60 protein-coding genes, 4 tRNA genes and 1 pseudogene (2 of these 65 cut by a window edge) are annotated in these 55,974 nt (G+C 45.9%); 43 read left to right on the top strand and 22 right to left on the bottom strand.

Annotated elements, in window-relative coordinates:
• The 7 genes in view from gltX to TRQ2_RS07610 are tightly spaced (at most 16 nt apart) and all read right to left on the bottom strand, a layout consistent with a single transcriptional unit that may run on beyond the window.
• A protein-coding gene (gene gltX / locus TRQ2_RS07640; RefSeq protein ID WP_012311157.1) for a glutamate--tRNA ligase crosses the window boundary here: on the bottom strand, positions 1–570 show its 5' portion. 840 nt of this gene lie to the left of the window's left edge; only the first 570 of its 1,410 coding nucleotides appear in the window; the start codon lies at positions 568–570; its stop codon lies off the left edge, out of view.
• Complete coding sequence (locus tag TRQ2_RS07635) at positions 564–1,262, bottom strand: PHP domain-containing protein (RefSeq protein ID WP_012311156.1); 699 nt, start codon at positions 1,260–1,262, stop codon at positions 564–566. The genes gltX and TRQ2_RS07635 overlap by 7 nt, the downstream gene beginning before the upstream one ends.
• Positions 1,259–1,588 carry a DRTGG domain-containing protein gene (locus TRQ2_RS07630; protein ID WP_004081549.1) on the bottom strand — a complete coding sequence of 110 codons (330 nt, stop codon included), beginning with the start codon at positions 1,586–1,588 and terminating at the stop codon, positions 1,259–1,261. Before TRQ2_RS07630 ends, TRQ2_RS07635 begins: the two co-directional genes overlap by 4 nt.
• Entirely contained in the window at positions 1,551–2,516 is a 966-nt protein-coding gene (locus TRQ2_RS07625; RefSeq protein ID WP_004081550.1) for a CBS domain-containing protein, read from the bottom strand. Before TRQ2_RS07625 ends, TRQ2_RS07630 begins: the two co-directional genes overlap by 38 nt.
• Positions 2,513–2,863, bottom strand: coding sequence for a DRTGG domain-containing protein (locus tag TRQ2_RS07620; RefSeq protein ID WP_012311155.1), 351 nt, complete (start codon positions 2,861–2,863; stop codon positions 2,513–2,515). Before TRQ2_RS07620 ends, TRQ2_RS07625 begins: the two co-directional genes overlap by 4 nt.
• Before the next feature lie 11 nt (positions 2,864–2,874).
• Positions 2,875–3,255: a SoxR reducing system RseC family protein gene (locus TRQ2_RS07615; RefSeq protein ID WP_004081552.1), complete on the bottom strand. Its 381-nt coding sequence runs from the start codon at positions 3,253–3,255 to the stop codon at positions 2,875–2,877.
• A gap of 16 nt (positions 3,256–3,271) precedes the next feature.
• On the bottom strand, positions 3,272–4,696 hold the full coding sequence (locus tag TRQ2_RS07610) for an RtcB family protein (RefSeq protein WP_004081553.1): 1,425 nt from the start codon (positions 4,694–4,696) through the stop codon (positions 3,272–3,274).
• A 50-nt stretch (positions 4,697–4,746) separates the two neighbouring features.
• Here TRQ2_RS07610 and TRQ2_RS07605 point away from each other — a divergent pair, with 50 nt between their 5' ends.
• Genes TRQ2_RS07605 through fliE form a run of 9 tightly spaced genes read left to right on the top strand, consistent with a single transcriptional unit; the run spans position 4,747 to position 13,829 of the window.
• Positions 4,747–5,241: a Mut7-C RNAse domain-containing protein gene (locus tag TRQ2_RS07605; protein ID WP_004081554.1), complete on the top strand. Its 495-nt coding sequence runs from the start codon at positions 4,747–4,749 to the stop codon at positions 5,239–5,241.
• Positions 5,183–7,450: a sensor histidine kinase gene (locus TRQ2_RS07600; protein WP_012311154.1), complete on the top strand. Its 2,268-nt coding sequence runs from the start codon at positions 5,183–5,185 to the stop codon at positions 7,448–7,450. The genes TRQ2_RS07605 and TRQ2_RS07600 overlap by 59 nt, the downstream gene beginning before the upstream one ends.
• Positions 7,451–7,454: 4 nt before the next feature.
• Positions 7,455–7,805, top strand: coding sequence for a response regulator (locus TRQ2_RS07595; protein WP_011943890.1), 351 nt, complete (start codon positions 7,455–7,457; stop codon positions 7,803–7,805).
• Positions 7,806–7,826: 21 nt separating this feature from the next.
• On the top strand, positions 7,827–10,586 hold the full coding sequence (gene ileS / locus TRQ2_RS07590; RefSeq protein WP_041434413.1) for an isoleucine--tRNA ligase: 2,760 nt from the start codon (positions 7,827–7,829) through the stop codon (positions 10,584–10,586).
• A 4-nt stretch (positions 10,587–10,590) separates the two neighbouring features.
• Entirely contained in the window at positions 10,591–11,673 is a 1,083-nt protein-coding gene (locus TRQ2_RS07585) for a type IV pilus twitching motility protein PilT (protein WP_012311152.1), read from the top strand.
• Positions 11,674–11,690: 17 nt separating this feature from the next.
• On the top strand, positions 11,691–12,719 hold the full coding sequence (prfA, locus tag TRQ2_RS07580) for a peptide chain release factor 1 (protein WP_012311151.1): 1,029 nt from the start codon (positions 11,691–11,693) through the stop codon (positions 12,717–12,719).
• 16 nt (positions 12,720–12,735) lie between these two features.
• Positions 12,736–13,119, top strand: coding sequence for a flagellar basal body rod protein FlgB (gene flgB, locus TRQ2_RS07575; protein WP_012311150.1), 384 nt, complete (start codon positions 12,736–12,738; stop codon positions 13,117–13,119).
• The gene (gene flgC / locus TRQ2_RS07570) at positions 13,116–13,538 is read left to right on the top strand and encodes a flagellar basal body rod protein FlgC (RefSeq protein WP_011943887.1); all 423 of its coding nucleotides are present in this window, start codon (positions 13,116–13,118) and stop codon (positions 13,536–13,538) included. Before flgB ends, flgC begins: the two co-directional genes overlap by 4 nt.
• Positions 13,539–13,544: 6 nt before the next feature.
• The gene (gene fliE / locus TRQ2_RS07565; protein WP_011943886.1) at positions 13,545–13,829 is read left to right on the top strand and encodes a flagellar hook-basal body complex protein FliE; all 285 of its coding nucleotides are present in this window, start codon (positions 13,545–13,547) and stop codon (positions 13,827–13,829) included.
• Here fliE and TRQ2_RS07560 read toward each other — a convergent pair.
• Together TRQ2_RS07560 and TRQ2_RS07555 are read right to left on the bottom strand one after the other, a co-directional pair.
• Complete coding sequence (locus TRQ2_RS07560; RefSeq protein ID WP_012311149.1) at positions 13,810–14,184, bottom strand: cyclophilin-like fold protein; 375 nt, start codon at positions 14,182–14,184, stop codon at positions 13,810–13,812. The genes fliE and TRQ2_RS07560 overlap by 20 nt on opposite strands.
• Positions 14,185–14,233: 49 nt before the next feature.
• Positions 14,234–14,323, bottom strand: a tRNA-Leu gene (locus tag TRQ2_RS07555).
• Between the two features lie 122 nt (positions 14,324–14,445).
• On the opposite strand from TRQ2_RS07555, the gene sufC reads away from it, so the two are divergent.
• The 5 genes from sufC to sufU are packed head-to-tail and all read left to right on the top strand — an operon-like array spanning position 14,446 to position 19,326.
• Positions 14,446–15,186: a Fe-S cluster assembly ATPase SufC gene (sufC, locus tag TRQ2_RS07550; protein WP_008195195.1), complete on the top strand. Its 741-nt coding sequence runs from the start codon at positions 14,446–14,448 to the stop codon at positions 15,184–15,186.
• The gene (gene sufB, locus TRQ2_RS07545) at positions 15,183–16,577 is read left to right on the top strand and encodes a Fe-S cluster assembly protein SufB (RefSeq protein WP_012311148.1); all 1,395 of its coding nucleotides are present in this window, start codon (positions 15,183–15,185) and stop codon (positions 16,575–16,577) included. Before sufC ends, sufB begins: the two co-directional genes overlap by 4 nt.
• 10 nt (positions 16,578–16,587) lie before the next feature.
• Complete coding sequence (locus TRQ2_RS07540; RefSeq protein WP_012311147.1) at positions 16,588–17,694, top strand: SufD family Fe-S cluster assembly protein; 1,107 nt, start codon at positions 16,588–16,590, stop codon at positions 17,692–17,694.
• The gene (locus tag TRQ2_RS07535) at positions 17,672–18,913 is read left to right on the top strand and encodes a cysteine desulfurase (protein ID WP_012311146.1); all 1,242 of its coding nucleotides are present in this window, start codon (positions 17,672–17,674) and stop codon (positions 18,911–18,913) included. The genes TRQ2_RS07540 and TRQ2_RS07535 overlap by 23 nt, the downstream gene beginning before the upstream one ends.
• Positions 18,910–19,326 carry a Fe-S cluster assembly sulfur transfer protein SufU gene (gene sufU / locus TRQ2_RS07530; protein ID WP_011943881.1) on the top strand — a complete coding sequence of 139 codons (417 nt, stop codon included), beginning with the start codon at positions 18,910–18,912 and terminating at the stop codon, positions 19,324–19,326. The genes TRQ2_RS07535 and sufU overlap by 4 nt, the downstream gene beginning before the upstream one ends.
• Here sufU and TRQ2_RS07525 read toward each other — a convergent pair.
• Positions 19,304–20,290: a hypothetical protein gene (locus TRQ2_RS07525; RefSeq protein WP_012311145.1), complete on the bottom strand. Its 987-nt coding sequence runs from the start codon at positions 20,288–20,290 to the stop codon at positions 19,304–19,306. The genes sufU and TRQ2_RS07525 overlap by 23 nt on opposite strands.
• 47 nt (positions 20,291–20,337) lie before the next feature.
• Here TRQ2_RS07525 and TRQ2_RS07520 point away from each other — a divergent pair, with 47 nt between their 5' ends.
• The 17 genes from TRQ2_RS07520 (at position 20,338) to TRQ2_RS07440 (ending at position 32,420) form a co-directional block, all read left to right on the top strand.
• Entirely contained in the window at positions 20,338–20,943 is a 606-nt protein-coding gene (locus tag TRQ2_RS07520; protein ID WP_011943879.1) for a histidine phosphatase family protein, read from the top strand.
• 37 nt (positions 20,944–20,980) lie between these two features.
• A tRNA-Cys gene (locus tag TRQ2_RS07515) sits at positions 20,981–21,057 on the top strand.
• Between the two features lie 52 nt (positions 21,058–21,109).
• The gene (locus tag TRQ2_RS07510; protein WP_012311144.1) at positions 21,110–22,120 is read left to right on the top strand and encodes an extracellular solute-binding protein; all 1,011 of its coding nucleotides are present in this window, start codon (positions 21,110–21,112) and stop codon (positions 22,118–22,120) included.
• 14 nt (positions 22,121–22,134) lie between these two features.
• Positions 22,135–23,241, top strand: a complete 1,107-nt coding sequence (locus tag TRQ2_RS07505) for an ABC transporter ATP-binding protein (protein WP_012311143.1) — start codon at positions 22,135–22,137, stop codon at positions 23,239–23,241.
• Positions 23,238–24,026, top strand: a complete 789-nt coding sequence (locus tag TRQ2_RS07500; protein WP_012311142.1) for an ABC transporter permease — start codon at positions 23,238–23,240, stop codon at positions 24,024–24,026. The genes TRQ2_RS07505 and TRQ2_RS07500 overlap by 4 nt, the downstream gene beginning before the upstream one ends.
• Positions 24,023–24,793, top strand: coding sequence for an ABC transporter permease (locus TRQ2_RS07495; protein WP_012311141.1), 771 nt, complete (start codon positions 24,023–24,025; stop codon positions 24,791–24,793). Before TRQ2_RS07500 ends, TRQ2_RS07495 begins: the two co-directional genes overlap by 4 nt.
• 27 nt (positions 24,794–24,820) lie before the next feature.
• Complete coding sequence (gene serS / locus TRQ2_RS07490; RefSeq protein ID WP_012311140.1) at positions 24,821–26,098, top strand: serine--tRNA ligase; 1,278 nt, start codon at positions 24,821–24,823, stop codon at positions 26,096–26,098.
• Complete coding sequence (locus TRQ2_RS07485) at positions 26,098–26,766, top strand: 16S rRNA (uracil(1498)-N(3))-methyltransferase (RefSeq protein ID WP_012311139.1); 669 nt, start codon at positions 26,098–26,100, stop codon at positions 26,764–26,766. The genes serS and TRQ2_RS07485 overlap by 1 nt, the downstream gene beginning before the upstream one ends.
• 16 nt (positions 26,767–26,782) lie before the next feature.
• Positions 26,783–27,172, top strand: coding sequence for a hypothetical protein (locus tag TRQ2_RS07480; protein ID WP_012311138.1), 390 nt, complete (start codon positions 26,783–26,785; stop codon positions 27,170–27,172).
• The gene (locus TRQ2_RS07475) at positions 27,173–27,772 is read left to right on the top strand and encodes an NUDIX domain-containing protein (protein ID WP_012311137.1); all 600 of its coding nucleotides are present in this window, start codon (positions 27,173–27,175) and stop codon (positions 27,770–27,772) included.
• Positions 27,718–28,533 (top strand): 4-(cytidine 5'-diphospho)-2-C-methyl-D-erythritol kinase, encoded by an 816-nt coding sequence (gene ispE, locus TRQ2_RS07470; RefSeq protein WP_012311136.1) that lies wholly within the window; start codon positions 27,718–27,720, stop codon positions 28,531–28,533. Before TRQ2_RS07475 ends, ispE begins: the two co-directional genes overlap by 55 nt.
• A gap of 1 nt (position 28,534) precedes the next feature.
• Entirely contained in the window at positions 28,535–29,047 is a 513-nt protein-coding gene (gene apt, locus TRQ2_RS07465; protein ID WP_012311135.1) for an adenine phosphoribosyltransferase, read from the top strand.
• A gap of 11 nt (positions 29,048–29,058) precedes the next feature.
• Positions 29,059–30,405, top strand: a complete 1,347-nt coding sequence (locus tag TRQ2_RS07460) for a glucose-6-phosphate isomerase (protein ID WP_012311134.1) — start codon at positions 29,059–29,061, stop codon at positions 30,403–30,405.
• Positions 30,402–30,632, top strand: a complete 231-nt coding sequence (locus TRQ2_RS07455; protein ID WP_012311133.1) for a hypothetical protein — start codon at positions 30,402–30,404, stop codon at positions 30,630–30,632. Before TRQ2_RS07460 ends, TRQ2_RS07455 begins: the two co-directional genes overlap by 4 nt.
• Positions 30,626–31,168: a dephospho-CoA kinase gene (gene coaE, locus TRQ2_RS07450; protein WP_012311132.1), complete on the top strand. Its 543-nt coding sequence runs from the start codon at positions 30,626–30,628 to the stop codon at positions 31,166–31,168. The genes TRQ2_RS07455 and coaE overlap by 7 nt, the downstream gene beginning before the upstream one ends.
• Positions 31,150–31,677, top strand: coding sequence for a 16S rRNA (guanine(966)-N(2))-methyltransferase RsmD (rsmD, locus tag TRQ2_RS07445; RefSeq protein ID WP_011943867.1), 528 nt, complete (start codon positions 31,150–31,152; stop codon positions 31,675–31,677). Before coaE ends, rsmD begins: the two co-directional genes overlap by 19 nt.
• Positions 31,674–32,420: a class I SAM-dependent methyltransferase gene (locus TRQ2_RS07440; RefSeq protein ID WP_012311131.1), complete on the top strand. Its 747-nt coding sequence runs from the start codon at positions 31,674–31,676 to the stop codon at positions 32,418–32,420. Before rsmD ends, TRQ2_RS07440 begins: the two co-directional genes overlap by 4 nt.
• 11 nt (positions 32,421–32,431) lie before the next feature.
• Here TRQ2_RS07440 and TRQ2_RS07435 read toward each other — a convergent pair.
• Positions 32,432–32,506, bottom strand: a tRNA-Val gene (locus TRQ2_RS07435).
• Positions 32,507–32,644: 138 nt separating this feature from the next.
• On the opposite strand from TRQ2_RS07435, the gene TRQ2_RS07430 reads away from it, so the two are divergent.
• A tRNA-Leu gene (locus TRQ2_RS07430) sits at positions 32,645–32,731 on the top strand.
• 5 nt (positions 32,732–32,736) lie between these two features.
• Here TRQ2_RS07430 and TRQ2_RS07425 read toward each other — a convergent pair.
• On the bottom strand, positions 32,737–33,744 hold the full coding sequence (locus TRQ2_RS07425; protein WP_012311130.1) for a lysylphosphatidylglycerol synthase transmembrane domain-containing protein: 1,008 nt from the start codon (positions 33,742–33,744) through the stop codon (positions 32,737–32,739).
• 76 nt (positions 33,745–33,820) lie between these two features.
• Here TRQ2_RS07425 and TRQ2_RS07420 point away from each other — a divergent pair, with 76 nt between their 5' ends.
• Genes TRQ2_RS07420 through hslO form a run of 4 tightly spaced genes read left to right on the top strand, consistent with a single transcriptional unit; the run spans position 33,821 to position 38,033 of the window.
• A complete protein-coding gene (locus TRQ2_RS07420) occupies positions 33,821–36,196 on the top strand; it encodes an ATP-dependent Clp protease ATP-binding subunit (RefSeq protein ID WP_012311129.1) in 2,376 nt (791 codons plus the stop codon).
• Positions 36,197–36,202: 6 nt separating this feature from the next.
• A complete protein-coding gene (locus tag TRQ2_RS07415) occupies positions 36,203–36,499 on the top strand; it encodes a DUF1844 domain-containing protein (RefSeq protein ID WP_011943864.1) in 297 nt (98 codons plus the stop codon).
• A complete protein-coding gene (gene ispD, locus TRQ2_RS07410) occupies positions 36,496–37,164 on the top strand; it encodes a 2-C-methyl-D-erythritol 4-phosphate cytidylyltransferase (protein ID WP_012311128.1) in 669 nt (222 codons plus the stop codon). The genes TRQ2_RS07415 and ispD overlap by 4 nt, the downstream gene beginning before the upstream one ends.
• The gene (hslO, locus tag TRQ2_RS07405; RefSeq protein WP_012311127.1) at positions 37,161–38,033 is read left to right on the top strand and encodes an Hsp33 family molecular chaperone HslO; all 873 of its coding nucleotides are present in this window, start codon (positions 37,161–37,163) and stop codon (positions 38,031–38,033) included. Before ispD ends, hslO begins: the two co-directional genes overlap by 4 nt.
• Here hslO and TRQ2_RS07400 read toward each other — a convergent pair.
• Genes TRQ2_RS07400 through frr form a run of 5 tightly spaced genes read right to left on the bottom strand, consistent with a single transcriptional unit; the run spans position 37,989 to position 43,696 of the window.
• Positions 37,989–39,041, bottom strand: coding sequence for a hypothetical protein (locus TRQ2_RS07400; RefSeq protein WP_012311126.1), 1,053 nt, complete (start codon positions 39,039–39,041; stop codon positions 37,989–37,991). The genes hslO and TRQ2_RS07400 overlap by 45 nt on opposite strands.
• A 6-nt stretch (positions 39,042–39,047) precedes the next feature.
• Entirely contained in the window at positions 39,048–41,639 is a 2,592-nt protein-coding gene (gene alaS / locus TRQ2_RS07395) for an alanine--tRNA ligase (protein WP_012311125.1), read from the bottom strand.
• Positions 41,636–42,448 (bottom strand): phosphatidate cytidylyltransferase, encoded by an 813-nt coding sequence (gene cdsA / locus TRQ2_RS07390; protein WP_012311124.1) that lies wholly within the window; start codon positions 42,446–42,448, stop codon positions 41,636–41,638. Before cdsA ends, alaS begins: the two co-directional genes overlap by 4 nt.
• Positions 42,441–43,142 carry an isoprenyl transferase gene (locus tag TRQ2_RS07385; RefSeq protein WP_012311123.1) on the bottom strand — a complete coding sequence of 234 codons (702 nt, stop codon included), beginning with the start codon at positions 43,140–43,142 and terminating at the stop codon, positions 42,441–42,443. Before TRQ2_RS07385 ends, cdsA begins: the two co-directional genes overlap by 8 nt.
• Positions 43,139–43,696, bottom strand: a complete 558-nt coding sequence (frr, locus tag TRQ2_RS07380) for a ribosome recycling factor (RefSeq protein ID WP_004081616.1) — start codon at positions 43,694–43,696, stop codon at positions 43,139–43,141. Before frr ends, TRQ2_RS07385 begins: the two co-directional genes overlap by 4 nt.
• Positions 43,697–43,900: 204 nt before the next feature.
• Between frr and TRQ2_RS07375 the strand changes: the two genes are divergently transcribed.
• Positions 43,901–45,055: a serine-pyruvate aminotransferase gene (locus TRQ2_RS07375; protein ID WP_012311122.1), complete on the top strand. Its 1,155-nt coding sequence runs from the start codon at positions 43,901–43,903 to the stop codon at positions 45,053–45,055.
• Between the two features lie 5 nt (positions 45,056–45,060).
• A complete protein-coding gene (locus TRQ2_RS07370; protein WP_012311121.1) occupies positions 45,061–45,981 on the top strand; it encodes a hydroxypyruvate reductase in 921 nt (306 codons plus the stop codon).
• Here TRQ2_RS07370 and TRQ2_RS09905 read toward each other — a convergent pair.
• Positions 45,962–46,114 (bottom strand): hypothetical protein, encoded by a 153-nt coding sequence (locus TRQ2_RS09905; RefSeq protein WP_148202950.1) that lies wholly within the window; start codon positions 46,112–46,114, stop codon positions 45,962–45,964. The genes TRQ2_RS07370 and TRQ2_RS09905 overlap by 20 nt on opposite strands.
• 136 nt (positions 46,115–46,250) lie before the next feature.
• On the opposite strand from TRQ2_RS09905, the gene TRQ2_RS07365 reads away from it, so the two are divergent.
• The 3 genes from TRQ2_RS07365 (at position 46,251) to pelF (TRQ2_RS07355) (ending at position 49,504) form a co-directional block, all read left to right on the top strand.
• Positions 46,251–47,234, top strand: a complete 984-nt coding sequence (locus tag TRQ2_RS07365) for an ATP-binding cassette domain-containing protein (protein WP_012311120.1) — start codon at positions 46,251–46,253, stop codon at positions 47,232–47,234.
• A gap of 4 nt (positions 47,235–47,238) precedes the next feature.
• Positions 47,239–48,009: an ABC transporter permease gene (locus tag TRQ2_RS07360; protein WP_012311119.1), complete on the top strand. Its 771-nt coding sequence runs from the start codon at positions 47,239–47,241 to the stop codon at positions 48,007–48,009.
• Between the two features lie 88 nt (positions 48,010–48,097).
• Positions 48,098–49,504: a GT4 family glycosyltransferase PelF gene (gene pelF, locus TRQ2_RS07355; protein ID WP_012311118.1), complete on the top strand. Its 1,407-nt coding sequence runs from the start codon at positions 48,098–48,100 to the stop codon at positions 49,502–49,504.
• Here the strand turns inward: pelF (TRQ2_RS07355) and TRQ2_RS07350 are convergent.
• From TRQ2_RS07350 to TRQ2_RS07335, 4 genes are read right to left on the bottom strand one after another with little or no spacing between them, the layout of a single operon-like run.
• Positions 49,437–50,273 (bottom strand): hypothetical protein, encoded by an 837-nt coding sequence (locus TRQ2_RS07350; RefSeq protein WP_012311117.1) that lies wholly within the window; start codon positions 50,271–50,273, stop codon positions 49,437–49,439. The genes pelF (TRQ2_RS07355) and TRQ2_RS07350 overlap by 68 nt on opposite strands.
• The gene (locus TRQ2_RS07345; RefSeq protein WP_012311116.1) at positions 50,239–51,435 is read right to left on the bottom strand and encodes a GAF domain-containing protein; all 1,197 of its coding nucleotides are present in this window, start codon (positions 51,433–51,435) and stop codon (positions 50,239–50,241) included. The genes TRQ2_RS07350 and TRQ2_RS07345 overlap by 35 nt, the downstream gene beginning before the upstream one ends.
• The gene (gene pelG, locus TRQ2_RS07340; RefSeq protein ID WP_012311115.1) at positions 51,432–52,808 is read right to left on the bottom strand and encodes an exopolysaccharide Pel transporter PelG; all 1,377 of its coding nucleotides are present in this window, start codon (positions 52,806–52,808) and stop codon (positions 51,432–51,434) included. The genes TRQ2_RS07345 and pelG overlap by 4 nt, the downstream gene beginning before the upstream one ends.
• Complete coding sequence (locus tag TRQ2_RS07335) at positions 52,798–54,948, bottom strand: DUF2194 domain-containing protein (RefSeq protein ID WP_012311114.1); 2,151 nt, start codon at positions 54,946–54,948, stop codon at positions 52,798–52,800. The genes pelG and TRQ2_RS07335 overlap by 11 nt, the downstream gene beginning before the upstream one ends.
• Between TRQ2_RS07335 and TRQ2_RS07330 the strand changes: the two genes are divergently transcribed.
• Both TRQ2_RS07330 and pelF (TRQ2_RS07325) read left to right on the top strand, forming a co-directional pair.
• Entirely contained in the window at positions 54,949–55,920 is a 972-nt protein-coding gene (locus TRQ2_RS07330; protein ID WP_012311113.1) for an MJ1477/TM1410 family putative glycoside hydrolase, read from the top strand.
• Positions 55,898–55,974 (top strand): annotated as a pseudogene (pelF, locus tag TRQ2_RS07325) (GT4 family glycosyltransferase PelF) (it continues 1,345 nt past the right edge of the window). Before TRQ2_RS07330 ends, pelF (TRQ2_RS07325) begins: the two are co-directional and overlap by 23 nt.

Genomic DNA, 55,974 nt, shown 5'->3' with positions numbered 1-55,974 from the left:
ACCGTTGCTTCTCATTATCACAAAATCCCCAATTGCTCCTGTCTTGAACACAACTTCACCTTTCACCACATCGTTCAACACATAGTCTTTTCTGGGCATCTTGAAAAACACAGCCGGCCTCAAACCCTTTTCTTCGTATTCCCTTCTTCTCTCGGGAGTATCAAACTTTTCGAACATCTCCTGGGAGTAGTGTGGTGCCTTTCCTTCAGAGAGGAGTTTCTCCCTCATCTCTTCGATCTCTTCAGGGTAAGCGTAAACGTAATAGGCCTTCCCCTCCTTTACAAGCCTTTCAGCGTGTTCTCTGTATATCTCCACTCTCTCGCTCTGCATGTATGGACCGTGGTCTCCTCCCACGTCCGGTCCCTCATCCCACAGAAGACCAAGCCACCTGAGAGATTCCATGAGCTTCTCTTCGTACTCCCTCTCAGATCTCTCCAAATCGGTGTCTTCTATTCTGAGGATGAACTTTCCTTTTTCTTTCCGTGCGAAAAGAAAGTTGAACAGAGCGGTTCGAGCTCCTCCAACGTGGAGAAAGCCAGTGGGGCTCGGTGCGAATCTCACCCTTACCAATTCAGAACACCTCCCAGTGTGTATTCGCTGTTGAGGATCTTTTTCAGTACTTCCTCGGGTGAATTCGGCGCTCCTGATATGTCGATGTACCTTCTTCCTATATCAGAGGGAAAATGGGCGTCCGATGTCACTATCACCCTGAGATTCTTTTTCTGGGCATTTTCTTTTCCCTCTCTACTCACCACTTCAGCAACAGGAATCTCGAGATCTGGAAAGAAACCGAGCTGGTAGAGAACACCGAATCTCTTCTCAACATGCGCGTAAACCGGTATCCCTCCAAATGATCGAATCAGCTCTACAGCCTGAGACAGTGTGAGATCTGAAGGAAAACCGAGTGGAACGTCTTCGTAGCCCGTGTAATTCCCCTTTTCGTCTACAAAGAGCTGATAGCCCATTTTCTCATGATCGTGTTTCACCGATGGAAGATGTTCGTAAACGATCTTCGTGACTTTCAATGCGCTTTCGATATCGGAAAAAAAGCCGAGCACGTGAACATCTTCCACCGTCTGTATCTCTATTCCAGGGACAACGAGTTTCTTCATTTTCAGAAAAGCAGGAACGTTTTTTGCGCTGTTGTGATCAACTATGCCGAGAATCTGTACATCTTCCGATGCCCTCTCCACAACGGGCGGTATCATGAGCAGATCTGCGCACGGTGACAGACACGTGTGCACATGTAAATCCGCCTTCATCTCAACCCCAGCTCGTACACCTTCCCAGAAACTATGAAGGAGTTCTCCTGAGATTTAAGGAGCACCACTCCGTTCTCCTCTGCCTTCTTCACAGTGTCCTTTTCGTATTCGTGACCGTCACAGAGAACGATCCCCTTTATTCCGACAACCGTGGCAACCGCTATTATGTTGACGTGAGACTGAACTGTGATCCAAAGCGTTGAAGGCTGGGCTTTCCCCAACACTTCACTCAAAAGGTCACAGGTGAAACCGTGTTCCACTTCCGTGTTCAGATCACCGCACACATGTTCAAGCCCCAGTTTTTCCACTATCTCCCTTATCCTCACCTCTATCCCTCCTGAAGAACACCATCTCAACGATTACACCCTTTCCCACTTCTGAGATGATGACCATTTTATCGGAGTACCTTTTCATGTTTGGAAGCCCCATCCCTGCACCAAAGCCGAGCTCTCTGATGTGGTCTGGAGCCGTTGAATAGCCTTCTCTCATCGCGAGTTCCAGATTTTCTATCCCTTTTCCTCTGTCTTCTACCCTCACCGTGATTTTCTCATTGTCGATGAAGCAGTATATGTACCCATCGGATTCGCTGTGAATGACAACGTTTGCTTCCGCTTCGTAAGTAGCTATTGCGATTCTTCTTGCCAGTTCTTCATCCACTCCTCGCTCCAGGAGAAACCTCTTCAATTTGGAAGCCCCTATCCCGATCATGTTCACATCGAAGTAATCTATGTGGAAAACAAAATCCGCTTTTCCTTTTTCCAGGACTTCTCCCGTGATCAGTGAAGTTCCTTTTTCCAGGACTTCTTCCATCCTTTTGTCGTGCAGATACATGATACCGAGTTTTGCCAGGAGAAAATAGATGATGTCGTGCTTTGTCACGATCCCCACCAGTTTTCCCTCATCGTCGACAACGGGAAATCTCCCATAACCGTATTTCTCAAAGGTCTTGACGGCGTCCTGGAGGGTGTCTGTTTCTTTCAGACATACCACGTTCTTCGTCATGCGCTTTTCAACACTGTCTTTTATGTAACTTCCCTCGAGGGCCTTTATGATGTCTTCCAGACTGACGATTCCCACCACCCGTTTTTTGTCATCCACTACGGGCACACCTGAGATCCTCTTTATCCTCATAATCTCTTTCACGTGAAGAAGTGTCTTGTCCGGCGTTACATATATCACATCCGGATTCATGAACTCGGAAACTCTGACATCCTGGAAGATGGCTTGCAATCTGTCTATGATGGAAACGCTCATTCTATCGCTCTCCTGACGGGCTTCAAACCTTTCATGTAAAGTCTGCCACAAGTTTCGAACATGGAAAGATTCGTTGCAAGAACGGTGATGTTGCATTCTTTCGCAAAATTGACTATAGTCTCAGGAATATCTCTTTTTCTGACGAAGAGAACAGCGGGTATCCCCACCACCATGGCGGTTCGCACGGCCTGTGGAGAGTGAAGTCCTGTGATCAGAAGAACGTTCGGCTCAGCAAACGCGAGAACATCACTCATGAGATCTGTGGCAACGGCTCTTTCTATGTTCAGATCTTTGTTTCCACAAAGGATCTCTCCTTCTACGATTCTGGCGATCTCTTCTATTGTCACGCAAACACCTCCTAAGAGACCTTCCTGAGAATTCTAGGAGGTTTTCTGTCTTTTCTTCTGAAACGAAACAGAGAATAATAGGCGAAAACGCTTCCCAGCGCAAGTACGAAGGTTACCCAATCTTTCAGCCTAAAAAGGTATCCAGTTATCACAGTCACCGCGAATATCACAAGCGGAAGAAAATAAACGAGTGTTGATACCTTCAAAGGATCGTACTCGGGTATGTCTACCACAACCTCATCACCGGGCTTCAAATCTTCTCCACACCAGTCTATCTCGAGTTTTATCTCGTTGTCGGAAAGACAGATGTTCTTTGCCGGGCAACTCCCACAAGCGCTCGTTCTAGCTTTTGCCACCACCACTTTCCCGTCTTTCACTTCTCGAACATACATTTTTTCTACGATGGTATCACCCCTTCACAACACCAAGAGGAATCATCCTGGCTACTTTTCTCGAAATACCTATCTCATGAACGATCTGCACCACTCTGTCCACGTCTTTGTAAACTTCAGGAGCTTCTTCAACCAGAGTCTTTTTACTCTTGCTCATGACGACAATATTTTTTTCTGCCAGTTCATCGAGAACTTCCCTGTAATCCAGCTTCTTCAGGGCAGCGGACCTTCCAAGGACTCTCCCCGCTCCGTGTGCGGTGGAACCGAAGGTCTTTTCTTCGGCTTTCTTTGTTCCTACCAGAAGATAGGAAGCAGTCCCCATGTCACCCGGTATGATGACGGGCTGTCCCACTTCTCTGTAGATCGAAGGAACCTTTTCGCTTCCGGGACCAAGAGAACGTGTGGCACCCTTTCTGTGGACGACCAGTTTTCTTCTTTTTCCGTCAACTTCGTACTCTTCCACTTTTGCGATGTTGTGAGCAACGTCGTAGATGAGATCAACACGTGTGTCTCTCCCGAACACTTTCCAGAAAGCTTTTCTAACGAGATGCCCGAGGATCTCCCTGTTCGCGAACGCGTAGTTCGCTGCACAATTCATGGCAGAATAATAGGCCTGTCCAAGTGGATGTTCGAACGGAGCGTTTATAAGCTGTTTGTCGGGTAGATTTTTGTTGTGTTCCTTCAGATTATCCCTCATGAGCCTTATGTAGTCGGTCGCAACCTGATGTCCGAATCCTCTGCTTCCGGAGTGAATCATCACCGTGATGGTACCGATCTCCAGACCGAAAAATTCAGCGAGTTCTTCGTCGTATATTTCCTGAACCATTTGAACCTCCACGAAGTGGTTTCCCGCACCGAGAGTTCCGAGCTCGTCACTTCCTCTCTCGAACGCTTCCTCCGATACGTACGAGGGATCCGCTGGATGTATCTTTCCACCGTCTTCGATTCTTTCCAGATCTTCCTCAAGACCGTACCCTGACTTGACAGCCCACTCCGCACCTTCAACGAGAACTTTCCTGAGCCCCTTCTTGCCGAGAACGATGTCTCCCGTTGAACCAACACCCGCGGGAACGAATTCGTATATAGCTTCGACAAGAGACCTCATTCTATCTTTCACATCTTCGTAGGTGAGATCTGTCTTCATCAGGCGTACTCCACAGTTTATATCGAAACCCACACCACCCGGCGAAATGATTCCTTCTTTCACATCGAAAGCGGCGACTCCTCCTATTGGAAAGCCGTAACCCCAGTGTATGTCCGGCATGGCGAGGGCGTATTTCACAATGCCGGGAAGCGTGGCCACGTTCATGAGCTGTTTCATCGCTTCTCTGAACTGAGGATCGTTCACACTCTCGGCGTCCGTGAATATGATCGCGTCAACCTTCATATCTCCCTCTTTTGGAATTTTCCAGATGTATTTATCGAGTCTTTCTATCTTCATAATTTATCCCTCCCACTTTTAGTTTATCATTAAATAGTGGAGGATAGATTATGAGTGAGGTTCGATTCGCTGTCGATGCCTCGCTGGTACCGCTTGCAAAAAAGTTGAGAATCCTCGGGGTGGATGTGAAGGTTTGCTACTCTGAAGAACCCGGGAAAGTCCTTCTGATATGCAGGAAAGAGGGTAGAATTCTTCTCACAAAGAAATGTTCTCTTATAAAATTTTTCGAAAAATATGGGCAGAAAGTCTTCTATATCAAAGATGAAAAAGATTTGAAAAGGGTGATAGAACATTTTAAACTGAAACCAGAACGTGCAAGGTGCCCGTACTGTAACAGAGAACTCTTGCCGACTCCACGTGAGGAAGTGATTGAAAAGGTGCCTCTGTACGTTTTTCTGAACGCAGAGAAATTCTCCAGATGTCCCAGCTGCGGAAGAATCTTTTGGAGAGGATCTCATTTAGACTGGGTGAAGGAAGTGATACCAGATGGTTCCGGAGAGACTGAAACAGATAAAGGGAATAAGGATTCTGGAAAGCGAGGATGAAATCCCTCAGGAAGGTTTCACCTGCAGATTTGGAAAGCATACAGTTGTGGCAAATGATGAAGAGTCTTTCGAAATCGTCAGACTCTACAAAAGGCTCACCGTTTATGAGCTGTTGCTCTCTCTTGTGGATTCAATATGTGTTCACCCGAAAGAGGAAGCTCTCAGGTTTTCCCTCAAAAAAGTCAGAGAATTTCTGGATGCGGAAGAAGTCTATCTGATAGAGGGCGATGCTTCTTATTCTTCGAAGGGAGAGAAACTCTCCATCGATGAGATAAAAAAGAAACATCCAGGGGCGAGTGTGAGAGAGTGGAGGAACAAACTGCATCTTGTTGTGGTTCGCGAAGGCGCATTCGATGAAGAAGAAGAGGTACTCTGTACGAAACTTTTAGAATTCATCGGAAACGTATCAGAAAAACTCTGGAGGCTTAAAGAAGAAGTCCAGAAATTGAAAAAGTCGTACGAAGAACAGCTGAAAGTTTCAGAGATACAGAAAGAACACATAAAGAAAATGAGAATAATTTATTACGTCAGCCAGGCCATGAGATCTGTTTATGATCCGAACAACCTTTACCGTGTGATTTTGCTCAGCCTTGTTTCAGAGAGAGGATTCAATTTCGACCGTGCTGTTCTTCTCAAAAAAGATGAAGGTACAGGCTCTCTGATGGTCGTTTCCGCGGTGGGTGGCGATACACTTCAGGAACACGAAGAACTCAAGAGATACCTCAGAAAAAGAACCTTGAGATACACAGATCTGGTACAGTTTTTAAGGGAGGAGGCGCTCACATTCTCGTTTGAAACGAAGTTCAATGAAAAAATAAGGGGAAAGAGATTTTACTACAGAGAACATCCGATATTCGAAAGGGTGGTTTTGAGAAAGAGTATAGTGAGGACTTCGAGAGAAACTCTCGAAAAAATCAGGTACGAAATAGAAGATGTTATAAGTATCCTTGAAAACGATGAGTTCATAGTCTTTCCACTTGTTGGGCGATGGGACACTCTCGGTGTTGTGGTGGTGGACAACAAATTCAGCAAAAAGGAAGTCACCGATCTGGATCTGGACGTGCTCAAACTTTTCTCTGAAAGTGCAGGTCTTGCTCTGGAGAACGCGTACAATTATGAAAGTTTGAGAGAGAAAACACTGGATCTTCAACGTCAAAACGAACTTGTGGAACACCTCAGGAACTTCAGTGAAAGCATTCTGGAGAGCTTAGAAACAGCCATCATAACGCTGAGCAAAGAAGGACGTGTAACCGAATGGAACAAAAAGGCCGAACAACTGTTTGGTCTGAAGAAAGAAAACGTACTCGGAAGAAGGCTCAAAGATCTCCCCGACTTTGAAGAGATCGGATCAGTCGCAGAAAGCGTTTTTGAAAACAAAGAACCCGTGTTTCTCAACTTCTACAAATTCGGAGAAAATTATTTCAACATAAGATTCTCCCCTTTCAGAAATGCCAAAACACAGTTGCTCGAGGGAGTCATCATCACGATCGACGATGTCACAGAGCTGTACAAATACGAAGAGGAAAGAAAAAGAAGAGAAAGACTTTCCATACTGGGAGAGATGACTGCAAGAGTCGCTCACGAGATAAGGAATCCAATAACGATAATAGGCGGTTTCATAATGCGCATGAAGAAACATCTTGACGATCCAGAGACGCTGAAGAAATACATCAACATAATAACGAACGAACTATCCAGGCTTGAAACGATTGTCAAGGAAATCCTGGAATACAGCAAAGAACGGCAGGTGCTGGAATTCACCGAATTCAATCTGAACGAACTCATAAGAGAGGTCTACGTTCTATTCGAGGAAAAGATCAGAAAGATGAACATAGATTTTTGCTTTGAAACGGACAACGAAGACCTCAGAGTTGAAGCCGATAGAACGAGGATAAAACAGGTACTGATAAACCTTGTTCAAAATGCAATAGAAGCGACAGGGGAAAATGGTAAGATAAAGATAACGTCGGAAGATATGTACACCAAGGTGAGAGTGAGTGTCTGGAACTCGGGTCCCCCCATACCGGAGGAGCTGAAAGAAAAGATATTCTCACCGTTCTTCACCACAAAGACTCAGGGAACAGGTTTAGGACTTTCAATCTGCAGAAAGATCATAGAGGATGAACACGGAGGAAAAATATGGACGGAAAACAGAGAAAACGGGGTTGTTTTCATCTTTGAAATTCCAAAGACACCAGAAAAGAGGTGAGAGAATGAAAAGGATACTGGTTGTCGATGATGAGCCGAACATAAGGGAACTTCTGAAAGAGGAACTTCAGGAAGAGGGTTACGAAATTGACACGGCAGAAAACGGGGAGGAAGCCTTGAAGAAATTCTTCTCTGGAAACTACGACCTGGTGATTCTCGACATAGAGATGCCCGGCATCAGTGGACTGGAGGTAGCCGGTGAGATCAGAAAGAAAAAGAAAGACGCAAAGATCATTCTGCTCACGGCCTATTCTCATTATAGAGCCGATCTTTCATCGTGGGCAGCGGATGAATACGTTGTGAAGTCGTTCAACTTCGACGAATTGAAAGAGAAAGTGAAGAAGCTACTTTCGTGACGCAGGAGGTGTAAAGAGTTGATGGACTACAAAAACACGCTGAACTTGCCAAAAACTTCATTTCCGATGAAGGCAAACTTGGTGAACAAAGAAAAAGTGTTTCTCGAAGAATGGGAAAAGATGGATCTTTACAACTACGTACTCGAACAGAGAAAAGGAAAACCCCTTTTTGTTCTGCACGATGGGCCTCCGTACGCAAACGGCCACATCCACATCGGAACGGCTCTGAACAAGATTCTGAAGGACATCGTCGTCAAATACAAAACGATGAGAGGATACAGGGCACCGTACGTTCCTGGCTGGGACACCCACGGTCTTCCCATAGAACACAGGGTGTCTCAGGAACTGGGTGAAAAGATAAAAGAAATGTCACCCGCGGAGATCAGAAAGAAGTGTGAGGAATTCGCTCTCAGATTCGTTGATATACAGAGAGAAGAATTTAAAAGACTCGGTGTTCGGGGAGACTGGGAAAATCCATACATCACGCTGAAGCCAGACTACGAGGTGAAAATACTGGATGTTTTCAAAACCCTTGTAGAGGAGGGAAACGTTTACAGATCGTTGAAACCCATCTACTGGTGTCCGAGATGCAGAACTGCCCTCGCGGAAGCGGAAATCGAATACCACGATCATAAATCTCCTTCCATATACGTGAAGTTCAGATCCAAAGAAGATCCGAATTTCTTCATCGTGATATGGACCACAACACCCTGGACACTACCGGCAAACGTTGGTATCGCTCTGCACCCGGATTACGAATACTCGGTGGTGAAGGTCGGAGAGGAAAAATGGGTCATCGCAACAGATCTTCTCGATGCTTTTTCGAAGGAGACTGGAATCGACTGTTCCAATGTCGTCGAGAAAATAAAAGGAAAGGATCTGGAAGGAAAAGAGTTCGTTCATCCCATCTTCGATGACAAAACCTCCAGAGTCATTCTTGCCGATTACGTATCTCTCGAAACAGGAACGGGCTGTGTCCACATAGCCCCCGGTCACGGTGAAGAAGACTACATCTACGGTCATGTGCAATACGGTCTTCCCATCGTCTCTCCCGTTGATGAGGAGGGACGTTTCACGGAAGAAGCGGGAAAATACAAGGGAATGTTCATAGAAGATGCCAACGAGGTGATCATAGAGGATCTAAAGAAAAAAGGAATCCTGGTTCACGCGTCAAGTATCACACACTCCTACCCACACTGCTGGCGCTGTAAGGGGCCTGTGATCTTCAGAGCAACTGAGCAGTGGTTCATTTCTGTGGATCACAACAACCTCAGGCAGAAAGTGCTGGAAGAAATAGACAAGGTGAAGTGGATACCGGAATGGGGCCGGAACAGAATCAGATCCATGGTGGAGGAAAGGCCCGACTGGTGTATCTCAAGACAGCGTGTCTGGGGAACTCCCATACCAGCGGTGAAATGTAAAGAATGCGGAGAAGTGGTACTCGATCCGAAGGTAATAGAACACTTCATGAAAATCGTTGAAAAAGAAGGTACAAACGCCTGGTTTGAAAAAGAGGTGGAAGAACTCATCCCCGAAGATTTCGTGTGTCCAAAATGCGGCAAGCGATCTTTCGAAAAAATGCTGGATACACTCGACGTATGGATAGATTCTGGTGCCTCCTTCGAATACATAACCACGAAGAGAGAAGATCACCCGTTCCCCCTCGACATGTACCTTGAAGGTAGCGATCAGCACAGGGGATGGTTCCATTCTTCCATCTTCCTTGCCGTCGCAAAGAGGGGGTCCGCACCTTACAAAGAAGTGCTAACACACGGATTCATAAAGGACGAACAGGGAAGAAAGATGAGCAAGTCCCTCGGAAACGTAGTGGATCCCATGGAAGTGGTGGAAAAATACGGTGCCGAGATTCTGAGACTGTGGCTTGCGAGCAGCGACTACTTCAACGACATAAAGATATCCATGAGGATCGTCGAACAACAAACGGAAGTTTACAGGAAGATAAGAAACACGTTCCGATTCCTCCTTGGAAATCTAGAGGGCTTTGATCCTGAACTCGACAGAGTTCCTTATGAAAAACTCTTGACGATCGACAGATGGGCCCTTGGACGACTGCAGGAGATCATAAAACGCGCCACCGAATATTACGACAGCTACGAATTCTCGAAGGTTTACAATCTCGTGGTGAAGTACTGCACAACAGAACTCAGCTCCCTCTACCTGGACGTCGTAAAGGACAGACTCTACGTGGAAGCGAAGGATTCAATATACAGAAGATCGGCGCAGACGGTGATGCACGAAATTCTCATTGCCCTGATGAAGATCCTTGCACCCATCATGACTTTCACGATGGAAGAGGTTTACTCCCACCTTCATGAAAAGGACAGAAAATACAAGACGGTTCAGGCGGAATACTGGCCAGAGTACAAAGAAGAGTTCATCGATAGAGAGCTCATGGAAGATTTCGAAAAACTCCTCTCCATAAGAGAAGACGTGTTGAAGGCCCTCGAGGAGAAGAGACAGCAAGATGTGATCGGTCACTCTCTCGACGCTGAGGTCGTACTTGTACCCAAAAATGACACCATCAAAGCGCTTCTGGAAAAATACAGAGACATACTCGAAGAACTCTTCATAGTATCGAAGGTATCCCTTTCGGACGCTTCGGGAGAATTGAAAGGAGAACTGGTAGAGGTGACCGTCAAACACGCAGAGGGTGAAAAATGTCAGAGGTGCTGGAAATACACAACGGAGATCTCTGCTTCTGAAGATTTTCCGGGGGTTTGTCCAAGGTGTCTGACAGTTTTGAAAGGAGAGAGGAAGTGACAGCGTGGAAGACATGAAAGTTTCTTTTCTGAAGATCATCACAGAAGCGTACGGTTTGAGGGCAACCGACGTGCACATTTCGGTGGGTTGCCCTCCTTATTACCGTATAGATGGGGACCTTGTACCTCAGGAAAAGTACGGAAAACTCACAAAAGAGACCATAATGAACGCCCTGAAAGATCTGTTCGCTGAGATCGGACAGCCGTTCCCACCTAAAACGAAAGAAGTGGATTTTTCCTTCACCGTGGCAGAAGCGATAAGGGTGAGGGGAAACCTCTATTACGAGAGAAAAAACCCCGCTCTCGCTTTCAGGTTGATACCAAAAAAGATCAGAACTTTCCAGGAACTGGGACTACCAGAGATCTTGAAAACATTCGTTGAGAGAAAGTACGGCTTGATATTGGTGGCTGGTCCCACAGGAAGCGGAAAATCCACCACACTCGCCGCCATGATAGATCACATCAACGAAAATTTCCCATACCACATAATAACGATAGAAGACCCGATAGAATACGTTTTCACAAACAAGAAATCCGTGATTCACCAGAGAGAACTCGGTTCAGACACGGACTCTTTCTACAACGGACTGAAGTACGCTCTGAGGCAGGACCCGGATGTGATCCTCGTGGGAGAAATGAGAGACCTTGAAACAATGGCTCTCGCTCTCACCGCGGCGGAAACAGGACATCTTGTCCTTGCCACGGTTCACACGAACTCTGCAGCTTCCGCACCCGAGAGAATCATAGATGTTTTCCCGGCACATCAGCAAAGACAGATCGCTCTTCAGCTTGCGAACACCTTGATCGCCGTGATTTATCAGAGGCTTGTCCCGAAGGCCAACGGAATAGGTTTTACTCCGATCCTGGAGATCATGGTGGGAACTCCTGCCGTGAGGAACCTGATAAGAGAGAACAAGATCCACCAGCTCGAATCTCTGATACAGGCTGGTGCAAGGCACGGAATGGTTCTCTTCGATGACGCACTCGTGAAAGCGGCACTCAAAGGTGATATATCCTTAGAATCCGCTCTGCAGTTTGCCAGGAACCATGAGGAGGTGGCTCGAAGATTAGGAATGAAGCCCTCGTAGAGAAGATCTCCTCGATAGTGAAAGAAAAGAAAAAAGAGATCGAAAAGCTCCTCGCCAGGCCAGATCTGACTCCCGAACAGATGAAGAACTACGGGATAGAATACGCAAAGATAGAAGAAATAGAGAACATCGCAAACAGAATAAAAGAAACTCAGGAGTTCATCGAACTCTTGAGAGAAGAAGGAGAAAATGAACTGGAGATAGAAAAGTACGAGAAAGAACTCGATCAGCTCTATCAAGAACTTCTCTTGCTTCTTTCTTCAGAAGTGGGTGATAAAGCAATCGTAGAAATCAGACCCGGCGCAGGTGGAGAAGAAGCCGCTCTCTTCGCACGGGATCTGTTCAGAATGTACACCAGGTACGCAGAAAGAAAAGGCTGGAACCTCGAAGTCGCTGAAATCCACGAAACAGATCTCGGTGGAATAAGGGAAGTGGTCTTCTTCGTAAAAGGAAAGAACGCTTACGGTATACTGAAGTACGAAAGCGGTGTTCATCGAGTACAGAGAATTCCTGTCACGGAGTCTGGAGGGAGGATCCATACGTCCACCGCTACCGTTGCCGTTCTTCCAGAGATTGAAGAAAAGGATATAGAAATCAGGCCGGAAGACTTGAAGATAGAAACTTTCAGGGCATCGGGACACGGTGGACAGTACGTCAACAAGACCGAATCCGCTGTAAGGATCACACATATTCCAACGGGAATAGTGGTGTCGTGTCAGAACGAAAGATCTCAGTATCAGAACAGGCAAACCGCTTTGAGGATCCTCAGGGCAAGACTCTATCAGTTACAGAAAGAACAAAAAGAAAGGGAAATCTCACAGAAGAGAAAATCGCAGATAGGAACCGGTGAGAGAAGTGAAAAAATCAGAACTTACAACTTCCCCCAGAACAGAGTTACGGATCACAGAATAAACTACACCTCTTACAGACTGCAGGAGATCCTCGATGGAGACCTGGACGAAATCATATCGAAGCTCATAGAACACGACATAGAAAACAACCTCGAGGAAGTTTTAGGAATCGGAGCCTCAGTCGAAGAAAAGTAATAGTGGAGGTGTGAAGATGTTCAACTCGAACTTCTACACGCTAAAACAGGCGATGGACGTTGCTCTTTTGAGACAGAACGTTCACTCACTGAACATAGCGAACGTGAGCACACCCGGTTACAAGAGAAAATACGTGGCATTCGAGGAACTCTTGAAGGAATCAGAAATGAAACTGAAGCTTTCGAAGACAAACGAAAAGCACCTCATCGGTTCAAAGAGTGTCGTAGAACCACGTGTTCTTGTGGACAACACAACCACCATGAGAAACGATGGAAACAACGTTGATATCGATTACGAGATGGTCCAGCTTGTGAAGAACGGACTCAGGTATCAGGTGCTCTCCAGGCTCATGTCGATGAACATAGATAGGTACAATGCCGTACTGAGGGGTGTCAGATGATGAGCGAATTCGAGATCATGAACATCAGCGCAACTGGAATGTCCGCTCAGAGACTCAGAGTCGAGATCGTCTCAACAAACATAGCGAACGCTGAAACCACCAGAACTGAAACAGGAGAACCTTACAGGAGGAAGGTACCTGTGTTCGCCGAGTATCTGAGAAGAACACCAAATGGTAAAATAGAAAGCGCTGGGGTGAAAGTTGTAAAAATAGAGGAAGACCCTTCACCGTTCAGACTCGTGTACGATCCCGCACACCCTGACGCGGATGAGAACGGATACGTGAGGATGCCCAACGTGAATATCGTTAGAGAAATGGTGGATCTAATAAACGCGCAGAGAGCATACGATGCGAACGTGGCGGCTTTCAATGTGACAAAGGCTATGGTGAACAGCGCCCTTCAGATAGGAAGGGGGTAATGGGTGATGGTTGACAGGATAGAGGGGCTCGGCCCTTTGAGCCAGAGTGGAAAGACTCAAAAGAAAAATGAAAACAACTTTTCAGAAGCGCTGAAAGAAGCCCTGGAAAAGGTAAACGACATACAGAAGAAAGCCGAGAAGGCAGCGGATGATTTCGCCCAGGGCAGGATAAGCAACATACACGAGGTTATAATAGAAGCCGAGAAGGCTTCCATAGCGTTGAGGCTCACCGTCGAAGTAAGAAACAGAATCGTGGAAGCTTACAGAGACATCATGAGGATGCAAATCTGACGGCGACCTTCTCGCCGTCTTTTATTTTTTTCAGATCTTCCAGCCCTTCCACGATCTTTCCTATCACGTTTACAGCACTCGCTGGTTGAATTTTGTCATCGCTCATGGGAGTTTTCCCAAAGAACAGACACAGCGCTTTTCCCGGAGGCCAGTATCCAACGTCCCCTACCTCAACTACTTCCCTTGGGTTTTCCATCTTCTGAACGTTCACAGGAGTTGAGAAGTATATCTCCTCGCCCCAAGTGTTCACGACACTTTCGAATGGAATTTTTTCCTTCAACAATTTGACGACCTCGTATTCCTCATTGAGATCTATCACACATTTTCCACTTTCAAAGAGGAGTTCAACTCTCATGTTCGCTCCCTCCTCAAAGAAGAAGGGCACCTTTTTGGAGGTGCCCGGGTGGTGCCGGGGATCGGACTCGAACCGACACGGGGTTGTGAACCCCAGCGGATTTTAAGTCCGCTGCGTCTGCCAATTCCGCCACCCCGGCTCCTCTTTTTATTATACCACATCGTCAGAAAGATTATTTCAACCTTACAAAAATCAAAACTTATTCATAACAACCGCACGTGTGTTATAATCAATTAGGAAAACATAAGAGGAGGGAACGAAATGCTCAGAATTGTCGATCTGCACGCGAAGCTGAGAGACGAAGACAAGGAAATATTGAAGGGCGTGAATCTGGAGATAGAAAAGGGAGAAGTCCACGTTCTCATGGGTCCAAACGGTAGCGGAAAATCGACCCTCGCGAACGTCATCATGGGAAATCCCAGATACATTGTGACGGAAGGAGACATCGTTTTTGAAGGAAATTCCATAAAGGATCTGCCCCCAAATGAGAGAGCAAAACTCGGTATAATGATGACTTTTCAGAATCCATACGAAGTTGAGGGAGTGAAGCTTTCTCAGTTTCTCATCACAGCTCATAGGAGGATTCACGGAGAGGATAAAAACTATCTGGAGTTGAGGAAAGAGCTCGAGGAAACCGCTGAAAAACTCGGTTTAGACAAGGATTTCCTAGAAAGGTACCTGAACGTCGGATTTTCCGGTGGAGAAAAGAAAAGGTCCGAGATCCTTCAGAGTCTCTTCCTTCGACCGAAACTGCTCATCCTCGATGAGATAGACTCGGGTCTCGATGTCGATGCGTTGAGATTGATCGCAAATCTGATAGCTAGACTGAACGAAGAGGGAGTGACACTTCTCATCATCACGCACTACAAAAGACTCCTCGATCACTTGAAGAGAATAGATAAGGTTCACGTTTACGTAGATGGACGTATAGTCACAAGCGGCGGTCCGGAACTGGCAGACGAAATAGAAGAGAAGGGCTACTCCCTGGAGGGTGTGAGATGATGGAAAGACTGATAATTGACGATTCACGATTCAATTTCGTGCCGAAGGTGAAGACCGCCTACAAAGCACCTCCCGGTCTTGACGAGAAGCTGATAATGGAAATATCACGCGCAAAAGATGAACCGGAGTGGATGTTAAAGCACAGGTTAGAATCACTGAAAGTGTTCAACGAGTGGCACAATCCCAGATTCGGTGTGGACATATCCGGCCTCGACCTCGGAAAGATAGTCTCCTACATAAAACCCGACGCGAAGAAGAGCACCTCCTGGGAAGAAGTTCCAGAAGAGGTGAAAGAGGCTTTCGATAAACTCGGGATACCGGAAGCGGAAAGAAAGTACCTCTCGGGTGTGGGAGCTCAGCTCGACTCGGAGATTGTCTATCAGAACATGAAGAAAGAGCTTGAAAAGATGGGCGTTATCTTCCTCGATATGGAAAGCGCTGTGAGGGAGTACCCCGATCTTGTGAAGAAATACTTCATGAAACTCGTCCCCATCACCGATCACAAGTTCGCTGCTCTTCATGGAGCCATATGGAGCGGTGGAACCTTCTTGTACGTCCCGGCGGGTGTGAAAATTCCCATGCCGCTTCAGGCGTATTTTCTGATGAGCAATCCCGGTATGGGGCAGTTCGAGCACACCATCATAGTCGCTGAAGAAGGCAGTGAAGTTACCTTCATAGAGGGTTGTTCTGCTCCAAGGTACAACATCATCAACCTTCACGCTGGAATGGTCGAAATATACGTCAAAAAAGGCGCAAAGGTCAAGTACCTCACCATTCAGAACTGGAGCAAGAACACGTACAACCTCAACACGAAGAGATCGATAGTCGACGAAGAAGGGTCGATGACCTGGGTTTCGGGCTCACTGGGAAGTCAGAAGACAATGTTGTATCCAATGACCATACTCAAGGGAAAAGGAGCAAGGGCAGAGAGCATGTCCATCACTTACGCGGGACCGGGACAGCACATGGACACCGGTTCCAAGATTGTTCACCTCGCTCCATACACGAGTTCGATCGTCAGCGCAAAGAGCATTTCTCTCGGTGGAGGCTGGGCTTTCTACAGGGGCCTTTTGAAAATCACAAAGGAAGCCGTGAAGAGCAAGGCCTCCGTCGAATGTGCAGCTTTGATGCTCGACAACCGATCGAAGAGTGATACCGTTCCGATCATAGAAGTGGAAACAGACAGGGCAGACGTCGGGCACGAAGCGAGGATTGGAAGGATAGGGGAAGACCAGATTTTCTACCTCATGAGCAGGGGGCTCTCTGAACAGGAAGCAAAGGCGATGATAGTGAAAGGATTCGTTGAACCCGTGGTGAAAGAGCTTCCATTCGAATACGCTGTCGAGTTGAACAAGTTACTCGAACTGGAAATAGAGAAGAGCATAGGGTGAGGTGTTCATTATGGAAAAGACTCTGGTGATAGAACATGACGGTGAAAAAGCGGTCGTTTGGGAAACTCCTCAGATTTTTTCCGAAAACGATTACGACTACGAAGTGCTTGAAAAGGCCCTGGAGAACACCGGTGGCCCTCTGAAAGAGTGGAGAAAGAAGAAGTACCAGGAGTACAAAGAATGGGGATTTCCGAGATGGAAAAGGTGTAATCTCGATGGTATGTCTCTTCCAGAATTGTCTTTCAAGTGGATAGACCTCGATGTTGATATCTCGCTCCTTGAAAGGCTGGACTTCGAAGGTGCCCACAGAAAATTCGTCCTTCTTGGAGATACGTTCTTTACGGATTTCAGAGTATACGGCGATGGAAAACACGTGATGAGATTCGACGGAGACGGGATCGAAAACGTACTCGTGGTCGTCGAAAAAGAGGCGGAGATCTACAAACTCTCCAGCACGGATCGATTCAGAAATACGGTGATGAGGATCCTGGTGAAAAAGAACGCATCGCTGAAGTTCTTCAATCTGGACTTTTTTGGGAATTTTTCTTTCGACAACGTGTTCATCGTCCTCGAAGAAGGTGCGAGACTCGTGTTGAGGGATTTCAAAGCGTTCGGTTACAGAAAAACCGGGCATATCCTTGTGAAATTGAACAAATCGAGCAAAGCCGATATGAAATCGTTCTTCTACCAGAATGGATCAGGAATAACCGATTTGCTCTACCTCATGAGATTTGAGGGAGAAGACGCCGAAGGAAAGCTGAAGGGAAACGGTGTGGTGGATGGCGCTGGAAAGATCGTTTTCCGTGGAATCCTGGATGTGAAAAGAGGTTCTAAGAACATCGTTGCAGAAGAAACAGAACACACACTCATTCTCTCACCAAACGCTCGAATGGATGCCATTCCGAGTCTCTGGGTGGACGAGAACGATGTCACCGCTTCACACTCTGCGAGTTCTTCCTCTCTCGACGAGGACGAACTCTTCTATCTGATGACCAGAGGCGTTGACGAGATAGAAGCCAAGAAGCTGATCGTGCGAGGGGTGTTCAACGAACTGCTCGACGAACTGGACGAGTCGTTGAAAGGAGAGGTAGAAAATGTTGTCAACAGGATTGTATGAGGACTTTCCCACTTTGAAGATGAAGATTAACGGAAAAAGGATCGTTTATCTGGACAGCGCGGCCACCACACTGAAGCCAAAACAGGTTGTGAAAAAGCTGGAGGAATTCTACTACAACAGCTACGCGAACGTTCACAGAGCAGTTCATACTCTCGCCGTGCGTGCCACCACCGAACTCGAGGAAACCAGGGAGGAATTTGCAGAGTTCCTGGGTGTTTTTCCGCAGGAGATAATCTTCACTTCGGGCACCACCATGGCCATAAATCTCGTTGTGATGTCCCTTCTGAGGAGCGGCATATTGAAAAAGGACGATCTGGTTCTGGTTTCCCTTCTGGAACACCACGCGAACTTTGTACCCTGGCTAAGACTTTCGAAACTCCATGGGTACAGGATCGACTTCATCAAGCCCTCGGGAAGATTCGGAACACTCGAGATGGATGACCTGTTGAAACACAGAGACAAAAACCCGAAAGTCGTTGCCATAACAGGCCTTTCCAACGTGACCGGTCAAAGAATACCCGTTGAAGAGCTGAGAAACGTCTTTCCTAATTCCATCATTCTCCTGGATGGTGCTCAACTGATACCTCATGAACCGGTGAAACCGAAGGAGATAGGAGTAGATTTTCTTGCCTTTTCACTCCACAAGATGCTCGGTCCCACCGGTGTGGGTGTGCTTTACGGAAAGAGAGAGCTGATGGAACAGATGGAACCGTTTCTCTACGGCGGAGAGATGATCGACAGAGTGTCCCTCGAAGACGTCACATTCAACGAATTACCTTACAAGTTCGAAGCGGGAACTCCAAACATAGCGGATATAGTCGCATCCAGGGAAGCCTTGAGGTATTTGAAAGAAACGGGTTTCGATTCAGTTCATGAAAAGATAGAACAGCTCACTCAGATGGCCTTGAAAGAGATGATGAAAATCGGCGGAGTAGAAATCTACGGCCCACTCGACGAAAGACAGCACGGGATAGTCTCGTTCAACGTAAAGGGAATACACCCGCACGATGTGGCTCACATTCTCGATCAGGAGTTTGGAATAGCCGTAAGGAGTGGGCACCACTGCGCACAGCCTCTGATGAGTATTTTGAAAGAACAGTCGCAAATCGATTTTCCAAACTCCACCTGCAGAGCCAGTTTTTACATCTACAACACGGAAGAAGATGTTAAAATTCTCGTTGAAGGTGTGAAAAAAGTAAAGGAGTGGTTTTCAAGATGATGTACTCGGAAGCCATCCTGGACTACGCGAATTCCAAAAAATTCAGAGGAAAACTGGACGATGCCACCGTTATCGAAGAGGGAAAGAACATCTCTTGTGGCGACGAAATCACACTCTACTTGAAGGTGGAAGACGGTGTTGTGAAAGATGCCAAATTCGAGGGAATGGGATGTGTTATCAGTCAGGCTTCGGCTTCTCTGATGCTGGAGAGGATCGTCGGAGAAAGGGTAGAAGAAATATTCTCCCTCATCGAAGAGGCAGAAAAAATGAGCCGGGGTGAAAACTTCGATGAGGGAAAGTTGAAGAACGTAACACTCATGTCAGACATAAAGAACTACCCCGCAAGGGTGAAGTGTTTCATTCTTGCCTGGAAAACCCTGAAAGAGGCGCTCAAAAAGATTTCACGGCCTTGAGAAAATCTATGAGGTATCCCTTCAAGTACGATGATACCTTCCCTATGAGTTCAAGGGTGTAACGTTTCAAAAGAACGAGGTCTCCTCTCCGATCCGCCTCTCTGAATTCTTCAACAGAGACAACGGTGAAGCTTTCCAGATCACCCGTTCTTTCTTTCAGTTTTTCTCCAAAGACCTTCTTTATCTCTCTGTGGACTTTTGGAAAGTGCGATAAAGCGAGTTTTCTCACTTCCTGAACGAGGTGCCACTCGGACTTCAAAAATACAGGTGTAGCTTCTTCGATCGTTTTTATCGTTTCTTCATCTCCGGAATAGATGAGATACGCTAAATAATCATCGTACACGTAATGGGCGTTCATCAACATCTTCATGATGGATCTGTCGAAGAGTGCCTGAAAGATTTCTCCCACCTCACCAGGAGTGTTGTGATAGGGCTGTGATAGATCTTCGATGTAGTGAAGAGCCCTGGCGAGGAACCTGTAGCCCCAGTATCTGTCTCCCTTTCTAAAGGCTTCTTTTGCCATATCGTGGAAGTAGTAAAAACTCTTGTCCGCTTCGAAGAACTCGAGGCCAAGGATTCGATACTTCATGTGACGCACACCCTGACTGTTTCCTATGAGGAACTGATACGGTGACAGATCGAGGCCCTGGTCCATTCCCCAATCCGGCTCCGAAGAGTACACGGTCAGGATCTGCCAGACAGGAACCTTTCCGTCTTCAGGAGGGGGATTTGGAGGTAAAATCGCTCCTTCCCAGGCAGATATCGTGTCTTGACCACACACATCTTCAAGAATGAGTTTTGAGAGATTGTAAACTCTGTTTTCCTGGTAGTTGTACGGTGTGATGGTGACCATCTCATCTGGTACAATATCTTTCACGATATAGTAGGTCAAACCTTCGTGACCGCTCCAGGAGAAAACAAGGGCGGAAACGACTATCAGAAAGACGATTGAAAGTTTTCTCAACCCGATCACCTCCAATCAAAGTCTAACACAAAGAGGTGCATAGAAGTATGAAACTCTATCTCATAAGACACGGCGAAACCATCTGGAACGAAAAGGGTCTGTGGCAGGGAATCACGGATGTTCCTCTCAACGAAAAAGGAAGAGAACAGGCAAAAAAGCTGGCAAACAGCCTGGAAAGAGTCGATGCCATTTACTCGAGTCCCCTCAAAAGAAGCCTCGAGACAGCAGAAGAGATCGCCAGACGCTTTGAAAAAGAAATCATCGTCGAAGAGGATCTGAGAGAATGCGAAATATCACTCTGGAACGGTCTCACAGTGGAAGAAGCCATCAGGGAGTATCCTGTGGAGTTCAAGAAGTGGTCATCGGATCCAAATTTTGGAATGGAAGGTTTAGAATCCATGAGAAATGTACAGAATCGTGTGGTGAAGGCTATCATGAAAATCGTCTCACAGGAGAAGTTGAACGGTTCAGAGAACGTGGTCATCGTATCACACTCTCTGTCTTTGAGAGCTTTCATTTGCTGGGTCCTCGGGCTTCCTCTTTACCTTCACAGAAATTTCAAGCTGGACAACGCGTCCCTCAGTGTGGTGGAAATAGAGAGCAAACCGAGGCTTGTTTTGTTGAACGATACGTGTCACCTTAAGGGATCTTGAACACCCTTGCATATGTGGTATTATATTCTATGTGGATGGCGGCGTAGCCAAGCGGTCAAAGGCGGGGGTCTGCAAAATCCCTATTCGTGGGTTCGAATCCCACCGCCGCCTCCAGAGAGCCAGGCTACACGGCCTGGCTTTTTATATTGGAAGAAGGGAGGTATTGATGATGAAAAAGGTGTTTCTCGTCCTGCTGGTAGTCCTGGCGATCCCGATCTTCGCGAAGGCCACCCTCTACATCTACAACTGGGCCGATTACATTCCTGAAGACGTGATCAGAGCATTCGAAGAGAAGTACGATTGCCGTGTGGTGTACGACACCTACGCTTCAAACGAAGAAATGTACGCCAAGTTCAAAGCCGGTGGTGGAAAAGGCTACGATCTGATATTCCCTTCCGGTGACTATGTCTCGATAATGAAAAAAGAAGGAATGCTCCAGAAACTCGATCTTTCTAAGATACCGAACTTCAAATATCTCGATAAAGACATCCTCGCGAAGACCACTTACGATCCCAACCATGAGTACAGCGTTCCTTACATGATGGGGTCTACTGTCGTCATCGTGAACAAAAAATACGTGAAAGAGTACGAGAAATCCTGGTCCATCTTCGATAGAGAAGACCTCAGGGGAAGAATGACTCTCCTCGACGACATGAGGGAAGTCCTCGGCGCTGCCTTGAAGTATCTCGGATACTCCGTCAACACGAAGAACCCGAAAGAACTGGAAGAAGCGAAACAGGTTGTTCTCAGATGGAAAAAGAACATAGCCAAATTCGACGCCTCTTCGTACGCTGATGGTGTTGTTTCCGACGAGTACTGGGTGGTGCACGGATACGCAGAAGACGTCTATCAAAGAATACCCGAAGGAGAGGAAGAATACTTCGACTTCTTCATACCAAAAGAAGGCGGTACGTTGTGGATCGACAACATGGTGATCCCCAAAGGGGCAAAGAACGTGGACCTCGCCTACAAGTTCATCAACTTCATTCTCGAGCCAGAAAACGCAGCGAAGATAGCGGATTATCTCGGTCTTCCCTCACCGAACGTGGAAGCCAGAAAGTACATGCAGACAGAACCCATTTACACCATAGAAGATCTCAAAAACTGTGAATTCATAGAAGACGTGGGAGAAGCCCTCGAACTTTACAACAAAATATGGCTCGAGATCATCATGTGACGGAGTGAGTGAAGTTGATCGGAGGAGAAGTTTCAATAAAGAACGTCAGCAAATTTTTCGATGACTTCCAGGTTTTGAAGAACGTCTCCCTGGATATAAAGAAAGGAGAGTTTTTTTCCATACTCGGCCCATCGGGTTGTGGGAAAACAACGCTCCTTCGCGTGATAGCGGGCTTCGAGGGTGTGGAAAGTGGAGATGTTCTCCTGGATGGAAAGTCGATACTGAATTTGCCTCCAAACAAAAGGCCCGTGAACATCATATTTCAGAACTACGCTCTGTTTCCTCATCTCACAGTTTTTGAAAACATCGCGTTCCCCTTGAAACTCAAAAAACTATCCGAGAACGAAATAAACCAGAGAGTGAACGAACTGCTTTCGCTCATAAGAATGGAAGAACATGCTCAGAAAATGCCTTCCCAACTGTCTGGTGGTCAGAAGCAGAGAGTGGCGATAGCGAGGGCCCTCGCCAACGAGCCGAGGGTCCTCCTTCTCGATGAACCGCTGAGCGCTCTCGACGCGAAACTGAGACAGGAACTCCTTGTCGAGCTCGACAATCTTCACGATAGAGTCGGTATCACCTTCATTTACGTAACACACGATCAGGCTGAAGCGATCAGTGTTTCAGACAGAGTCGCTCTCATGAACGAAGGAGAAATCGTTCAGGTTGGAACTCCCTACGAAGTGTATGAGAGCCCGGTCAACGTCTTTGCAGCGACTTTCATCGGAGAAACGAACCTCATGAAAGCCGAGGTTGTTGAAGTGGAAGATGAATATTACGTCGTAGAAAGTCCGGGAATCGGCCAGTTCAGGTGTTACAGAGACAAGGAAGCAAAGAAGGGTGATAGATTGCTCATCACCCTTAGACCCGAAAAGATCAGAATTTCGAAGAGGGAATTTCAGTCCGGTAAAATTTTCAACGTGTTTCACGGAATCGTAGAAGAAGAAATATACATGGGGCACCAGACGAAGTACTTCGTTCGACTCGACGAAGGCTACATAATGAAAGTTTACAAACAGCATGCAAGGTACATACTCGATGAGCCGATCATAAAATGGGAAGATGAAGTGTTCATCACATGGAATCCAGATGACAGCTTCATTGTAGAGGTGCTTGAAGAATGAAGTACGTGTACTTTCTGTGGTTGCTCTTTCTTTTCATTCTTCCCATCTCAATAGTTTTTGTTTATAGCTTTCTGGAGCCACAGATCTACGGTGGGGTCAAGTGGAGCTTTTCCCTCGAAGCGTATAGCTATCTTCCCAGGTACCTGGCGCTCATCTGGAGATCCGTCTGGATCGCCGGTGTTGCGACGTTCATTACCCTCGCTGTGGCGGTTCCTGTTGCCTTCTACATAGCCAGAAGCAAGCTTAAAAACTTTCTTTTGCTTTTGACGGTTGTACCCTTCTGGACCAACTCTCTCATCAGAATTTACGCCTGGAAGATAGTTCTTGGCAACAACGGACTCGTAAACCAGCTTCTCGGCCTGTTCGGCATCGGTCCCGTTCAGTTTCTCTACAACTCTTTCGCCGTCATACTGGTGATAGTCTATACCTACCTTCCTTTCGCTATACTCCCTCTTTACGCTGCCATGGAAAAGGTGGAAGACAGCATCCTTGAAGCATCCCTGGATCTTGGAGCCAGCAGGATGTACACGTTCATCAGAGTCCTTCTTCCCAACGTCAGAGCGGGCCTTCTCACAGCCTTCGTTTTCGTGTTCATTCCCGCCCTTGGATCCTACGCCATACCGGATCTTGTCGGTGGCGTGAACTCCAAGATGATAGGAAACGAGATCGTAAGGCAACTTCTGACCGTCAGAAACTGGCCCGTCGCGTCCGCGATGTCCAACATTCTAACCCTGATCGCTCTCCTGAGTATCATCTTTGTGATGAAAAGGGGAGAGAAACGTTGAAACCAGGAAGATTCATAAAAACCATCGTGATCCTGACAATGGTGTTCTTCTATTTGCCGCTTTTCATAGTGGTGTTGATGTCCTTCAATTCAGCGAAATCTCCTGTCTGGAGCGGCTTCACACTCAAATGGTACCTGGAACTGTTTACAAGAGAATATTCAGTCTGGCATGCGTTCAGAAATTCGCTCATCGTGGCCATCGTCTCCAGCGCGGTATCAACGGCGATTGGAACCTTAACAGCGATAGAACTCTTCTGGAAAAAGAGCAGGTTAGAAAACTCTATCTGGTTTCTCACGTATCTTCCATTCGTGGTACCCGACGTGATCATCGGTATATCCCTGCTTTTACTTTTCTCAATGCTCAAGGTTCAGCTGGGACTCTTCACCATAACACTCGCGCACATAACGTTTTCGATTCCGTACACTATGATGATCGTTCACTCCAGACTTCAGGATTTCGACAAGAGCATCATAGAGGCAGCTTACGACCTTGGAAGTACGGACTTCCAGGTGTTTTACAGGGTGATCATCCCAAATCTCGTTCCCGGTATAGTTGCTGCCTTCCTTCTTGCCTTCACACTTTCCATAGACGATTTTGTGATCACCTTCTTCGTGGCTGGGCCAGGGTCGACCACCCTTCCGATTCAAATCTACTCCATGATAAGGTTCGGTATCTCACCTACAGTCAACGCCATTTCCACCTTCATGATCGCCGGGACTATCCTGATCGGTTTTGTGCTCAGAAGGTTCGTGAGGTACATCTTCTGATAGAATTGTGATAAGGGGAGGGATAAGATGATAGATATAAAGCTCATCAGACAAAATCCCGATTTCGTGAAGGAAGCCCTCAGAAAGCGAGGAGAGGATCCCGCTGTAATCGATGAGATTTTGAAGATCGACGCCGACTGGCGCGCTACCATCACGAAAACCAACGAGCTGAGATCCAGAAGAAACGAAATTTCCAAAAATGTGGCAAGGTTGAAAAAAGAAGGGAAAAACGCAGAGGCAGAGGCACTCATCGAGGAAGGGAAAAGATTAGGAGAAGAAATAAAAGCGTTAGAAGAAAAAGAAAAAGAACTCCAGGAGAAGTTGAACTATCTTCTTTTGATGGTCCCAAACATTCCACATGAGAGCGTTCCCGTTGGAGAAGACGAATCCCAGAACGTTGAAGTGAGAAGGTGGGGAGAGCCGAGAGAATTCGATTTCACCCCGCTCGCTCACTGGGACCTCGGACCTGCGTGGGGGCTCATGGATTTCAGCAGGGCGTCCAAGCTCAGCGGTTCCAGATTCACCGTTATGTATGGAAAACTCGCAAGACTCGAGAGGGCTCTAATAAACTTCATGCTCGATGTTCATACAAAGGAACACGGTTACACGGAAGTGTGGGTTCCACACCTGGTGAAAAGAGAAACCATCACCATAACCGGACAGCTCCCCAAATTCGAAGAAGAGCTTTATCTTGCTGAGAGGGATGACCTGTTCCTCATTCCGACGGCTGAGGTTCCCCTCGCAGCGCTTCACAGTGGAGAGATCCTCGAAGAGAAAGAACTACCAAAGAAATACGTCGCTTACACTCCCTGTTACCGCAGAGAAGCGGGAAGTTACGGGAAAGATGTGAGAGGGATGATCAGGCAGCATCAATTCGACAAGGTCGAGCTCGTCTGGGTGACCACACCGAAAAGATCCTTCGAAGATCTTGAACAGCTTGTGAAAGACGCCGAAACCATTCTTCAAAAACTGGAGCTCCCTTACAGAGTCGTTTCGCTCTGTACGGGAGATCTCGGATTCACCTCCGCGAAAACCTACGATATAGAAGTGTGGCTTCCTTCCTACAACGCATACAAAGAGATATCTTCCTGCAGTAACGTGACGGACTTTCAGGCGAGAAGAGGAAACATGAGATACAGAAGGAGATCGGATGGAAAGCTCGAATACGTTCACACGTTGAACGGATCGGGTATCGCCGTTGGAAGGGCACTCGTTGCGATACTGGAAAACTATCAGCAACCAGATGGCAGTGTGAGAGTGCCGGAGGTGCTCGTTCCCTACACAGGGTTCGAGGTGATACCGTAGTGCCTCATCTTTTCTACGGAACGGCTCAAAACGGTGAGGTGATATTCGACGAAAGAGAAGCACACCACATGAGGGTCGTGCGTTTGAAAGAAGGAGATGTGATCGAAGCAACAGATGGAAAAGGCTTTTCATACACGTGCATTCTTGAAAGTTTGAAGAAAAAAACGGCTGCAGCCAGGATCGTAAAGGCAGAAGAGAAAGAAAAAGAACCCACTGAGAAATTGAGCGTTGTTGTTCCGATCGGCAGGTGGGAAAGAACACGTTTTCTCATAGAAAAGTGTGTTGAACTCGGGGTGGACGAGATCTTTTTCCACAAATTTGAAAGATCCCAGCACGAGATCAGCCTGGATAAGGCAAAAATCGTTGTTAGAGAGGCAGCCAAGCAGTGTAAGAGATATCTTTTTCCAAAGGTGAGTTTTCTGGAAAAACTGGAGTTCAGTGGAAACGTGATAACACTGGATCTGGATGCCTCTCAAAACCTGCTCGACGCGAACTTAGAAGGCTCGATAACGGTGGTGGTCGGTCCTGAGGGAGGGTTCTCTGAGAAAGAAAGAGAATTACTGAGATCTTCTACAACCATTGTGAGTCTTGGAAAAAAGATCCTCAGATTCGAAACAGCTGCAATATTGACCGTTGGATACATCGCTTTAAAAAAACAAAAAATCTGAACGGAGGTGTTCACACATGAAGAAAGGCGAAAAGATCCTCTCTTTTGTCAAACAGGAAAAAGAATTGATAGAAGACTACAGGAAAAGCCTTCATGATGTCAAAAGAAGTGACGAAGTGGGAGATGTTTTTATCGAGTTCGCTCTTAAGTTCCTTGAAAAGGTCCTGGAGGATTTCAAGCCTGAAGAATACACCGAAGATATCGCTTTCGAACCAGAGAAAGAGAGCTACACCCTGAGCGAGCGTCTGAAAGAAAAGATAGGGGAGGATCTTCTCAAGAAGAGCGATCTTCCTGCTATTCTTCAAAGATTCTGTGAGATGGCAGCGCACAGGTGGAAACAGCTCAAAGCCGACGAGGAAAAGACAGATTTCTTCAAAAGACCCGGCCACGAGATTAGGAGAGATTGAATGAAGAGTGAAAGAATACTGGTCGTGAAAACGGAAGACTTTTTAAAAGAGTTCGGTGAATTCGAAGGATTCATGAGAGTGAACTTCGAGAACTTCTTGAACTTCCTGGACCAGTACGGATTTTTCCGGGAAAGAGACGAAGCGGAATACGATGAAACGACAAAACAGGTGATACCTTACGTAGTTATAATGGATGGCGACAGAGTCCTCATCACAAAAAGAACAACGAAACAGTCCGAGAAGAGGCTCCACAATCTTTACTCTCTCGGAATAGGCGGTCATGTGAGAGAAGAGGACGGAGCAACACCACGGGAAGCGTTTTTGAAAGGACTCGAACGCGAAGTGAACGAGGAAGTAGATGTCTCGCTAAGAGAACTGGAATTTCTCGGACTCATAAATTCGTCAACAACCGAAGTGAGCAGAGTACACCTCGGTGCTTTATTTCTCGGAAGGGGAAAATTTTTCTCTGTAAAAGAAAAAGATCTGTTCGAATGGGAACTCATAAAGCTCGAAGAACTGGAGAAGTTCTCAGGAGTGATGGAAGGTTGGTCGAAAATATCGGCAGCGGTTCTGCTGAACTTGTTTCGTACGCAAAACTGAATCTCTACCTGGATGTGCTTGGAAAAAGATCCGACGGATACCACGAAATAGTGGGATTGTTTCAGACGATTTCTCTTCACGACACACTAACTGTGGAAATCTGTGATAGAGGTTTCTATCTGGAAAGCAGCGTAGCTCTGCCCTCGGACAACACGATCAAAAGAGCCTGGGAGATGTTCAGGAAAAACACAGGAAAAGAATTCGGTCTCAAAGTCACGTTGAAAAAGAAGATCCCGGTGGGTTCTGGCCTCGGTGGGGGAAGCTCTAACGCTGCAGCGGTTCTCAGATATCTTGGTGAAGTTTTCAAAATACCTCTTGAAGACCTTCTGAATATAGCAGCTCAGGTGGGAAGCGATGTACCCTTTTTTCTTTACGGAGGAACCGCTCTTGTGAGAGGAAGAGGAGAAATCGTGGAGAAACTCGAGGATATCGAAGGATACTCTGTTGATTTGTTCTTCCCGGGCATTCACTCTTCAACGAAAGAAATGTATCTGTCTCTCACACCAGAGATGTACAGAAAAGGACCCGGCAGGGTAGAGGAACTACACAGGGCTTACCTTGAAAGAGATTACGAAAAGATAAGGAAACTCTCTTACAACGTGTTTGAGAAGGTGTTCTTAGAGAAACACCCGGAGGTAATGGATGGACTGAGAAACTTTGGCGATGGTTCCATAGTGAAAATGATGACGGGAAGCGGAAGTGCCTTTTTCGCTCTATATCCTCTGGACAAGGGAAATTACTCGTTTGTGGGAGGTGTTTAAGTTGGATCTCAAACGCTTCATAAGAGATATACCGGATTTCCCGCAGAAAGGCATCGTATTTCGCGACATAACTCCTCTTTTGAGAAATCAGGAAGCCTTCAAAGAAGCGATCGACAGAATGTGTGAACTCGTTTTTGACAAAGAGTTCGATCTCGTGGTGGCTCCCGAAGCGAGGGGGTTCATCCTTGGAGCCGCTATGGCGTACAAACTGGGAAAGGGTTTCGTTCCGGTGAGAAAACCGGGAAAACTCCCGTATAAAACTGTGTACGAAGAGTATCAGCTGGAGTACGGCACTGAACAGCTCCATATACACGAGGATGCCATAGAGAAAGGCCAGAAAGTGCTCATAGTGGACGATGTGCTAGCAACGGGGGGAACAGCGGAGGCACTCATAAGACTGGTTAAAAAACTCGGTGGGGAAGTGGTTTCTCTCGCTTTCCTTGTTGAGCTTTCATACCTGGAACCAAGAAAGAGACTGGAAGGTTACGATGTTAAAACTCTGATAGTCTACTGAGGGGTGAAAGTATGAGTTTAAAATTCGACTTTTCCAATTTGTTTGAACCGAACATCTCCGGTGGTTTGACAGATGAAGATGTAAAAAGTGTAGAGGAGAAAGTTACAAGTGCAGTTCGAAACTTTGTAGAAAACACTCCCGATTTTGCAAAGCTGGACAGAAGCTGGATCGATTCTGTTAAATCTCTCGAGGACTGGATAATAAACTTCGATACGGTCGTTGTGCTGGGAATTGGAGGTTCTGGACTTGGAAACCTGGCTCTTCACTACTCCCTCAGGCCTTTGAACTGGAACGAGATGACCAGAGAGGAGAGAAACGGATACGCCAGAGTGTTTGTGGTGGACAACGTAGATCCAGATCTCATGAGCTCTGTTCTGGACAGAATCGATCCCAAAACAACTCTTTTCAACGTGATATCGAAATCCGGTTCCACCGCTGAAGTAATGGCGACCTATTCGATAGCACGTGGGATCCTCGAAGCTTATGGACTAGATCCAAGAGAACACATGCTCATCACAACAGACCCGGAAAAGGGCTTTTTGAGAAAACTCGTGAAAGAAGAAGGTTTCAGAAGTCTCGAAGTGCCTCCTGGAGTGGGAGGAAGGTTCAGCGTTCTCACACCTGTTGGCCTCCTCTCAGCCATGGCGGAAGGCATAGACATAGACGAACTGCACGAAGGTGCAAAGGATGCCTTCGAGAAGAGCATGAAAGAGAACATCCTTGAAAATCCAGCGGCAATGATAGCACTCACACACTACCTCTACTTGAATAAAGGAAAGTCCATTTCTGTGATGATGGCGTATTCGAACAGAATGATCTATCTTGTGGACTGGTACAGACAGCTCTGGGCGGAAAGTCTTGGAAAAAGGTACAATCTCAAGGGAGAAGAGGTTTTCACCGGTCAAACTCCTGTGAAAGCGCTGGGAGCGACCGATCAGCACTCACAGATACAGCTTTACAACGAAGGGCCGAACGACAAGGTAATAACCTTCCTGAGAGTTGAAAACTTCGACAGAGAAATAGTGATCCCGGAAACCGGAAGAGCTGAACTCAGCTATCTTGCAAGGAAGAAGCTCTCCGAACTCCTACTCGCAGAGCAGACAGGAACAGAAGAAGCACTGCGAGAAAACAACAGACCGAACATGAGAGTGACATTTGACGGACTCACACCGTACAACGTAGGTCAGTTCTTCGCTTACTACGAGGCAGCCACCGCCTTCATGGGTTATCTTCTTGAGATCAATCCGTTCGATCAGCCCGGTGTGGAGCTCGGGAAGAAGATCACGTTCGCTCTCATGGGAAGAGAAGGTTACACTTACGAAATAAAGGAAAGGTCGAAGAAGGTGATTGTAGAATGAAAATCTTCGAGGAAGTGATGCGTGAAGGAGAAAAAGTTTTCTTCATAGAGGGTGGACCTCTCGGTGAAGAGGGAACGTACATCATCGTTTCGGACGATCCAACCGTTGAGGAGAGGATCGCAAAAGTCATCGAGGAACTGAACACAACGAGTGTCATCTTTCTTGCCGAAGATGAATATGAAAGGTTCAAGAACGAACTGGAGAAAAAGGCAAAGAGAGTATGGTGATCGGTGTTACAGGAAAGATAGGAACGGGAAAGTCTACCGTCTGCGAGATTCTAAAGAACAAATACGGAGCCCACGTTGTGAACGTGGATAGAATAGGTCATGAAGCGCTCGAAGAAGTGAAGGAAAAGCTCGTCGAGCTTTTTGGAGGATCTGTTCTGGAAGACGGGAAAGTAAACCGAAGAAAACTTGCCGGCATCGTCTTCGAATCGCAGGAAAACCTGAAGAAGCTCGAATCGCTCGTCCATCCCTTGATGAAGAAGAGGGTACAGGAAATAATAAACAAAACGAGCGGCCTCGTAGTAATAGAGGCCGCTCTTCTGAAAAGAATGGGACTGGATCAGCTGTGCGATCACGTCATCACAGTAGTCGCAAGCAGAGAGAAGATACTGGAGAGAAACAGAGAAGCCGACAGACGTTTGAAGTTTCAGGAAGACATCGTTCCACAGGGAATAGTAGTAGCGAACAATTCCACTCTCGAAGATCTCGAAAAGAAGGTAGAGGAAGTGATGAAACTCTTATGGGAGAAACGAGAATAACAGGGGGAAAGTACAGGGGAAGGAAGTTAAAAACAGGAAATTTCTTCAGACCCACCATGTCTTCTGTGAGAAGCGCCCTGTTCAACATGATAGACGTCGAGGGAAAAAGCTTTCTCGAACTCTTCTGCGGAAGCTGCGTGGTGAGCTGTGAGGCTCTGAGCAGAGGAGCGGAAAGAGTGGTCTGTGTTGACAGATCAAAGCGTGCCCTCAGTATATGCAGAAAGAATCTCGAATCACTCAACGAGACAGCCACGATCATTCACAGTAACGTAGTGGACTTTCTTCAAAACACCGATGAAAAGTTCGACGTTGTCTTTCTCGATCCTCCGTACAACGATGTAGAGATCATAAACAAAACACTTTCCTTGCTTCCGAAAGTCATGAAAGAAAACAGTTTGGCTGTTCTGGAGAAGAGTAAGAGAATCGAACTGGATTTTTCAAACTTTGAAGTCGTCAAAAGAAAAGATTACGGTGAGACCGAACTTGTTTTTCTGAAGGTGAAACGATGAAACTGAGGCCATGGGAATTCTACGACAGAATAGCAAGAGCGTACGACAGTATGTACGAAACACCGAAGTGGAAGCTCTATCACAGACTGATCGGATCTTTCTTAGAGGAGTATTTGAAAAACCCCTGCAGAGTTCTCGATCTCGGTGGAGGAACCGGAAAGTGGAGTCTGTTCTTGCAGGAAAGAGGTTTCGAAGTAGTTCTCGTCGATCCATCGAAAGAGATGCTGGAGGTTGCGAGGGAAAAGGGGGTTAAAAACGTCGTTGAAGCCAAAGCGGAAGATCTCCCCTTTCCTTCAGGTGCTTTCGAAGCAGTTCTCGCTCTCGGTGATGTTCTAAGCTACGTTGAAAACAAGGATAAAGCGTTTTCAGAGATAAGAAGAGTGCTTGTACCCGATGGATTGTTGATAGCAACCGTAGACAACTTTTACACTTTCCTTCAGCAGATGATCGAGAAAGACGCGTGGGATCAAATAACACGCTTTTTGAAAACACAAACCACAAGTGTGGGAACCACACTCTTTTCTTTCAATTCTTACGCCTTCAAACCAGAAGATTTGGATTCTCTGGAAGGATTTGAGACGGTAGATATCCGCGGAATCGGTGTGATGGAATACTCGGACGAACAGATCAGTGAAAGGAAAGAAACCATCTTCCAGCTGGAACGGGAACTTTCAAAGGACAGAAACATCATCTGGAAGGCCGGTCATATATTCTTCGTTCTGAAAAAGAAAAGAGGAGCCTGAAGGCTCCTCTGTGGTGGGTGCGGCAGGGATTGAACCTGCGACCTCTTCCTCGTCAAGGAAGCGCTCTCCCACTGAGCTACGCACCCATTCCGTTTAATTATGATACTACAAGCATCTGACTATGTCAACCATCCAGTTCGATGCCGTTCAACATTTAACAGAAAAATTTCCGATGAGGGTACTTGAAAAGGGTGAAAACCTGTGCTATTATATATGTCGGAGTTGCCGAGGTGGTGGAACTGGCAGACACGCATGGTTGAGGGCCATGTGGGCTTCGGCCCGTGCGGGTTCAAGTCCCGCCCTCGGCACCACAAAATCAGCCGGAGGATTTTCCCTCCGGTTTTTTTGTTAACCTCCCCAGTCCAAGAAGAATCCCCAAAATTATGAACAGATAATAATTGAAGAATCTCCAGACGAGCATGGATACCATCGCATCAGTCTTTTCGATTATGTTCGAGTATACAACGTAGTAAGCCAGTTCCGTTGCACCGCTGGCACCGGGTGTAGGAGCAAAATACACAATCAGGCTGAGAGCAAGCTGGATACTGACCACCTGGAACAGAGAAACATTCACATTACGATTGACGGCTTTCATCGCAAAATAAGTACTCGTGTGTATTAGCACGACCATCAAACCCGACAGAATCGCTACCGCTAAAAACTTCAGTTTGGAAGCTCTCCAGAACTCCCTGGTGGCCGAAACGTATCCAAGTATTCTTTCCTCCACGAGCCTTTTCAAATCATCTTCAGATTTTCTGGAGAAAAACATGAAGATCTTCAAAACAGGTCTCGACATGAAGAATCTTCGCAGAAAACCCTTACTGAAAGACAGGAGGATTATGAAAACATAGAAGAGAAAAGCCAGAACTATTCCTGCAAAGAAAAGGTCTCCGAGGATACCGAGTTCTTCGAAGGTATCAAGATAGACCATGAAGAAGACAAAACCGGAGATGATGGAAAATGAAAAAGAAGAGAAAAACCTCACCGCTACCGCAGAGGCCGATTTTTCAAAGGGAATTCCAGCCTTCGTGAGATGGTAGATCTGGAAGGGTTGCCCTCCAGCAGCGAAAGGTGTTATTGCCCCCACATAGAATCCCCAAAGAGAGTTGGCCACACAGGTTCCGAAAGGAACATCTTTCAGAAGTATCTTGGTTCTGAGGGCGTCCACTAAAACAATACCTAAAAAGTTCAGTGAAAGAACCATCAAAAAGATCGGTTCTACGTTCTTCAACTCCTTCCACGCATCACCGCTGCCCCAAAAGGAAACCATGAGAGCCGTGGCACCGAGGCCTATGATCAGAGCTAAAAGCAGATTCTTCTTCATAATCATCTCCTTCCGGTGTCTTTATTAGAAATATTAACACACCACGTGGTAAGATTTTTCTGGGAGGTGATACCACATGTTCAATCTGGAAGAGTACACGGAAAAGGCGCAGAAAGTGATGATGAGCATTCAGGATATAATGACCCGATACAGACAAAACCAGCTTTCCAGTGAGCACATACTGCTCGCGATTCTGGAAGAAGGAAACAACGTTGGTGTAGAACTTCTGAAGGAGCTGAACGTGGACATAAACAGGCTCAAAGATGAGGTGGAGGTGTTCATTGGGAAATACGGGGTTAGAGTCCCTGAAGGAGCATCTGTTTCTCAGATTTTCATAACTCCGGACGCGAGGCATGTCATTGAAAAAGCGCGAGAAGAAGCGAGAAGAATGGGAGATTCAAAAATAGGAACCGAGCACCTTATTTTGGGGATGGTCCTGTCACCTGATTCCACGGCCTTCCGAATCCTTTCGAGATACGGTGTAACACCTGAGAGAGTCTACGAAGCAATAAGGAAGATCAGATCAACGGGTAAAACAGATGAAGCAGAGAACGTGGAAGCGCTCGCTCGCTTCACAGTGGATCTCACACAGCTAGCCCGCGAAAAAAAGCTCATGCCTGTAGTGGATCGTGAAAAGGAAATCAGAAGGGTGATACAGATACTGTCCAGAAGAACGAAGAACAATCCGGTCCTCATAGGAGACCCGGGGGTGGGAAAAACAGCCGTTGTCGAGGGGCTCGCCCAGAGAATAGTTGAAGGGAAAGTTCCTCTGTTTTTGAGAAACGTCAGAGTCTTGAAACTCGACATGGGCAGACTGGTGGCAGGGACCCGTTTCAGAGGAGATTTTGAAGAAAGACTGAAACGTCTTCTCGATGAATTGAAGAGGAAAAAAGGAGAAGTAATACTCTTCATCGACGAGGTGCACACGGTGGTAGGAGCGGGAGCAGCCGAAGGTGCTCTCGATGCCGCGAACATAATGAAACCAGAACTCACAACGGGAGAGATTCAGATAATAGGAGCGACCACCGTTGAAGAGTACAGAAAATACATAGAGAAAGACAGGGCGCTTGAGAGAAGATTCCAGCCGGTCATGGTGGAAGAGCCGACGGTCGAGCAGACAATTGAAATACTGAAAGGATTAAGAAAGGTCTTTGAAGAACATCATCACGTGAAGATAACGGATGACGCTCTGGAGGCTGCGGCGAAACTCTCCGCACGATACATAACCAACAGATTCCTCCCGGACAAGGCCGTTGATCTGATAGACGAAGCGGCAGCGTACGTGCGTCTTGAATCCTCGTACCCTTCAGAAGAACTCCTGAAACTCGAAGAAGAGATCAAAAACCTTGAAGACAAAATAAACGACGCCGTTGTGAAGGGAGAGTACGAAGAAGCGGCAAAGCTGAAGGTCGAACTCCAGAAATTGAAAAACGAATACGAAGAAAAGAGTAAAAAACAAGAAAAGGTGGAACCTGTTGTCGATGAGAACGTTGTGGCAAAGATTGTGGAACAGTGGACTGGCATTCCCGTGTCTCGAATCATGGAATCCGAAAGAGAGAAACTCCTGAAACTCGAAGAATTCATACACCAGCGCCTGGTGAATCAGGAGGAAGCCGTGAAGATAGTGGCACGGACCATAAGACGTGCAAGGGTTGGTATCAAGAATCCGAGAAGGCCCATCGGTGTCTTTCTGTTCCTCGGACCAACGGGCGTGGGAAAGACGGAGCTCGCCAGAACTCTTGCAGACGTGCTCTTCGGCAGCGAAGACGCCATGATCAGGCTCGACATGAGTGAATACATGGAGAAACACTCCGTTGCCAGACTCATAGGAGCACCTCCGGGTTACGTGGGTTATGAAGAGGGAGGACAGCTCACCGAGGCTGTGAGAAAAAGGCCTTACAGTGTGATTCTCCTCGACGAAATAGAAAAGGCGCATCCAGACGTATTCAACATCCTGCTTCAAGTGTTCGAAGACGGGCGATTGACTGATGGAAAAGGAAACACCGTGGACTTCAGAAACACCATCATCATCATGACGAGCAACATAGGAAGTGAGAAGATCCTCGAAATGTCGGAAAACAGTGTGAGAATTGAGATAGAAAAAGAACTGCGAAACACCTTCAAACCCGAGTTCCTGAACAGAATAGACGCCATAGTTTACTTCAAACCGCTCACGATGGAAGAAGTGAAGAAGATAGTGGAAATCATGGTGAGACAGCTCCAGGAAATACTGAAAGAGAAAAACATCTCCATCGAGCTTACAGAAAGAGCGAAGGAGTACCTGGCAGAAGCGGGTTACGTGCCGTCTCTCGGTGCAAGACCGCTTCGAAGAATCATAGAACTCGAACTCGAGTCGATGATAGCGGATAAAATACTGGAAGGAGAGATAAAAGAGGGAGACAGGGTTCTGGTCGACGCGGACGAATACGGTCTGAAGATAGAGAGGAGGTGACGATCCGTGGAGGAAAAGAAAGAAAAACTCTCCATGAAGGATCTCATACTCCTCTTCTTCAGCACCATAAGTGCTCGATGCTGGGCACGGCTCGGCCTCACAGAAGACGAATACGGAGATTTCTATCAAGATCTCGAAGAAGCACGACTTGGAATAGACACGCTCGACGCGATATTCAACAGGATAAAGGACCTCGTGGATGAGGAAGTTCGCCGAGAAATGGAGGGAGTTCTCTCCACCCTGAAGCTCAACTACTTCCATCAGTATCAAAAAAGCAAGAAGAAGGAGACAGAAAACGCATGAACGTAGCGATTCTCCTTGCAGCGGGAAAAGGTGAAAGAATGTCTGAAAACGTTCCAAAACAGTTCCTCGAGATAGAGGGAAGGATGCTTTTCGAGTATCCGCTTTCTACGTTTTTGAAAAGTGAAGCGATAGATGGTGTTGTAATAGTGACACGAAGAGAGTGGTTCGAAGTTGTAGAGAAAAGAGTGTTCCACGAAAAAGTACTCGGAATTGTCGAGGGTGGAGATACACGAAGCCAGAGTGTGAGAAGCGCCCTCGAATTTCTTGAAAAGTTCTCTCCCTCTTACGTTCTCGTACACGACTCAGCACGGCCGTTTCTGAGGAAGAAACACGTGTCGGAGGTTCTCAGAAGAGCCCGCGAAACGGGAGCAGCAACCCTCGCGTTGAAGAATTCCGACGCACTCGTAAGAGTTGAGAACGACAGAATAGAATACATCCCAAGAAAAGGAGTGTACAGAATTCTTACACCGCAGGCTTTTTCTTACGAGATTTTGAAAGAGGCCCATGAAAACGGTGGCGAATGGGCAGACGACACGGAACCCGTTCAAAAGCTCGGAGTGAAAATAGCCTTGGTCGAGGGAGATCCTTTGTGTTTCAAAGTGACGTTTAAAGAAGATCTGGAACTGGCGAGAATCATCGCCAGAGAATGGGAGAGGATACCATGATTTACTATGGCACGATGTTCGATCACAAGGTGAGATTTTCGATCGTTCGAATGAGAGAAGTGGTGGAAGAGGCTCGAAACAGGCACGTCCTTTCATACCTCGCCACGGTGGTACTCGGAAGAGCCCTCATCGGTGCGGCTCTTGTAACACCATGGCTCGCCGAAAAAGAAAGGTGGACGCTGGACATAGAGGGAAGCGGACCGATAAGGAGAGTCGTTGCACAGTCGACCAGCGAATTCACTGTCAGGGGATATGTGGCAAATCCCAAGGTGGAATTGCCCCTAAATGAAAAGGGAAAGTTCGATGTCGCCGGTGCTATCGGTCAGGGTGTTCTCAGAGTGGTAAGAGATCTGGGATTGAAAACTCCCTTTGTCTCTCAGGTGCCTCTGGTGAGCGGTGAGATCGCCGAAGACCTGGCTTATTATTTCGCGGTTTCTGAACAGATACCATCCGCTTTTTCCATCGGTGTTCTTGTGGACTCAGGCGGTGTGAAGATCGCGGGAGGATTCGCCGTTCAAATCATCGATCGCACCCTTGAACAGGAGAAGGTGGAATTGATCGAAAGGAACATAAAGAATCTTCCGTACATAACCGAGCTTTTCCAAAAAGCAGAACCTCTGGACGTTCTGGAAAGAATATTCGGTGAGAAGGTAGGATTCGTCGAAACAGCGGAAATAAGGTACAAATGTGATTGCAACAGGGAAAAAGCCAAAAACGCCCTTCTCGTTCTGGACAAAAAAGAACTGGAGGACATGCGAAAAGAAGGGAAAGGAGAGGTCGTCTGTAAGTGGTGCAACACAAAATACGTTTTCTCCGAGGAGGAATTAGAAGAACTCCTCAAGTTCAAGGTAGATAACTCTGGTTCCTGAAAAATTGGAGATCTTCAGGAACCTTTCTGTGATCTCAAGAAATATCCTTTCGGTGTCCATCCGTGCGAGGGCACTTCTCAGTTTCTTCGAAGGAAACACCACAACAAAATCTCTTCCAGATTCCACGAAGAGTTCTGCAGTGTAGCTGAGATTCTTTCGCTTCACCTGAACCTTCAGGCTTTCTCCCCTTCTTGAGATCGTAGCGTAGTCTCCTCTTGAAAGCACTGCGGCTTTTCTCACAAGCTTTGCGAGAACCTGTCTCCTTGCATCTATTCGTTCTGCGGTCTTTTCTTTCAGCAAAGCCCTCAGTTTTTTGATCTCCTCTTCGCCCACTTCGTCACCGCAGACTTCCATCACGAAATGAGGATACTTCACCACGAGTTTTCCAGATTTCTCATAGAAGTCCAGAGTCTGAACATCCAGCCTTTGAAGAGCCTTGAAAATGTGCCTCACCGTGACGTATGGAATTTTCGTAGAAAAGGGCTTCTTTGGAATAGTAGAAATCTGTGCAAGGGTCATAATGCCCGCTGACGCTCCAAACATCAAAACATCCTTTTCTTCAAAAAGAAGAATCAGGAATTCTCCTTCGTCAAGATTGGAGCTGGCAAAATTCAACGCTCCTTCGAATTCACGCTTGGTAAGGGTGCAGAGAAATTCCTCTTCGCCATCTCCTGGAGGAATTTCTCCCGTTTTGCACCGAACGTCCAGAACTTCATTTCCCGCTTTCAGAACGAGCCGTTCCTGAAGGACGGTGATTCGAACATCACTGACCTTAACGTCACTCAAAAAATACTTCACCAGATCCAATGAAACGATCCTGCTGTCTTCGAATCGAGGTATCTCCCCCAGAAATATCTCCACTTTGGCGCAGTTGTCACTCGCACTCACCCAGAGTCCATCTCTGTAAAAGAAACTGAGGAATCTCGCAGTTGGTTCGGTCGTTCCAACCAGTTTATCGAGCAGATAAACCCACTCTTTGAGTTCACGAGCATCAACGACCAGTTCCACAGAGTTTCACCTCAGAAACTCTTCGAGACGTTCCAGAACATCTTTTATCCTCTCCGGATGTCTTCCACCCGCCTGGGCAAAATTCTTTCGGCCTCCTCCGCTTCCACCGAGTTCCTTCGCTATGTTTCGTGCTATAGAGGAGGCATCGTACCTGTCAAGAAGATTCTCAGAAACCTTCACGACGAGGAAAACCTTGTTTTCGAACTTACTGAAGAGAATAACAATGCCTTCCCCTTCCTTTTTCAAAACGTTATCTGCTATTCCTCCGAGGTGTTTTGCCTCGACACCTTCGAAGACACCGTGAAAGACCTTTACACCATCCTCCAGCTGTTTCATGGCTATCATTTTTTCGGAAATCCTTCCCTGAGAGAGTTTCTTTTCGAGTTCCTTCACCTTCTCTCTCAAGCTCAGGACCCTGTCCGTGAGCTCGTCTTCCCTTGCCCCGAGGATTTCTTTCAGCTGATCGATCAGTTTCTTCTGGTTTCTCAGAAGTTCCAGAGCGCTGAAGCCGGTGACCGCTTCGATTCTTCGCACACCTGACGAAACGGATTCCTCCGAGATGATCTTGAACAAACCTATCTGCCCTGTGTTTTTCACATGCGTTCCGCCACAGAGTTCTTTACTCACACCGGGAACCTCGACGACCCTGACCACATCTCCGTATTTTTCCGTGAAAAGCGCAACAACTCCGGACTTTACCGCTTCTTCGTAGCTCGTGTACCTCACCTCGACCGGAATCGCTTCCATGATCCATTCGTTCACCAGATCCTCCACCTGTTCTATTTCTGCACTCGAAAGACCTTTGAAATGTGTGAAATCGAATCTCAATCTGTCAGGTGCAACTAAGGACCCAGCCTGCCTCACGTGGTCTCCCAGAACCTTTTTCAAAGCCGCGTGAAGCAGATGAGTTGCCGTGTGATTTCTCATTGTAGACTCTCTTCTCTTCTTATCCACTCTGAGAACCACTTTCTGGCCTCTTCTTAGAGTACCATCCAGTATCTTTATTCTTTGGACGATCACACCTTCTGAAGCTTCAAAGACGTATTCCACAAGTGCTTTTCCATCTCTCCATTCCACCATCCCCGTGTCGGATACCTGCCCACCTTTCTCCGCGTAGAACGGAGTTCTTGAAAAAACCACCTCAACTGTGCCTTCTGATGCTTCTTCCACCGTTTCGTCGTCCCTGGCTATGAGAACGACCTCGCCCTCATCTTCGAGTTTTTCGTACCCAGTGAATTCGGTTCGGAAATCTTTGGGGAGTTTTTCAAGGTACTCGTACCTTCTGGCAAATTCCACATCGCCCATAGCAGCTCTTGACTTTCGCTGTTGTTCTTCCATGTATTTGTTGAACTCTTGCACATCGACTTCCACACCTTTCTCCTTTGCGATTTCAAGGGTGAGCTCCAGTGGAAGTCCGTATGTATCGTAGAGTCTGAACGCGTCTTCGGAATCTATTTTTCCCTTCTTCTCGACGATCTCGTCAAAGACTTTCATTCCCTGCTCGAGAGTCTTTAGAAATCTGTTTTCTTCCGCGGAAAGAACTTCTTTCACCATACCTTCACCACGAACGATCTCCGGGTAAACTTTTCCCATCTTCTCCACCACGGCATCAACGATCCTGTAGAGGAACGGTTCACTCATACCGAGGAGTATTCCATGTCTCATCGCGCGCCTTATGATTCTTCTGAGAACGTACCCTCTTCCCTCGTTGGAAGGGAAAACACCTTCACTGATCAAGAAGGTGATGGCCCTTATGTGATCGGCTATGACCCTGATGGAAACGTCTTTCTCTTCATCTGTTTTGTAGCCAACACCTGTCAGTTCCTCTATGCGGTTTATTATCGGCTGGAACAGATCTGTGTCGAAATTGCTGTAAACTCCCTGCATCATCGCACAAAACCTTTCAAGACCAGCTCCCGTATCTATGTTCTTTCTCGGAAGAGGATGGAGCTTTCCTTCTTCGTCCTGGTAATACTCGGTGAAAACAAGGTTCCATATCTCCACGAATCGCCCTTCAGAATTGGCAGGAGTACACTCTTCGCCCTCAGGACAGCCCTTCGAGTACCCTGTATCGTAAAAGATCTCCGTATCGGGACCGCACGGCCCCGTTGGCCCAGCCGGCCCCCAGAAATTGTCTTCTTTTCCCATTCTCAAAATTTTCTTCTCGGGAAGACCTATCTTTTCGTTCCAGATTCTGAAGGCCTCTTCGTCTTCCTCGTAGACGGAGACCCACAGTTTTTCTTCAGGAACCCCAAGCACCTGGGTGAGAAACTCCCAGGCCCACTCTATGGCTTCTTCTTTGAAATAGTCTCCAAAGGAGAAATTACCGAGCATTTCAAAGAACGTATGGTGCCTTGGAGTCTTTCCCACGTTCTCTATATCAACGGTTCTCAAACACTTCTGACAGGTAGCCACCCTCGTGTAAACGGGTTCGACTTTGCCCCAGAAAATGGGCTTGAAAGGAACCATGCCGGCCACGGTGAAGAGAAGCTGAGGATCGTCCGGTATGAGAGAAGCACTCGGTAGTATCTTGTGTCCCTTTTTCTCAAAGAATTTCAAAAAAGCTTCTCTGATCTCTTCGGAAGTCATGTATCTCATCGCACCACTCCTTCTAAGATTTTGAACACGATGTAGCTGACAGGAGCAACAAAGAGCAGTCCATCTATTCTGTCGAGCATCCCTCCGTGACCCGGAAGGGTTTTCCCAGAATCTTTGACACCGTAGTGTCTCTTCAGGGCCGATTCAAAAATATCACCGAAGGTGTCCATAACCGCGACCGTTGCGGCGAAAGGAAGGAACGTTCTGAAATTTATCACGTTCACAGAGAGCAGATCATTCACAACGAGTCGATACAAAAAGGTGTAGATGACAACACCCAAGAATCCTCCTATCACTCCTTCAAGGCTCTTTCTTGGACTGTATCGAGGAGAGATCCTCGTTCTTCCAAATTTCAAACCCGTGAAGTATGCGAAGGAATCAAACACCCAGGTGGAGGTGAGAACGAGAAGAGCGTTCGCGGCACCAAAATCCCGATAAATCGGAAGAAAGAAACTGAGGAAGAAGGTAACGTAGATGAGAACGATCGAAAAGGCAGCGACTGTCTTGAACACCTGCGAAGGATCTTTGTCTGTTATCAGAGAGAAAACCACTCCAGTTATGAAGAGGATCGACAGCGGCTGCGCGGGTTCCTCAAAAACAAGACCGTAGAGGACGGGATACAGAGCAAGGAGTATCACATAGAAAAATCGTGCATCACGTTCTTTCATTTCAAGTGTGATGAGTTCATAGCCAGCCAGAATGACGATCGCAGAGACGAGTCCTATTAGACTCTCGTAACTCACAAAACACAGAACAACGAAAGGTGCTACGACACTCGCGGTTACGACTCTGGTTTTCAAATCATCCATTGCTCAAACCCCCGAATCGTCTTTCCCTTTTTGAATAACTCTCTATAGCCCTCAGAAAATCCCTCTTCGTGAAATCCGGCCACAGTTTTTTGAAGAAATAAAGCTCGGAATACGCGGACTGCCAGAGAAGGAAATTACTGAGTCTCATCTCACCTGAGGTTCTTATTATCAGATCTGGATCCGGAACATCTGGTAGATACAGATACTGACGAAAGGTCTCCTCGGTGAGTTCTATTTTCTTTCCCTGAGATGCATCCTTTAAAATAGATTCTACCGCGTCGAGGATCTCCCTTCTACCTCCGTAGTTGAACGCGATAATGAGCGTCATCCGGTCGAACTCTTTTGTTTTTTCTTCCACTTCCTTCCACTTCTTAAGCACCCTCTCCGGAAGACCTTCTTTTCTTCCAAGAATTCTCACTCTGACTCTTTCTCTTCTGAGGAGCTCCATCTCACGATCTATCATCTGAACGAAAAGATCCATGAGAAACTCCACTTCTTCCTTCGGTCTTTTCCAGTTCTCTGTGGAGAAAGAAAAAGCTGTGAGATACTTTATCCCCAGTTCCAAAGACCATTTCACGGTGTTGTGGAGCACCTCTGCACCTCGCTGGTGCCCTTTTATTCTGGGAAGACCTCGCTTTTTCGCCCATCTGCCGTTTCCATCCATTATGATCGCAACGTGCTGTGGTATCCTCAAAATTCCATGATCTCCTCTTTTTTGATTTCGAACACCTCGTCCAGCTTTTCGATGAACTCGTCTGTTAGCTTCTGTATTTCGTTTTCCAGCCTTTTGGCATCATCTTCTGGAATGAGACCCTCTTTCTGATCTTCTTTTATCTTCTTCAAAATCTCTCTTCTGATGTTTCTGATGGCGATCTTCCCCTCTTCGACGATTTCCTTCGCCTTTTTAACCCACTTTTCCCTCTGCTCAGTGGTTGGAGAAGGAAAGACAAGCCTGATCACGTTTCCATCGTTTATGGGGTTCAAACCAAGATCGGACGCGTTTATCGCTTTTTCTATGAGGGAGAGAACACTTTTATCCCAGGGTTTTATGACAAGGGTTCTTTCTTCAGAAATGGAGATCGTGGCGAGCTGATTCACAGGAGTTGGAACACCATAGTAATCTACCTTGATCTCCTCAAGAATGGCTGGAGAGGGCTTCCCTGTTCTCATTTTTCTCAGTTCATCCTCGATTTTCTCCAGTGTTCTCTTCATCTTTTCCTTCGCTTCTTTTATGAACGGATTAACCATGCCTATCCCCTCCCTGTTGAAATTTGTGTTTACACCATCAATGGTCGTTGTATAATATTCCCAACACCTCTCAAGATTATAGCAAACAGATTTTTTGCTTTCTCGTTCCTTTTGATAAATATGCTTCATCCGTCTGTAAAAATTCTGGTAGTATAATTAGTTAAAAAAATAACAAGCACCACCATCCTGGAAAGGGGGAGTTCCATGGGAAAGTTTCTTAAGAAACACTACATAATGGCACCTGGACCAACACCAGTCCCAAACGATATTTTAACAGAAGGAGCGAAGGAAACAATACACCACAGAACACCTCAGTTTGTTTCCATAATGGAAGAGACCCTCGAAAGTGCAAAGTACGTCTTTCAGACAAAACACAACGTGTACGCCTTTGCTTCCACAGGAACTGGCGCTATGGAAGCAGCGGTGGCGAATCTTGTGAGCCCTGGAGACAAAGTGATCGTGGTTGTGGCTGGAAAGTTCGGTGAAAGATGGAAAGAGCTCTGTCAGGCTTACGGTGCTGATATCGTAGAAATCGCCCTCGAATGGGGAGACGCGGTCACACCTGAACAGATCGAAGAGGCTCTCAACAAAAACCCCGATGCAAAGGTCGTCTTCACCACCTACAGTGAGACATCAACGGGTACAGTCATAGACCTCGAAGGAATTGCCAGAGTCACGAAGGAAAAAGACGTTGTTCTTGTGACAGACGCTGTCAGCGCTCTTGGAGCAGAACCACTGAAGATGGATGAATGGGGTGTGGATGTCGTTGTCACAGGTTCACAGAAGGGTTTGATGTTACCTCCAGGACTGGCACTCATCTCTCTCAACGACAAAGCGTGGGGGCTCGTGGAAAAATCCAGATCTCCAAGGTACTACTTCGATCTGAGGGCCTACAGGAAATCTTACCCCGACAATCCTTACACCCCCGCAGTAAACATGATATACATGTTGAGAAAGGCTCTTCAGATGATAAAAGAGGAAGGCATAGAAAACGTATGGGAAAGGCACAGAATACTGGGAGACGCAACAAGAGCAGCGGTGAAAGCACTTGGACTGGAACTCCTTTCGAAAAGACCTGGGAACGTTGTAACAGCCGTGAAAGTGCCTGAGAGCATCGATGGAAAACAGATTCCCAAGATCATGAGAGACAAGTACGGTGTGACCATCGCCGGTGGACAGGCTAAACTCAAGGGAAAAATATTCAGGATAGCACACCTCGGATACATGTCACCTTTCGACACCATAACTGCCATTTCCGCTCTCGAATTCACTTTGAAGGAACTCGGTTATGAGTTCGAACTCGGAGTCGGTGTTAAGGCAGCCGAAGCTGTCTTCGCTAAAGAATTCATTGGGGAGTGATGGAGATGGCGAGATACAGAGTGCACGTGAACGATCCTCTCGATAAAGAGGCAACACAGCTTCTTATGAACAAAGAGGAACTCGAAGTCACATCGGAACACCTAGAAAAAGACGAATTGATGAAGATCATACCGGAAGTCGATGTTCTTGTCGTCAGAAGCGCCACTAAAGTCACAGCCGACATCATAGAGGCCGGGAAAAATCTGAAGATCATCGCCAGGGCAGGCATCGGGCTGGACAACATAGACGTTCAAAAGGCCAAGGAAAAAGGAATAAAAGTGCTCAACACACCAGGTGCTAGTGCTCCATCCGTGGCAGAACTCGCGATGGGTTTGATGCTTGCTTGTGCTCGCCACATAGCAAGAGCTACCATATCTCTCAAAGAAGGAAAATGGGAGAAGAAAGCACTCAAAGGAAAGGAACTTCTTGGAAAAACGCTGGGACTCATCGGATTTGGAAACATTGGGCAGGAAGTGGCAAAAAGAGCCCTTGCCTTTGGAATGAAAATCATCGCTTACGATCCCGCGAAACCCGAAACAGATCTACCTGTTGAATACGTGGATCTGGACACTCTTTTCAAAGAAAGCGACTTCATTTCCCTGCATGTGCCTCTCACAGAATCAACCAGGCATATCATAAACAGAGAGAGTATCGCGAAGATGAAAGACGGTGTCATCATAGTAAACACAGCCCGTGGGGGAACAATCGACGAAGAAGCCCTGTACGAAGCCCTTGTGAGTGGAAAAGTTTACGCTGCAGGGCTCGACGTCTTCGAAGTGGAACCACCAACAGATGAAATCAGAAGGAAACTTTTGAGCTTGGACAACGTTGTCGCCACTCCCCACATAGGTGCCTCTACAGATGAAGCTCAGAATAGAGTTGGAATAGAACTCGTGGAAAAGATTTTCAAGGAACTGGGAATTTGAAGCCGGGGGTTGTCTCCCGGCTTTTTTTCTTCTTTACGGATCTGAACATTATTCTCACGTTCAAAGCAAGGAATTCGTAAGTGAAAAGTAAAACGCAAAAGAGAAGAACGAAAAAATCCCGTACTCTCTCCATGTTTTCCCCCTCCAAGTTAATAGATCCTTTTCTCCGTCTTCAGGTTCAAACCGATTGACATATCCATGCATATTATTTTATAATCCCAGAGGATATATCTATCGATATATCTTTTGACTCTATGGAGGTGTCAGAGATGGAAGACATTATCGTCGTGGAAAACCTGGTGAAAAAGTTCGGAGATTTCGAAGCGGTCAAAGGAGTCAGCTTTTCAGTGAAGAAAGGAGAAGTTTTCGCTTTTCTTGGCCCAAACGGAGCGGGAAAAACCACCACCATTCACATGCTCACCACGCTTCTGAAACCGACGAGTGGGAAAGCATGGGTCGCCGGTCATGACGTGCTGAAAGAACCTCGAGAGGTTAGAAGAAAAATCGGTATAGTCTTTCAGGATCAATCACTGGACAGAGAGCTCACCGCGTATGAAAACATGTACATACACGGAAAAATATACGGCTACGGTGGAGAGAAACTCAAAAAGAGAATCCTTGAACTTCTCGAGTTCGTGGAACTTCTGGAGTTCAAAGACAAACCGGTCAAAACGTTCAGTGGGGGCATGGCAAGAAGGCTCGAAATAGCTCGCTCCTTAATACATGAACCGGAGGTTCTCTTTCTTGACGAACCCACCATTGGCCTCGATCCGCACACAAGGGCACACATATGGGAATACATCTCGAAAATGAAAAAAGAACACAACATGACAATCTTTCTCACCACCCATTACATGGACGAGGCAGAACAGCTTGCTGACAGAGTGGCGATCATAGATCACGGTAAAATCATAGCACTCGGAACTCCAACCGAGTTGAAGCGAATGGTTGGAAAAGAGATTATCTACGTGAGATTCTCTGAAACCGTTGAATGTCTCGAAGGCGACTTCATAGAGTCGTGTAGAAAACTCCCCGATGGAAGGCTGGAGCTGAACGTGGAAGATTCTGGAAGGGCGATACCGAAGATCTTTGAGCTGGCACAGCAGAAGGGTTTGAAAATAGAAGAAATCACCTACCACAAACCCACGCTCAACGACGTTTTCCTCCATCTCACGGGAAGAGAGCTCAGAGAGGAAGGACCGGAGAACTCTTTCAAAACCATGGCAAGAATGAGAATGAGGATGAGGAGGTAATAGCATGGCAGCCTTTGTGACGATGATCTACAGGCAGTTCATGAGATTCTTGAGGTCACGCTCGAGAGTCATTGGAATGATAATAAACCCTCTGATATGGATCATCTTCTTCGGACTGGGATGGAGTAAAGTTTTCGATAATCCCTGGGCGAGAATGATGTTTGGCGGAGTGGACTACTTGACTTACCTTGCACCTGGTATCTTCGCCATGACAGTTTTCAACATGAGTTTCATCAGCGGTGTGAGTTTGATCTGGGACAAACAGTTTGGCTTCTTCAAAGAGGTTCTGGTGGCTCCCTCTTCACGAAGACTCAGCATCACAGGTAGAATCGTTGGAGATGCGATCGTTACCGTTTTACAGGGACTTATAATTCTCGTCTTCAACTACTTCCTCGCAGAAAGTCTGAAAATATCCGGACTACTTCCCGCTCTCGCCGTTGGATTTCTCATGTCAGTTACCATTGCAAGCTTTGGTATTGCGCTTGCTTTGAAGATGGAAAGCACTGAGGGATTCCAGATGATCATGATGACTCTGATGATGCCTTTGGTCTTTCTGAGCGGTGCAATGTATCCCATCGATTCCATGCCAAACTGGATGAAGGCTCTTGCCTACATAAATCCCCTCACCTACGCGGTAGACGCCTCGAGAGGGTACTTAGTGGGAGAAAAAGTGATGAAGTTCTCTTTCGGCCTCGACTGGGGAATTCTCTCGATCTTGATGCTGGTGGGACTCATCCTCGCAATGGAAAGCTTCGAAAGAGCAAGGATAAGTTGAGATATCAACAGCAAAAACGAAGGCAGGGGGTTTCCCTGCCTTTTTGCTGGTATAATGAAATCGATGAGTTCATCAAGAGGTGGCACCTATGAAGATTGGACTTATTCTGGAAGGAACGTATCCTTACGTAACAGGCGGGGTTTCAAACTGGGTTCACACGCTGTTGACAAATCTTCCAGAATTTGAGTTTGAAATATACCATCTGAAAGCTGTCACAGAACCACAGACAATCAAGTACAAGATCCCAGAAAATGTGACAGCTGTACACGAGCTGAATATATTTGGTGATTTTGAATCTAACAGTGCTCAAAAAGCAAATTTAGAGTCTCTTGAAAGAATAATTTCACAACTTTCTTTCGGAAGGGATACACGTTCAATCGTCCCTCTCGCAATAGACTTCATCAGGGAAAACGCGGGGAAAAACGTTCGAAAAATGCTGAAAACGAAGGGATTCTGGAACGTTTTGTTGAAAATATACGAAGAATTCTTCTCGGAAAGAGGTCTTACCGAATTCTATTGGATGATAATGAACCTTTTCCTTCCTGTGGTTAATGTTCTCCAGTTTGTACCAAACAGATGTGATTTGTTCCACGTTCCAAGCACAGGATACGCTTCCTTGGTAGGTGTGAACGGAAAATTTGTTCATGACGTTCCTCTTGTGATAACAGAGCACGGTATTTATCACAAAGAGCGAGAAAGAGAGATAATCCTCTCCACCTGGGTACCAGATGCTTATAAACCCATGTGGATCGAACTTTTTCGAATTATAAGCATGATCGCCTATAGAGTTTCTGACGCTCTCATCACTCTTTACAGAAAAAACCAGATTTATCAACTCGAGCTCGGTGCTGATCCGGAAAAAATGTTCATCATACCAAACGGAATAAACGTGGAAGAATACGATCTTCCTCCAGAGAAACACGAAGGATTCGTGGTGGGATTTGTGGGACGCGTTGCCAGAATAAAAGATCTTAAAACCGCCATAAGAGCTATCAGTATTGTCAAGGAAGTGGTTGGAGAAAAACTGAAATTTTTGATAATAGGACCGGTCGACGCGGAAGATTACCTTGCCGAATGTAAAAGACTTGTCAGGGTTCTTCGACTAGAAGACACCGTTGAATTTCTAGGTCCTCAAAACGTGAAGGAGTACTACCCCAAGTTTGATCTTCTTCTTTTAAGCAGTGTTTCGGAAGGACAACCACTTGTGATACTCGAGGCGATGGCAGCAGGTGTTCCCATCGTTGCCACTGACGTGGGAGCATGCAGAGACATAATCTACGACAAAGACGGACAGTGCGGTATAATCGTCCCTCCAAAAGATCATTTTTCAATGTCAAAGGCTATCATAAAACTATATGAGGATAAAGAATTGAGAGATACTTTCTCGAAAAACGCAAAAAAGGTGGTCCAGAAGTACAGAGTGGAAACTATGATTGAGAAGTACCGGAATCTTTATCTTTCTCTGACTTCGAAAAAAACAGTTTCAACTGTCTGAGCTCAGGGTAATTTCTTCGTTTTAGAAGTTCGAATAGAAGTGTTCTGTAAATCAGTGGAGATCTCGTTTGTTTCAATCCTTCCCAAAGCACTTCCAGGTTCTGTTCTACTCTATATTTCATGATGAAGTATCTTTCGTCCTTGTCCAGCAACTTCAAGCGGTCCAGCAGCAGAAATCTGTAGTATTCTTTCAATTTGCCCGACACAAAATCCGCTTCCAGATAATCCCATACTCTCTTGTAGAGTTCCTCACTTTCACCATCGAGATTTTCGATATTTAAAAGAATCTCTTCCTCTTTTTCGAAAGATTTTTCCACTCTCTCAATACTTTCAGTCGTATAGAGTCCAACATCGACACCTGAGTTTTTCATCAATCTTTTCGAGGCAGAAATCAACCTTTCTGGAGGCACCTTTCCTTTTTCAACATCTTCAGATAGTCTCAAAATCGATCTCTTCTTGTCTTCATCCTGACCGAAGAAAATAGATTCTTTGAACGATCTTTTCATCAAGTTTATTCTTTCGACTTTTTGGGGTTTTTCCACCTCCTCGAAGCGGAGCTTTTTCTTTTTGAGAGGTACCACGAGGCCGAGAGGATACGTCATGATGGCGATCACTATCTGCGACACATCTCTATTCACGAGGAAACTTATCACGAGATTCAAACAGAGGATCATTATGAAAAAGGGATTCTCCCCTTGAAACAAAAGCCCTATGTTTAAAACTCCCAGTGCGAAATTAATGAGATTCACAATCCACAATTTCGACTTCACTTATCTCACTCTCCAAGCGCTTTTTTATGATGTTGAATCCTATCTCATCGCATAGGGGGAAGAGAAGCTTCAAAAGCAGATACTCTCCGTCTTCAGACATCTTTGTTGCCAGGTCGTTTCTCCTCAAGATTTTCAGAAGTTTTCCCAACTCCTCCCTTTTTATACGAACGCAAACTTCAATGAATGGTATCCCATGTTGAGCTTCTAAAACTTTCAAGCGATTTTTCTCTGTTTCGTAAAAGTCTGCAGGAAACGTACCATCTTTCAATCTGTATTTCTCGTACTTTTCGAACTCGAGTTTTCTCATGACGATGTGGATCCATGCGGCAAGCGCCGTGAGATATTCTTCCACGAGCTCCAGGTTATCTGTTGCGGTCTCCTCCACAGTTATTACCCCGAGGATGTTTTCTCCGTCACCTATCCTAACCGCCAGCCAAGGTTCATTCGATGACTTCACCTGATCTATAACATCCAGTATTCTGCCCACTCCCTCCTGTAGTGCTTTATCCACTACCAGAGAGACACCTTTTTTGAGAGAAAAACCCAGTTCAGGTCTTCCAATTCCCGCCGCCAACCGTAAAAAACCGTCCTTGTATCTGTACACATACATTCTCTTTACATCGAAATATTCCGAGACTATTTCCACAAACCTCTGTGCGAACTTCTCGAAGTCCTCGGTAAAAATTTCCCTGAGTTCTATCAACAAGGAACTGATTCCCGCCGATTCGTAGAAGAGTTTTTGATCCAGCGAATTGATCTGCTTCTTAAGTTTTCGAACTTCTTCTTCCAGTCTTGAGACATCCTCATTTCTGTAAGCAAGTTCAAGGGATAATCGTTCCATGTTCTTTACCCTAACTTCGTTTATCAGTGAGAGCACTGTGGAAATAACGAGCATTATGGAATTTGCGAGTGCAAAATCACTGGAGAAGTTCAAACCTTCCTCACTCAAAAATTTTGAAACCACTATGAAAGTGAAGAAAAGAATTGAACTGAACACATGAACGACTAGATCGTACCTGACACAGAAAATGAGAAGAGGAATCCAGTAAAAATTCAAAAAAGACTCTTTGAAAACGTCGGTTTTGTATAAATAATCGAACAGAAAAACAATACCATAGGAAATTAGAACCTCAACGAACCAGCTCTTCTTTCTCGGTTTCATCGAATCATCTCCTTTGGTTTCCAGGAAGTTTTCTTTACTTTTTCCAGGCCGAGTGGTTGCTTTGTGTAAACCTCGTAGAGAAAATCTTTCGACTTGAACCTCAAAAGAAGGTAGAGAAAACCTCCAGAAAAAGCCACAGCGAAACTAAGACCCGGTATATTTTCTATGAAAAAAACAGACAGGATCATGTTAGAAGTCAAAACAAGAGCAGTTCCCTCCAGGGCAATACCGTAATACTCAAAATGAAGCGACGCAACAAGCAGGGACATAAAGGCTATGTTCATACTAACTCCAACAACATCCCAGACGAAAATTCTGTTGAAACTTTCAGAAAGGTTGAACCACAATCTGAGAGAATCTCTGAGAAGGAAACAGGAAATCATCGCTACCATGTTCAGCGCAAACATATTGGAAAAAGCGTGTCGCAATGAAAGTGAAAGCTTTTTCAGATTCTCACTTATAACGCGCATCGGTTTATCGCTCACTATTGATTGCATGAGACCTTTGTAATTTCTTTGAAAGACAGTTTCCATACTTAGATTGAACACCACCAGACTCGGTATGAAAAACAGACTCGCCATGAACTTCGGTATGTCGTATTCTGGAGACATGAAAAATCCAGGTGCGATTTCAATCCCTTTTACTTTCCAGGCAATAAAGTTGTCGATCCAGATCGAAAGATAATAAAAGTATCCGATAAACAGGAGCTGAGGATGCTTTCTTGTTAGCAGAAGAAAATCAAATCCTATTCGGATCGAGCTTCTCAAATAGCTAAGAATGAGAAAATTCAGCATGAAGATTATCAGACCTATTCCAATGTCCAGTGTCAAAAGAAGCTTCTCTTCCATTGAAATGTCCCAGAAACGCGCAAGGAGAACAGAAACCACGATGCCACCTGCAAAAGCCAAAACTGCAAGCGATTCTTTCTCCGTTACAGAAGCAAACTGCATCAAAATCCAGACAAGCGAAAAGCCAACAAAAGTGTAACAGGCAAGGATCTTTTGAACCAGAGAATATTGATCGTTCACGGCAAAAAATATCAATCCGATCACAAGCGAAACAGAAAAAACCAGTAATACAGCACCTATATAGCTCTCATAGATCTTTCTCTGATCCCTTGAATAGATACAATTTGCTAGAAATCTGGAAATGAGAAAAGACATACCACCAGCGATTATCATTGAAAAGATGAGAGAATAACTCAACACACTGAGAAAGAAGGGAGAAGTTGAGAACCACCTGGACGACCATATGATGTAAAACAAAACCACCAACCACGGTGCAAAGTATACAAACGTCGAATAGAAAAATGCGAGCACATCTGAAAAAAGGTTGTTTCTTGAAAACAGAAGGTCAAAGCTCTTACCTGCCATCTTCTATTACCTCCGAGATCTCCATTTTGTATTTCCTCATCTCCACCACGCAAAGATCTTTATCTCTGAACAGGATCACCCCACCATGTACGTTCACATCGCCTTTAGCTTTCAAAAAGAAATACCGGGGAAGTTCAGCTGTTCTCGGAAGAACAATCACTATTTTTTTGTCATGATACAAAATTCTTGGCTTGTTTTCAAAATAATCTTTGAAAGTGTTGTATAGTTCCTTTGAATCCATATTTCTAAGCCAGGGATAATTTTCCTTCATGATTCGGAAGAAAGACCTGAGTTGATCAAACATCTCATTCCAACTGTACCTTTCTGGATTTCTGTCAAGACTTATGACATCGTCTGGATGAGAAAAGTGATGATAGGTTCCAAGATTCAAAAGGGTAGACACCGTTTCCATGAGAAGTCTCTGAAGAGGGTAGCAACCGCTCGTTGTTCTTGGGAGTATCAATACATCATCCAGTAAAGTGAACTCTCCTGTACTGTCTTCTAGTGAATACGCCGTACCTATCACCTTTATCGTTGGAAATACACTTTTGAGAACTTCTATCCCTGACTGATCTATTTCGTTGTTTGGAGCCACAAAAGCTACAGGTTCGTAACTTGATGACAACTGACTAAGAAAAATTCTCAAAGACTTATATGCTTTTCCAAGTTCTTCTAAATCCCAATTCTCTGATTTCGGTGGCACATGATTGTAACCATGAATCCCTGTATCCACCCCTTCGTCTTCGATGAGGTTCTTCAAAATTTTGATAGAACTACTCTTTTGAAGGAACTCAAAAAAGCCGTCGTAATTTGTCTTCTGCTCGTAACTCGTTACGAGAGCGGTGATGGGTTTTATAGAAAAATCCTCACAAAGTTCTTTCATATCACGCCACCAGATTTTATAATAGAAGATTTCATCGGTTGTACCTAAAATATCGTATTCGATACCATATGCAGGAAGTGGAAAATCGTCGAGAAAGACGGAAAAAGCGTTTACCATAGGAGATATCACAAAATCGGACGCTTCGAGAAACTCATTGAACAGGATGCCTCTCGACCACTTTCCCAGAAGATCTTCAGGGAAAAAGACGAAAGCGCCCTTTTCTCTCTTCTCCATCCAAGAAACAGGTGTCCCATTAATTGTTATGAATGCTTTCGCGTTCTCGGGTGCTGGAATGTAGCCCACTTTTCTCTCACCAACGGTGATATCTTGAGGAATGTACAGATTTTCTTTTTCCAGAACGACTTCTCCCCGAATGTAATGCGCTCCACTTCCCACCAGTATTACAACACCGCCGTTTTCTAAGTAGGATTTTATTTCCTTTTCTTCCAAAAAGGATACGTTCGGAATCACGATTGCTCTGTATTTTTGAAGGACACCAGATCGGGAACTATCAACTTCAAAGAGGGCATATTCAAATATCTTCCTTATGTGATGATTTTCCCCGAGCATCAGCACTTTGTTTTCACGATAACCGACGACGATATCCTTGACAATTTTTCTTAAATCAACAACAGGCTTACCGTTCTCATTGAAAGCGTGATCGAAAAGCGCCATGCCGCCAAAAGGTCCGTAGAAGATTACCGGATGTTTTCCTTTTTCCGTCACAGCGTACGACACTATTTTGACATTCGAAGAAAACACTTCGAAACCATCGAATGCTTTTTTTACAGGAAGTGAGGGAAGTTTTATGAGGTATCCATCTTCGATCTCGTAGCTAAAAACCGTCTCCTGTCGCCAACCGTATCTGAAAGACACACCCAAAAGGTTCAGAAGAGAGTTTATATCGCTCAGAGAGGGATTATCCCCAGAAGAATCTTCAAACGCCCCCAGATTGTTTATGATGAACAGCTTGCCCCCATTCAAAAGGAAATCAACCAGTTTTTTCAAATATTTCTTCGCACCGGGCATCGAGGAAGAATAGTAACAGGTAATGACGAAATCGTAGTCCTCAAAATCGGGCAGTGATTTTTCCACGTCTACAAACTCGTAATCCTCCCCCAGAACTTCCAGCTCCGGAGCTAACCATGAAAGGATATTGTAACCATAACCTCCTTCAGAACCTTTGTAGAGGAGGAGAGTCTTAGAAAAGAAGGGGAACGCAAGCAGAACAAGAATCAAAAGGAGGAATTTTCTCATATGTCTCACCTCAAAAACATTCTGTCCATTATTATAGTATCATTGTTTTTCATTTCCTCCTGCTCAACGGTTATGTCAACAGAGGGATGGTTCATGCCTTTTGACAATTGGCTTTATCAACTCCAGAACGCTGATCCCGTGGAGATATCTTCATCCGGCTTTGAAATTGCCGTTATAGATTACTCAAAAGACGGAAGTGAAAGTGGAGAATATTCACCTGAAGAGATTAAAATCATGGTAGATGCGGAAGTTATTCCTGTTGCTTACGTCAACATTGGTCAGGCGGAGGACTATCGCTTTTACTGGAAAGAAAGTTGGTACACGAACACTCCTGAGTGGTTAGGTGAAGAAGATCCTGCTTGGCCAGGGAACTATTTTGTCAAATACTGGTACAATGAATGGAAAGAAATCGTGTTTTCATACCTCGATAGAGTCATCGATCAGGGATTCAAGGGAATCTACTTAGATAGGATCGATTCTTTTGAATACTGGGCTCAAGAAGGTGTTATTTCAAGACGAAGTGCTGCCAGAAAAATGATAAATTTCGTGCTGGAAATTGCTGAATACGTCAGAGAGAGAAAACCAGATATGCTGGTGATACTTCAAAACGGTGAGAGTATTCTCGATTTCGATGATGGACAGCTTGTTTCGGTTGTTTCGGGATGGGCTGTTGAGAACCTGTTTTATTTGAAAACAACTCCTCTTGAAGAAAATGAAACAAGGAGTAGATTGGAATATCTCATTAGATTGAATCGAGAGGGAAAATTCATTCTCTCTGTTGATTACGTCGATGACGGTTCTGATTCTTTTGAAAACATAAGCCGGATTCTGGATTACTACGAGAAGGCCAAAAGAAATGGATGTATACCGTACGCTGCTCGATCCGACTTGGAACTCGACGAAATGAATGTGATAGAGGGAATACAACCGCCGGAGGCAGTGAAAGATTATGAGAGTAGGACTTATCGCTGAGGGTTCCTATCCTTATATTACAGGGGGAGTATCGAGCTGGATTCAAACTCTTAT

The organism is Thermotoga sp. RQ2 (assembly GCF_000019625.1).
Classification (GTDB): Bacteria; Thermotogota; Thermotogae; order Thermotogales; family Thermotogaceae; genus Thermotoga; species Thermotoga maritima.
Note: the sequence above shows the minus strand (reverse complement) of the source record. Positions and strands in the feature narration are given on the sequence as shown.

What these genes read in the sequence shown, in the direction of transcription:
- sufC (WP_008195195.1), top strand. Translation starts at nt 14,446, where the DNA reads ATGCTCAGAATTGTCGATCTGCACGCGAAGCTGAGAGACGAAGACAAG.
- ileS (WP_041434413.1), top strand. Translation starts at nt 7,827, where the DNA reads ATGGACTACAAAAACACGCTGAACTTGCCAAAAACTTCATTTCCGATG.
- TRQ2_RS07610 (WP_004081553.1), bottom strand. Translation starts at nt 4,696, where the DNA reads ATGAAGATAGAAAGACTCGATAAATACATCTGGAAAATTCCAAAAGAG.
- TRQ2_RS07425 (WP_012311130.1), bottom strand. Translation starts at nt 33,744, where the DNA reads ATGAAGAAGAATCTGCTTTTAGCTCTGATCATAGGCCTCGGTGCCACG.
- TRQ2_RS07475 (WP_012311137.1), top strand. Translation starts at nt 27,173, where the DNA reads ATGAAGAGTGAAAGAATACTGGTCGTGAAAACGGAAGACTTTTTAAAA.
- TRQ2_RS07375 (WP_012311122.1), top strand. Translation starts at nt 43,901, where the DNA reads ATGGGAAAGTTTCTTAAGAAACACTACATAATGGCACCTGGACCAACA.
- TRQ2_RS07360 (WP_012311119.1), top strand. Translation starts at nt 47,239, where the DNA reads ATGGCAGCCTTTGTGACGATGATCTACAGGCAGTTCATGAGATTCTTG.
- fliE (WP_011943886.1), top strand. Translation starts at nt 13,545, where the DNA reads ATGGTTGACAGGATAGAGGGGCTCGGCCCTTTGAGCCAGAGTGGAAAG.
- hslO (WP_012311127.1), top strand. Translation starts at nt 37,161, where the DNA reads ATGATTTACTATGGCACGATGTTCGATCACAAGGTGAGATTTTCGATC.
- coaE (WP_012311132.1), top strand. Translation starts at nt 30,626, where the DNA reads ATGGTGATCGGTGTTACAGGAAAGATAGGAACGGGAAAGTCTACCGTC.
- flgC (WP_011943887.1), top strand. Translation starts at nt 13,116, where the DNA reads ATGATGAGCGAATTCGAGATCATGAACATCAGCGCAACTGGAATGTCC.
- TRQ2_RS07365 (WP_012311120.1), top strand. Translation starts at nt 46,251, where the DNA reads ATGGAAGACATTATCGTCGTGGAAAACCTGGTGAAAAAGTTCGGAGAT.
- TRQ2_RS07330 (WP_012311113.1), top strand. Translation starts at nt 54,949, where the DNA reads ATGTCTCACCTCAAAAACATTCTGTCCATTATTATAGTATCATTGTTT.
- pelF (WP_012311118.1), top strand. Translation starts at nt 48,098, where the DNA reads ATGAAGATTGGACTTATTCTGGAAGGAACGTATCCTTACGTAACAGGC.
- ispD (WP_012311128.1), top strand. Translation starts at nt 36,496, where the DNA reads ATGAACGTAGCGATTCTCCTTGCAGCGGGAAAAGGTGAAAGAATGTCT.
- TRQ2_RS07345 (WP_012311116.1), bottom strand. Translation starts at nt 51,435, where the DNA reads ATGAAACCGAGAAAGAAGAGCTGGTTCGTTGAGGTTCTAATTTCCTAT.
- cdsA (WP_012311124.1), bottom strand. Translation starts at nt 42,448, where the DNA reads ATGGATGATTTGAAAACCAGAGTCGTAACCGCGAGTGTCGTAGCACCT.
- TRQ2_RS07600 (WP_012311154.1), top strand. Translation starts at nt 5,183, where the DNA reads ATGGTTCCGGAGAGACTGAAACAGATAAAGGGAATAAGGATTCTGGAA.
- TRQ2_RS07635 (WP_012311156.1), bottom strand. Translation starts at nt 1,262, where the DNA reads ATGAAGGCGGATTTACATGTGCACACGTGTCTGTCACCGTGCGCAGAT.
- alaS (WP_012311125.1), bottom strand. Translation starts at nt 41,639, where the DNA reads ATGAGATACATGACTTCCGAAGAGATCAGAGAAGCTTTTTTGAAATTC.
- TRQ2_RS07455 (WP_012311133.1), top strand. Translation starts at nt 30,402, where the DNA reads ATGAAAATCTTCGAGGAAGTGATGCGTGAAGGAGAAAAAGTTTTCTTC.
- sufB (WP_012311148.1), top strand. Translation starts at nt 15,183, where the DNA reads ATGATGGAAAGACTGATAATTGACGATTCACGATTCAATTTCGTGCCG.
- flgB (WP_012311150.1), top strand. Translation starts at nt 12,736, where the DNA reads ATGTTCAACTCGAACTTCTACACGCTAAAACAGGCGATGGACGTTGCT.
- TRQ2_RS07370 (WP_012311121.1), top strand. Translation starts at nt 45,061, where the DNA reads ATGGCGAGATACAGAGTGCACGTGAACGATCCTCTCGATAAAGAGGCA.
- TRQ2_RS07540 (WP_012311147.1), top strand. Translation starts at nt 16,588, where the DNA reads ATGGAAAAGACTCTGGTGATAGAACATGACGGTGAAAAAGCGGTCGTT.
- TRQ2_RS07420 (WP_012311129.1), top strand. Translation starts at nt 33,821, where the DNA reads ATGTTCAATCTGGAAGAGTACACGGAAAAGGCGCAGAAAGTGATGATG.
- TRQ2_RS07500 (WP_012311142.1), top strand. Translation starts at nt 23,238, where the DNA reads ATGAAGTACGTGTACTTTCTGTGGTTGCTCTTTCTTTTCATTCTTCCC.
- pelG (WP_012311115.1), bottom strand. Translation starts at nt 52,808, where the DNA reads ATGGCAGGTAAGAGCTTTGACCTTCTGTTTTCAAGAAACAACCTTTTT.
- TRQ2_RS09905 (WP_148202950.1), bottom strand. Translation starts at nt 46,114, where the DNA reads ATGGAGAGAGTACGGGATTTTTTCGTTCTTCTCTTTTGCGTTTTACTT.
- serS (WP_012311140.1), top strand. Translation starts at nt 24,821, where the DNA reads ATGATAGATATAAAGCTCATCAGACAAAATCCCGATTTCGTGAAGGAA.
- TRQ2_RS07595 (WP_011943890.1), top strand. Translation starts at nt 7,455, where the DNA reads ATGAAAAGGATACTGGTTGTCGATGATGAGCCGAACATAAGGGAACTT.
- TRQ2_RS07535 (WP_012311146.1), top strand. Translation starts at nt 17,672, where the DNA reads ATGTTGTCAACAGGATTGTATGAGGACTTTCCCACTTTGAAGATGAAG.
- TRQ2_RS07440 (WP_012311131.1), top strand. Translation starts at nt 31,674, where the DNA reads ATGAAACTGAGGCCATGGGAATTCTACGACAGAATAGCAAGAGCGTAC.
- frr (WP_004081616.1), bottom strand. Translation starts at nt 43,696, where the DNA reads ATGGTTAATCCGTTCATAAAAGAAGCGAAGGAAAAGATGAAGAGAACA.
- rsmD (WP_011943867.1), top strand. Translation starts at nt 31,150, where the DNA reads ATGGGAGAAACGAGAATAACAGGGGGAAAGTACAGGGGAAGGAAGTTA.
- TRQ2_RS07520 (WP_011943879.1), top strand. Translation starts at nt 20,338, where the DNA reads ATGAAACTCTATCTCATAAGACACGGCGAAACCATCTGGAACGAAAAG.
- TRQ2_RS07625 (WP_004081550.1), bottom strand. Translation starts at nt 2,516, where the DNA reads ATGAGCGTTTCCATCATAGACAGATTGCAAGCCATCTTCCAGGATGTC.
- TRQ2_RS07460 (WP_012311134.1), top strand. Translation starts at nt 29,059, where the DNA reads ATGAGTTTAAAATTCGACTTTTCCAATTTGTTTGAACCGAACATCTCC.
- TRQ2_RS07615 (WP_004081552.1), bottom strand. Translation starts at nt 3,255, where the DNA reads ATGTATGTTCGAGAAGTGAAAGACGGGAAAGTGGTGGTGGCAAAAGCT.
- TRQ2_RS07560 (WP_012311149.1), bottom strand. Translation starts at nt 14,184, where the DNA reads ATGAGAGTTGAACTCCTCTTTGAAAGTGGAAAATGTGTGATAGATCTC.
- TRQ2_RS07510 (WP_012311144.1), top strand. Translation starts at nt 21,110, where the DNA reads ATGATGAAAAAGGTGTTTCTCGTCCTGCTGGTAGTCCTGGCGATCCCG.
- TRQ2_RS07480 (WP_012311138.1), top strand. Translation starts at nt 26,783, where the DNA reads ATGAAGAAAGGCGAAAAGATCCTCTCTTTTGTCAAACAGGAAAAAGAA.
- TRQ2_RS07605 (WP_004081554.1), top strand. Translation starts at nt 4,747, where the DNA reads ATGAGTGAGGTTCGATTCGCTGTCGATGCCTCGCTGGTACCGCTTGCA.
- sufU (WP_011943881.1), top strand. Translation starts at nt 18,910, where the DNA reads ATGATGTACTCGGAAGCCATCCTGGACTACGCGAATTCCAAAAAATTC.
- TRQ2_RS07335 (WP_012311114.1), bottom strand. Translation starts at nt 54,948, where the DNA reads ATGAGAAAATTCCTCCTTTTGATTCTTGTTCTGCTTGCGTTCCCCTTC.